The sequence below is a fragment of the SAR324 cluster bacterium genome (assembly GCA_015232315.1).
Lineage (GTDB): Bacteria > SAR324 > SAR324 > SAR324 > NAC60-12 > JADFZZ01.
This window is the reverse complement of the sequence record JADFZZ010000003.1, coordinates 286275-340684: the sequence shown is the minus strand read 5'-3', so window position 1 is coordinate 340684 and position 54410 is coordinate 286275. Positions and strand designations below refer to the sequence as shown.

At 46.1% G+C, this 54410-nt stretch carries 46 protein-coding genes and 1 pseudogene; 20 read left to right on the top strand and 27 right to left on the bottom strand.

The window, feature by feature from the left end; translation table 11 throughout:
- Positions 1 to 151: 151 nt before the first annotated feature.
- Both HQM11_04410 and HQM11_04405 read left to right on the top strand, forming a co-directional pair.
- A pseudogene (locus tag HQM11_04410) lies at positions 152 to 878 on the top strand (IS6 family transposase).
- 119 nt (positions 879 to 997) lie between these two features.
- Positions 998 to 1843, top strand: coding sequence for a hypothetical protein (locus HQM11_04405; GenBank protein MBF0350246.1), 846 nt, complete (start codon positions 998 to 1000; stop codon positions 1841 to 1843).
- Between the two features lie 5 nt (positions 1844 to 1848).
- Here HQM11_04405 and HQM11_04400 read toward each other — a convergent pair whose 3' ends face one another.
- Both HQM11_04400 and leuA read right to left on the bottom strand, forming a co-directional pair.
- Positions 1849 to 2709 carry a universal stress protein gene (locus HQM11_04400; GenBank protein ID MBF0350245.1) on the bottom strand — a complete coding sequence of 287 codons (861 nt, stop codon included), beginning with the start codon at positions 2707 to 2709 and terminating at the stop codon, positions 1849 to 1851.
- Between the two features lie 70 nt (positions 2710 to 2779).
- On the bottom strand, positions 2780 to 4483 hold the full coding sequence (gene leuA / locus HQM11_04395) for a 2-isopropylmalate synthase (protein ID MBF0350244.1): 1704 nt from the start codon (positions 4481 to 4483) through the stop codon (positions 2780 to 2782).
- A gap of 302 nt (positions 4484 to 4785) precedes the next feature.
- Here leuA and HQM11_04390 point away from each other — a divergent pair, with 302 nt between their 5' ends.
- Positions 4786 to 4950 (top strand): AAA family ATPase, encoded by a 165-nt coding sequence (locus HQM11_04390; GenBank protein MBF0350243.1) that lies wholly within the window; start codon positions 4786 to 4788, stop codon positions 4948 to 4950.
- 30 nt (positions 4951 to 4980) lie between these two features.
- Positions 4981 to 5937: an aldo/keto reductase gene (locus HQM11_04385; protein ID MBF0350242.1), complete on the top strand. Its 957-nt coding sequence runs from the start codon at positions 4981 to 4983 to the stop codon at positions 5935 to 5937.
- Between the two features lie 97 nt (positions 5938 to 6034).
- Here HQM11_04385 and waaF read toward each other — a convergent pair whose 3' ends face one another.
- Entirely contained in the window at positions 6035 to 7216 is a 1182-nt protein-coding gene (waaF, locus tag HQM11_04380) for a lipopolysaccharide heptosyltransferase II (protein MBF0350241.1), read from the bottom strand.
- 159 nt (positions 7217 to 7375) lie between these two features.
- Between waaF and mutM the strand changes: the two genes are divergently transcribed.
- From mutM to HQM11_04355, 5 genes are read left to right on the top strand one after another with little or no spacing between them, the layout of a single operon-like run.
- A complete protein-coding gene (mutM, locus tag HQM11_04375; protein ID MBF0350240.1) occupies positions 7376 to 8188 on the top strand; it encodes a bifunctional DNA-formamidopyrimidine glycosylase/DNA-(apurinic or apyrimidinic site) lyase in 813 nt (270 codons plus the stop codon).
- Positions 8088 to 9074, top strand: coding sequence for a hypothetical protein (locus HQM11_04370; protein ID MBF0350239.1), 987 nt, complete (start codon positions 8088 to 8090; stop codon positions 9072 to 9074). The genes mutM and HQM11_04370 overlap by 101 nt, the downstream gene beginning before the upstream one ends.
- 18 nt (positions 9075 to 9092) lie before the next feature.
- A complete protein-coding gene (gene rsmH / locus HQM11_04365) occupies positions 9093 to 10064 on the top strand; it encodes a 16S rRNA (cytosine(1402)-N(4))-methyltransferase RsmH (protein MBF0350238.1) in 972 nt (323 codons plus the stop codon).
- Complete coding sequence (gene ybeY / locus HQM11_04360; GenBank protein ID MBF0350237.1) at positions 10057 to 10512, top strand: rRNA maturation RNase YbeY; 456 nt, start codon at positions 10057 to 10059, stop codon at positions 10510 to 10512. The genes rsmH and ybeY overlap by 8 nt, the downstream gene beginning before the upstream one ends.
- A 2-nt stretch (positions 10513 to 10514) precedes the next feature.
- Positions 10515 to 11420, top strand: coding sequence for a TIGR00730 family Rossman fold protein (locus tag HQM11_04355; protein ID MBF0350236.1), 906 nt, complete (start codon positions 10515 to 10517; stop codon positions 11418 to 11420).
- Between the two features lie 195 nt (positions 11421 to 11615).
- Here the strand turns inward: HQM11_04355 and HQM11_04350 are convergent, their stop codons facing one another.
- Complete coding sequence (locus tag HQM11_04350) at positions 11616 to 11879, bottom strand: DUF1640 domain-containing protein (protein MBF0350235.1); 264 nt, start codon at positions 11877 to 11879, stop codon at positions 11616 to 11618.
- A gap of 38 nt (positions 11880 to 11917) precedes the next feature.
- Complete coding sequence (locus HQM11_04345; protein ID MBF0350234.1) at positions 11918 to 12247, bottom strand: hypothetical protein; 330 nt, start codon at positions 12245 to 12247, stop codon at positions 11918 to 11920.
- Between the two features lie 171 nt (positions 12248 to 12418).
- On the opposite strand from HQM11_04345, the gene HQM11_04340 reads away from it, so the two are divergent.
- From HQM11_04340 to HQM11_04325, 4 genes are all read left to right on the top strand, one after another.
- Positions 12419 to 12706, top strand: coding sequence for a Dabb family protein (locus tag HQM11_04340; protein MBF0350233.1), 288 nt, complete (start codon positions 12419 to 12421; stop codon positions 12704 to 12706).
- Between the two features lie 2 nt (positions 12707 to 12708).
- Entirely contained in the window at positions 12709 to 15696 is a 2988-nt protein-coding gene (locus HQM11_04335; protein MBF0350232.1) for a phosphoribosylformylglycinamidine synthase, read from the top strand.
- A 17-nt stretch (positions 15697 to 15713) separates the two neighbouring features.
- Positions 15714 to 16514, top strand: coding sequence for a phosphoribosylformylglycinamidine synthase subunit PurQ (locus HQM11_04330; GenBank protein MBF0350231.1), 801 nt, complete (start codon positions 15714 to 15716; stop codon positions 16512 to 16514).
- 229 nt (positions 16515 to 16743) lie between these two features.
- A complete protein-coding gene (locus tag HQM11_04325) occupies positions 16744 to 17109 on the top strand; it encodes a translation initiation factor Sui1 (GenBank protein ID MBF0350230.1) in 366 nt (121 codons plus the stop codon).
- Positions 17110 to 17174: 65 nt separating this feature from the next.
- On the opposite strand, the gene HQM11_04320 is transcribed toward HQM11_04325, so the two are convergent.
- From HQM11_04320 to fbaA, 9 genes are all read right to left on the bottom strand, one after another.
- Entirely contained in the window at positions 17175 to 17936 is a 762-nt protein-coding gene (locus tag HQM11_04320; protein MBF0350229.1) for an HAD-IIB family hydrolase, read from the bottom strand.
- Between the two features lie 388 nt (positions 17937 to 18324).
- Positions 18325 to 19266 carry a c-type cytochrome gene (locus tag HQM11_04315; protein MBF0350228.1) on the bottom strand — a complete coding sequence of 314 codons (942 nt, stop codon included), beginning with the start codon at positions 19264 to 19266 and terminating at the stop codon, positions 18325 to 18327.
- A gap of 38 nt (positions 19267 to 19304) precedes the next feature.
- Positions 19305 to 20633, bottom strand: coding sequence for a tRNA (N(6)-L-threonylcarbamoyladenosine(37)-C(2))-methylthiotransferase MtaB (mtaB, locus tag HQM11_04310; protein ID MBF0350227.1), 1329 nt, complete (start codon positions 20631 to 20633; stop codon positions 19305 to 19307).
- Positions 20630 to 21841, bottom strand: a complete 1212-nt coding sequence (locus tag HQM11_04305) for a hypothetical protein (GenBank protein MBF0350226.1) — start codon at positions 21839 to 21841, stop codon at positions 20630 to 20632. Before HQM11_04305 ends, mtaB begins: the two co-directional genes overlap by 4 nt.
- 60 nt (positions 21842 to 21901) lie before the next feature.
- A complete protein-coding gene (locus tag HQM11_04300; GenBank protein ID MBF0350225.1) occupies positions 21902 to 23341 on the bottom strand; it encodes a hypothetical protein in 1440 nt (479 codons plus the stop codon).
- The gene (locus HQM11_04295; protein ID MBF0350224.1) at positions 23334 to 23732 is read right to left on the bottom strand and encodes a prepilin-type N-terminal cleavage/methylation domain-containing protein; all 399 of its coding nucleotides are present in this window, start codon (positions 23730 to 23732) and stop codon (positions 23334 to 23336) included. The genes HQM11_04300 and HQM11_04295 overlap by 8 nt, the downstream gene beginning before the upstream one ends.
- 259 nt (positions 23733 to 23991) lie before the next feature.
- The gene (locus HQM11_04290) at positions 23992 to 24183 is read right to left on the bottom strand and encodes a hypothetical protein (GenBank protein MBF0350223.1); all 192 of its coding nucleotides are present in this window, start codon (positions 24181 to 24183) and stop codon (positions 23992 to 23994) included.
- A 9-nt stretch (positions 24184 to 24192) separates the two neighbouring features.
- Positions 24193 to 25401, bottom strand: coding sequence for a threonine ammonia-lyase (locus HQM11_04285; protein MBF0350222.1), 1209 nt, complete (start codon positions 25399 to 25401; stop codon positions 24193 to 24195).
- A gap of 120 nt (positions 25402 to 25521) precedes the next feature.
- The gene (fbaA, locus tag HQM11_04280; GenBank protein ID MBF0350221.1) at positions 25522 to 26550 is read right to left on the bottom strand and encodes a class II fructose-bisphosphate aldolase; all 1029 of its coding nucleotides are present in this window, start codon (positions 26548 to 26550) and stop codon (positions 25522 to 25524) included.
- 450 nt (positions 26551 to 27000) lie between these two features.
- On the opposite strand from fbaA, the gene HQM11_04275 reads away from it, so the two are divergent.
- On the top strand, positions 27001 to 28500 hold the full coding sequence (locus tag HQM11_04275; GenBank protein MBF0350220.1) for a HAMP domain-containing histidine kinase: 1500 nt from the start codon (positions 27001 to 27003) through the stop codon (positions 28498 to 28500).
- Between the two features lie 4 nt (positions 28501 to 28504).
- Here HQM11_04275 and HQM11_04270 read toward each other — a convergent pair whose 3' ends face one another.
- Positions 28505 to 28699: a hypothetical protein gene (locus tag HQM11_04270; protein MBF0350219.1), complete on the bottom strand. Its 195-nt coding sequence runs from the start codon at positions 28697 to 28699 to the stop codon at positions 28505 to 28507.
- A gap of 340 nt (positions 28700 to 29039) precedes the next feature.
- On the opposite strand from HQM11_04270, the gene HQM11_04265 reads away from it, so the two are divergent.
- Together HQM11_04265 and HQM11_04260 are read left to right on the top strand one after the other, a co-directional pair.
- Entirely contained in the window at positions 29040 to 30878 is a 1839-nt protein-coding gene (locus HQM11_04265) for an Hsp70 family protein (protein MBF0350218.1), read from the top strand.
- A 13-nt stretch (positions 30879 to 30891) separates the two neighbouring features.
- On the top strand, positions 30892 to 31182 hold the full coding sequence (locus HQM11_04260) for a hypothetical protein (protein MBF0350217.1): 291 nt from the start codon (positions 30892 to 30894) through the stop codon (positions 31180 to 31182).
- 190 nt (positions 31183 to 31372) lie between these two features.
- On the opposite strand, the gene HQM11_04255 is transcribed toward HQM11_04260, so the two are convergent.
- The 10 genes from HQM11_04255 to HQM11_04210 all read right to left on the bottom strand — a co-directional run bounded on the left by HQM11_04255 (position 31373) and on the right by HQM11_04210 (position 45771).
- On the bottom strand, positions 31373 to 34561 hold the full coding sequence (locus tag HQM11_04255) for a type I restriction endonuclease subunit R (GenBank protein ID MBF0350216.1): 3189 nt from the start codon (positions 34559 to 34561) through the stop codon (positions 31373 to 31375).
- Positions 34558 to 35133 (bottom strand): transposase, encoded by a 576-nt coding sequence (locus tag HQM11_04250; GenBank protein ID MBF0350215.1) that lies wholly within the window; start codon positions 35131 to 35133, stop codon positions 34558 to 34560. Before HQM11_04250 ends, HQM11_04255 begins: the two co-directional genes overlap by 4 nt.
- A gap of 102 nt (positions 35134 to 35235) precedes the next feature.
- The gene (locus HQM11_04245; protein ID MBF0350214.1) at positions 35236 to 36429 is read right to left on the bottom strand and encodes a restriction endonuclease subunit S; all 1194 of its coding nucleotides are present in this window, start codon (positions 36427 to 36429) and stop codon (positions 35236 to 35238) included.
- Between the two features lie 89 nt (positions 36430 to 36518).
- Complete coding sequence (locus tag HQM11_04240) at positions 36519 to 36782, bottom strand: hypothetical protein (GenBank protein ID MBF0350213.1); 264 nt, start codon at positions 36780 to 36782, stop codon at positions 36519 to 36521.
- Positions 36783 to 36799: 17 nt separating this feature from the next.
- Positions 36800 to 38344: an SAM-dependent DNA methyltransferase gene (locus HQM11_04235; protein MBF0350212.1), complete on the bottom strand. Its 1545-nt coding sequence runs from the start codon at positions 38342 to 38344 to the stop codon at positions 36800 to 36802.
- Between the two features lie 306 nt (positions 38345 to 38650).
- Entirely contained in the window at positions 38651 to 39661 is a 1011-nt protein-coding gene (locus HQM11_04230; protein ID MBF0350211.1) for a hypothetical protein, read from the bottom strand.
- An 8-nt stretch (positions 39662 to 39669) separates the two neighbouring features.
- The gene (locus HQM11_04225; GenBank protein MBF0350210.1) at positions 39670 to 43611 is read right to left on the bottom strand and encodes a tetratricopeptide repeat protein; all 3942 of its coding nucleotides are present in this window, start codon (positions 43609 to 43611) and stop codon (positions 39670 to 39672) included.
- A gap of 46 nt (positions 43612 to 43657) precedes the next feature.
- A complete protein-coding gene (locus HQM11_04220; GenBank protein ID MBF0350209.1) occupies positions 43658 to 44059 on the bottom strand; it encodes a hypothetical protein in 402 nt (133 codons plus the stop codon).
- A gap of 152 nt (positions 44060 to 44211) precedes the next feature.
- Entirely contained in the window at positions 44212 to 45051 is an 840-nt protein-coding gene (locus HQM11_04215) for a pirin family protein (protein MBF0350208.1), read from the bottom strand.
- Between the two features lie 87 nt (positions 45052 to 45138).
- On the bottom strand, positions 45139 to 45771 hold the full coding sequence (locus HQM11_04210) for a hypothetical protein (protein ID MBF0350207.1): 633 nt from the start codon (positions 45769 to 45771) through the stop codon (positions 45139 to 45141).
- 330 nt (positions 45772 to 46101) lie between these two features.
- Between HQM11_04210 and HQM11_04205 the strand changes: the two genes are divergently transcribed.
- Both HQM11_04205 and HQM11_04200 read left to right on the top strand, forming a co-directional pair.
- Positions 46102 to 47238, top strand: coding sequence for an AI-2E family transporter (locus tag HQM11_04205; GenBank protein ID MBF0350206.1), 1137 nt, complete (start codon positions 46102 to 46104; stop codon positions 47236 to 47238).
- 162 nt (positions 47239 to 47400) lie between these two features.
- Positions 47401 to 49515 carry a hypothetical protein gene (locus HQM11_04200; GenBank protein ID MBF0350205.1) on the top strand — a complete coding sequence of 705 codons (2115 nt, stop codon included), beginning with the start codon at positions 47401 to 47403 and terminating at the stop codon, positions 49513 to 49515.
- On the opposite strand, the gene HQM11_04195 is transcribed toward HQM11_04200, so the two are convergent.
- Complete coding sequence (locus tag HQM11_04195) at positions 49510 to 50106, bottom strand: hypothetical protein (GenBank protein ID MBF0350204.1); 597 nt, start codon at positions 50104 to 50106, stop codon at positions 49510 to 49512. The genes HQM11_04200 and HQM11_04195 overlap by 6 nt on opposite strands.
- A gap of 254 nt (positions 50107 to 50360) precedes the next feature.
- Positions 50361 to 50765 (bottom strand): NifU family protein, encoded by a 405-nt coding sequence (locus HQM11_04190; protein ID MBF0350203.1) that lies wholly within the window; start codon positions 50763 to 50765, stop codon positions 50361 to 50363.
- 514 nt (positions 50766 to 51279) lie between these two features.
- Between HQM11_04190 and HQM11_04185 the strand changes: the two genes are divergently transcribed.
- Together HQM11_04185 and HQM11_04180 are read left to right on the top strand one after the other, a co-directional pair.
- Positions 51280 to 52287 carry a hypothetical protein gene (locus HQM11_04185; GenBank protein MBF0350202.1) on the top strand — a complete coding sequence of 336 codons (1008 nt, stop codon included), beginning with the start codon at positions 51280 to 51282 and terminating at the stop codon, positions 52285 to 52287.
- Between the two features lie 49 nt (positions 52288 to 52336).
- Positions 52337 to 54410, top strand: a 2074-nt coding sequence (locus tag HQM11_04180) for a hypothetical protein (GenBank protein ID MBF0350201.1), incomplete at its 3' end; no start/stop codon positions are given.

Sequence of the window (54410 nt, the reverse complement as noted above, 5' to 3'; positions counted from 1 at the left end):
CAACAGCAATACCCCCGGCTCTGATGATATTTCCGGGTAGTTAGACTTAAAGGAAAACCCTCACGGTTCTGTCGCATCTGTTGCAAGTTTTTAAAGAATTGGTAAATTCTCCACTCATTTTATCCTCCTGCAACCATCGATAAAGGCGACGATGCTCCAAGCCCAACACTTCAAAGGTTATCAGTTCCCCAAAGAAATCATTTTACAGGCGGTGTATTGGTATTTAAGGTATGCATTGAGCATCGGGAAATCGAAGAGTTGATGCAGGAGCGTGGGGTAGAGTTGGATCATGCCACCCTTCAACGTTGGGTCATCAAATTTGTCCCTTTATTGGAAGCTTCTTTCCGTAAAAAGAAGAAGCTTGTTGGCAAGAGTTGGCGCATGGATGAGAGGTATATCAAGGTAAAAGGAGAATGGCGTTATCTCTACCGTGCTGTTGACAAAGAAGGAAATAAATAGATTTCCTGTTGACCAAACATCGTGATACCAAGGCTGCCAAGCGATTTCTCAAAAAATCACTCAGACACAATGGAGTTCCTGAAAAGATCACTATTGATGGCAGTGCAGCTAATAAAGCAGCTATCGAAGACCTCAATAAGGAACAGAAAACTGATATCGAAATCAGTCAGATAAAGTATCTCAACAATATCGTCGAGCAGGATCATCGAGGAATAAAACGCGTTTACAAAGCAACTTTGGGATTTAAATCTTTTCACTCCGCAAGAGTCACCCTTAGCGGTATCGAAATCGTTAGGATGATCAAAAAAGGTCAGATAAATTCGGTGGATAATTCCGCAAAAAATTCAGATGAAATCTTCTATGCTTCAGCTTCATCAAACTACATTTCATTAGAGGGTTGTTGCCCTTCTAATATTTAGTCCAAACGATGCGACAGAACCGTTTGAGGATCATCTACTGTTTCGCTCTCATCCCACCACTACAGCGGTGGGCTTTCTCGCTCACGTTTTTCGTAAAAAGGTGTACATTGAGTATTCAAATGAAGAACAATGCTATCGGCATTTTGGGGCTCGGATTTCTGGGAACGGAACTCCTGCGCATCCGGGACTGGGGACCCGATTCATGGGCCACCACCAGAGTCGCCGGGGCACAACTTTCTGGATCAGTTCAGTCTGTTTTGTTTGATTGGAGCCAACCGGAATTGTGGAAAAATCTCCCTGAAACGCCTGTCACCCTGGTGCTCACCATACCGCCGTTGCTGAGAGATGCGGAAGCAGAAGCAACGCGTTTACGACAATGGGCACGCTGGATGAATCAGCAAAGACCTCATTGCCGGAAAATCATTTATATTTCATCCACTGGCGTGTATCCGGATCAGGAAGGCGTTTGGGAAGAAAATACCACGTTTATTGCAGATACTGTCAATGGTGCCTTACGGTTGACGACAGAACAAGTATTGAGAGAATTTTTTGAGCTGAAAGTGATCCGGCCTGGTGGAATTTATGGCAGAGAAAGAAATTTGATAACACGTTTGATACATCAACAGACGATTCCGGAAACACTACGTCCAACACATCGGATCCATGTTCGGGATCTTGCGTCAATCCTGAGTCTTTTGATCCGGGATCCTGACGCTCCGGAATTGATCAATGCTGTGGATTTGGACCCCATGCCGTCTGTTCTGGCGTTAGTGGAACTGGCACAACATCCGGAGTGGTTTCCAGGGGTGGAGTCAAGTGTCTGGGCTTCCGTTCGTAAATTACCTCAGCCAGATCCAACCCTGATCAAAAATCGCCTCATAGCCAATCAGCTTCTGGTCAACCGGATTCAATATCCATTTCAGTTTCCTACCTTTCGAGAGGGATTTCCTGCCTGTTTTAGGTGAAATACTCAGTTTGGCGGAGCTCTGAAAACATAAATGGGACATCCTGAATGATGTGCCATATAATCCGTGGTGCCGCCAAGAAACATTCTTTCCGCAAAACTTTGTGAGTGTGCGGCCATCATGACCAGCTTTGCCTGAATTTCAATCTGGCTTTCCACGATGAGCAGATAGGGAATACCATATTTAACAGTAGCCTTCCAGGGAATATTGAGCTTCATATCATTCAGATACTGATGAAGCTCATTTGTCAGGGTTTCATGAAGTTTCTGATCAATTTGAGCATGATTCGCATTTGTATTGGGATCAAACATCATTGTTTCCACTCCGGGATCCATACCAAACAGGGGATTGGTTGGCTCTTGAGACTCACGGATATATAGAAAAAACAGTTCGGCATTTTCACGAGCCGCCCACTCTTCTGCGGAATGAATCACACAGATGTTGCTGGTGCTGTAATCGACCGGCACCAATATCCTGTTTTGTACAGAAGAAGTGAACTTCTTGTAAATCAGAACCGGACAGGGCGCATGATGCAGCAGATAATCTGTATTACTACCCAGCAACAGGCGTCCTATGAGTGTGTGCGAATGAGACGCCATCACGATCATGCTGGATTGTTCCTGCTCGGCGGTTTTCAAGATAATATTGGATGATTTTCCATAACGATGAAGCACCTGATGGGAAACCTTGATGGTTTGTCGTGCTACAAATTCCTCAAAATATTGTTCAGCATCAGGATCTCTTTTGGCGTGCACATGAAGAAAATCAATGGATTTCTCATGTTTGACAGCATATTCTTCAGCAAAGCGAGCCACTTCCAGGCTGATTGCGGAATTATCGAGCGGTACCAGAATCCGATTGGTCATATTGCCTCATGCAATTAGTGGAAAATATCCTGTTGAACCGCGGTTCATTTTAACCACGGTTCCTTGGGGGTTATGCCTTCTGACGAACCTGAATCATCAGTGCCTGGTGTGCTTCCGCACGGTTCAAGGCGCTCAACAGTGCCTTGATGGATGCGATACTGATATTGGGATCTACGCCCACACCAAAAAACTGATCATTTTCAGCGGTCTCAACCTGAATATATGCGGCCGCTTGTGATTTGGATCCAACTTCCAGCGCATGTTCTTCATAACTGCTGATTGAAAATTTAACACCGATCAAAGCCCTCAGGCCTTCACTGAAAGCGTCAATGGGACCATTTCCGTCTCCGGAGAAACGAAATTCTTCGCCATGAACGGTCATCAGCGCATTCACATGGGTGTGTCCTTCCTGTTTGGAATGAGAGGATGTCTGAACCTCACAATTTTTCATGGCAAGCGCGGAAAATTCACGCAGATATTCCTGCCTGAAACATTGCATGATATCCGCTGGCAAAATTTCCTTACCAGTCTGATCGGTGAATCGCTGAATGGTTTTTGCAAATTCAGGATGCATGTTTCTGGGAAGTTTGTAACCAAATTCATTTTCCATGATATAAGCCACCCCCCCCTTACCAGACTGACTGTTGATCCGGATGATGGCTTCGTATTTTCGGCCAACGTCCGCCGGGTCAATCGGCAGATAGGGAACATCCCAGTGAGTTGAAGGATGTTTTGCGTAATGACGCATGCCTTTGCTGATGGCATCCTGATGCGATCCGGAAAAAGCGGTGTAAACCAGATCCCCCGCATAGGGATGCCGTTCATGAACTCTCATTCCGGTACAACGCTGATAGACATCAACCACACGATTGATATTGGTGAAGTCCAGTTGCGGATCCACACCCTGTGAAAACAGATTCAAGGCCATGGTGGTAATGTCCAGATTGCCAGTGCGTTCTCCATTGCCGAACAGGGTTCCTTCCACACGGTCAGCTCCGGCCATCAATGCCAATTCTGAGGCCGCAACTCCGGTTCCACGGTCATTGTGGGTATGCAAACTCACAAGAATCGAATCTCTTCTTGAAATATTATTACAGAACCACTCCACCCGATCGGCATACACATTGGCCGTGGACATTTCGACAGTCGCGGGCAAGTTGATGATCACTTTTTTCTCAGGGGTTGGTCGCCATACATCCAGAACCGCTTCGCAAACTTCCAGGGCATAAGTCAGTTCTGTTCCGGTGAAACTCTCTGGCGAATATTCAAAGGTTACATCGACCTCAGAATATTTCGCGGCATAATCCTTGAGCAACTGGGCACCATGCACTGCGATTTCAATGATTTCCGCCTTGTTTTTGCGGAACACCATGCGGCGTTGAGCTTCTGACGTGGAGTTGTAAAGATGAACCACGGCCTTTTTTGCACCGCGCAAGGCCTGAAATGTTTTTTCAATCAAATGATCTCTTGCCTGGGTCAAGGCCTGAACAGTCACCCCCTCAGGAATTCTATTTTCTTCAATTAATTTTCTTAAAAAATCATGCTCAACCTGTGCGGCTGAAGGAAATCCGATTTCAATTTCCTTGAAACCCAATTCCAGCAACAACTGGAACATCTCAAGTTTCTGCGCAACTGACATTGGATCTGATAAAGCCTGGTTGCCGTCACGCAAATCGACGCTGCACCAGATTGGCGCGTTCCTGATGGTACGGGACGGCCATTGACGGTTTGGCATATCCACTACAGGGTAGGACGAGTATTTTTCAAAATTCATTTTCTTCATGGCAACCTCTCTGGCCAAAGGACAAAAAAAAAGCCGTGAGGGACTCCCCACGGCTTTTTTAGCTGTGGGAAAACCCACAGCGATTCTCAAAATACATCACACTGCGGCTCCTGTGCCTCATTTTATTTGAGATAGTCCAAGGAGTAACAGCGCAAGATTTTTGAACATACGAACCTGATCAATTAATTTTGAGAATTGGTACGAATTATTTTGCGCTGAGTTTAGTTAAAGACATCTCAGGCTGTCAAGATAATTTTTATTAAGGCTCGGGAAAACCCGGATCGAAATAAAAAATGTTTTGGTTCTGTAATCTTGATCCGCTACATTGTTTTTTTCAGGACCGCAAACACTTTATCGAAGTGCTGAAAAACGAACCGGAACGCTACATCTTCTTTTTGAGACCCCGACGTTTCGGCAAAAGTCTGTTTGTCTCCATGCTGAAGAACTACCGGTATTGATTTATATGAACCTTTCACCAGACAGGAATCATGCGCTATCAAACTTTAGGAACAACCTCTATTGAAATTTCACGGGTCATCATGGGAACCTGGCAAGCGGGAAAAACCATGTGGGCTGGAATTGATGACAACCAGATCCAGAAAGCACTGAAATCCGCTTTGGATTCAGGCATCACGACTTTTGACACAGCTCCAATCTATGGCGATGGTTACTCGGAAAGAACGCTGGCCAAAGCTTTCAGGAAATGTCGGTCTCAAGTAATTTATTTTTCCAAGGTGTTTCCCAACAAACTTGGTTATGAGCAGGTGATTCAATCTTGCGAACAATCACTTAAAAACCTAGAAACTGATGTGATTGATCTGCTGCAAATCCATTGGCCTGCCGGGACCTTTGGCAGTAAAAAAGTGCCGATCGAAGAAACCATGCGCGCTCTGGTTCAATTAAAAAATGATGGAAAAATCAGAGCAATCGGGGTTTCCAATTTTTCAGCACAACAAATGGAGGAGGCCCGACAGTTTGGTCCGATAGAAAGTGTTCAGCCTCCGTTTTCGCTGTTCTGGAGACACGCCGAACAGGAAATTCTGCCTTATTGCCAGCAGCATCAGATGACGTTGCTGGCCTACTCACCATTGGCACAGGGAATTCTTGCCGGAAAATTTGGAGAGGCTCCACAGTTTGCCAAAGGCGATCATCGGAAAAGTCACCGTTTGTTTCAACCGGATGTGTACCCAGTGGTGCAACAGGCATTGCTCCAATTGAAGGACATCGCAGATTCAAGGTCGGTGAGTCTGAGTGAACTTTCGCTGGCGTGGATTCTTCATCATGAGGCTTCGTGTGTGATCGCAGGCGCCAGAAATCCGGAACAGGTGACCTCTAACGCTCGCTCAGCGGATCTGGTTCTGAAGGAGGATGACTTTGAAAAAATGAATCAGCTTGGAAGCAACGTTACGGATCTTCTGGACGATAACCCGTTGCAATGGCGTTAACCCGATCCCTGTTATTTTTGTAAGCGTTCAGCCGTCAGCTATCAGGAATTCTCAAGAACAGGAAGCCAAATGATATTTTCTGCTACTGAACGCTTACTTATTTTTTGGTCACACCCGGTGCCGCTTCAAACACACCCGGATGTTCCAGTGCGGCCATGGTTTCGTCAGCGCGTGGATAGAGAAGTCCCTGAAGTTCGGAAGAATGTTCCATTTCAATGCGTTGCAATAATAAAAAGACCTGATTGAATACTTCATGCGGCAGAATCTGTTTGAGACAATTGTAATGTCCGAAACGGCATTTTTTCTTGAAACAGGGAGAACATGCCAGATGGAGATGCAACACTTCCGCATAGGGATTCACCGGCCCAGTCCACACGGTAGACGTGGAACCGAAAATAGCGATTTGCGGACGGCGGAGGGCCGACATGACATGCATGGTTCCAGAATCATTGCTTATCAGCAGTTCTGAACGTGAAAGCACCGCCACCAATTCTGCCATGTTGGTTTTGCCGCACCAGTTGATGACCAGCGGGTGGGATGACCGGACACTCTCTCCATAAACATGTTCTTGTGGCGTGCCCAGCAGAACCACCGGAATTTTCAGATTCTCACAAATATCATGAACCAATTCACGATAATATTCGACAGGCCATTGTTTTGACGGACCAAAAATGGCACCCATCGCAACCGTGATGAACCGCTCAGGCAAGGTTTGTTTGAAGGGCGCCAGTTGTGATTCAATCCATGCTTCTGTCATGTCCAGATTGGGGCGGTATTGCGCCATGGAAAAAGATTCACCCAGTAGCGCCAGATATTCCTGAATCAAATGGGTTGTCCGGGGATGATGCGCATATCTTTTGGCTGGATGCAGTAGCCATCCTCGCATTTGTCCGGAATAGCCGATCCGCTCGGGAATTCCGCTGTGGTAAGCCATCCACGCTGAAGAAAAACTGGGCGGTAACACATAAAAACGATCATAGCCTTTGTCTTTGAATTCTTCGCCGAACATTCCCAGGGCATGACGCTTCCGGTCAAACGGAATGATTTGTCCGCGCTGAGGTAACGGCAGACTGTCAAACCCTGCTCTGACAATCAAATCGACTCTGGCTCTGGGATAAGTGTCCAGCACCGCACGGATGAACGCTGTGGACATCATCAGATCGCCCAGCCAGTTTGGGGTGCGGATGATGATTTTGGCAGGAGGTGGTTTCGATGCCTCCAGACCCAGCGATTTTTTAACAGAATGCAATATCTGATTCGAATATGACGATGGTTCCATTCCTGTCTTTATTTTGAGTTTATGTTCTTGTAAACATCCCGCTTGACAACATCCATGTGAAATCGGGATTATGAGTGCTTTCCTGTTATTAGCGACTGAGCCCGATTGTCGCAAGATGAAACAACAATCCTCGTGTTTCCCCATTTGTGAAAGCATGTCATGCCTGAACTACCAGAAGTTGAAACAGTCGTCAGAGGTTTGCGCAAACGGGTGGAAAGTTCCAGAATTCTGAAGGTTAAAGTTTTCAGGGAAACTCCGCTCTCGGTGAAGGCTGATGTTTTTGCAAACGCCTTGGCTGGCCAGCAAATCAGGGTGATTCGCCGACGTGCCAAATATCTGTTGTTTGAACTGGACCGGCACATTTTGCTGGGGCATTTGCGGATGACAGGAAAATTTGTGGTGACCCATCCTGATGTGGCTCAAGGCCCGTATCATCGTGTCTGGTTTTATCTGGAACCTGAAGCTCTGCTGGTTTATGAAGATGTCCGATGTCTCGGAACGCTGGAATTACTGACCCCCGAAGAGGCTGAAAAGAAGCTGGAAAAACTTGGACCGGAACCGCTGGCGGAAACCTTCACCTCCCTGGAATTGTTTCAGCAATGTCAGAAATCAGCCAGGCCGATCAAGGTGTTTTTGCTGGACCAGCGGAATATCGCCGGCATTGGAAACATTTATGCGTCTGAAATTCTGTTTGCGTCTGGACTTAACCCGGAACGTCCAGCCCATCGGATTTCAAAAAAAGAATGTCAGAAAATGTATGAGGCGATGCGGCGGATCTTGCAGGATTCCATTGATCATCATGGCACTTCTGTTTCTGATTTTCGCAGAGTTGATGACAAAACTGGAGAATTTCAGAATTTTCTGAATGTGTATGATAAAACGAATCAGCCTTGTCGGATCTGCCACACTCCGGTTCAACGCATGGTTCAGCAACAGCGTAGCACTTTTTTTTGTCCAACCTGTCAACCGTAGCATGGATTGCATGAAACAATTTTTTCTGACTCTTATTTTTATTGGTGGACTTTTATCCCCGACACATGGAGCCCCACCCGCCTGGATTTTATGGGCCGGACCCGAACAGACAGGTACGGGTGATTTTGCCAGAGAACTCCAGCGATTCTGGAATCATCCGGGACGACAGAATGAGGTGGCTCTTGAATATCGTCCGGAAGTGTTTGCGGAGGAACGAATCAGAAAACTGCTGTCAAAACAGGGGAAATGGGCGGTGATTGAAGCCGGGCAGAGTTCACAGGTTTTAAACAATAAACCACGGATCAAGGTAGTAACCGTCCTTTGGCCCAATGTGCTACAGATCATCGGAACAAACTCCGGTTTTCAGACCAAAGCGGATTCTCAGTTATATATTTATGATAATGCATCCGATTGGTCTGACAGTCTCAAAGGGCAGTTCAGCACTCTGGAATGGAAATGGCTGTCCTCAATCAAAGACCCGTGGCCTGCGGTCACAACCTCTGATTTTGTGGTATTTTCCGGGCCGTATCCCACAACGGGTATCACCACCTTCCTGAATGACCATTCAGAGTTTCAGTTGTTGTCATTGCCTTCCAGTTTGTTAAAAAAAACCAAAGCGGAATTGAAAGGGAGCCTGGTTCATACCATTCCTGAAAAGACATATCCCCGCATGACACAATCTCTGGAGGTACCTGCCGTGTATCATGTTCTGGTCACACGGGGAGACACTCCGAATGCCGATGTGGAACAACTGTTGACACAGATATTTATCAACAATGGACTAATGGCACATCCCCTGTTTCGACTGCTGGATGCCAAAACCAACGCGGAATTCAAGGATTTCTATTCTTATCATCCCGCAGCCCGGACATTTCTAAAATTGTGATTCACCTATCGGTTCCCCTTGTCAGAAACCTATTCTCATTTGTCTGTCCTGCCTGATGAAATCGTTGGTTATGCGCCGACCAACTGTCATCGGATTCTGGATTGTACTCTTGGCGGAGCTGGACACAGCCTGAAATTGCTGAAGGCGTTTCCAGAAGCAATACTGACCGGTGCTGACCGGGACCCTGCCGCACTTGAGGCTGCCGCACAAACATTGAAGCCCGTGGAACAACGTGTCCAGCTTCTTCACTGTGCCTTTTCCCATCTGGATGATTTGTTAAGTCCGGACGTTCTGTTTGACTATATCATTGCTGATATTGGCGTCTCTTCTCCCCAACTTGATCAAGCAGATCGAGGTTTCTCGTTTTTATATGAAGGGCCTCTCGATATGCGTATGGATCCTTCCACCCAGAAAATCACAGCGGCAGAACTTGTGCGGACTCTAAGTGAAGAGGCACTCGCCAGAATTTTTTTTCAATGGGGTGAGGAACCCATGTCTCGCCGCATTGCCCGAGCCATTGTTCAGGAACGTCAACAGACGCCCATCACCACCACCAGTCACTTGGCGGCATTGACCGCTGCCGCTGTTCCAAAAAAATTTCACAAGAAGGGATTCCATCCGGCAACCCTTACCTTTCAAGCGTTGCGGATCGCTGTAAATCAGGAACTCAACGAACTGGAATCGTTGCTGCGAACCATGATTAAATACCTTGATCTTTATGGACGCCTGGCCATTATTTCGTTCCATTCGTTGGAGGACCGGATCGTGAAAAACCATTTCAGAAGCTGGGAAAATCCATGCCAGTGTCCGTCTTCTCTGCCTTATTGTGTTTGTGGTAAAAAACCGCTTGGCAGAACATTGTCCAAAAAGCCGGTGACCGCATCCGCTGTCGAACAAAAACTAAATTCTCGAAGCCGAAGTGCCAAACTGCGAATCTTTGAACGAACCCTGGAACATCTTCCGGATCTAACCGCTTTTTCTTATGATTGACATCAACCTGGCCCCTGGCATCAAAAATCCTGTTCCAACCAAAAAAATGAAACATGCTCTTGGACTGTTTTTGCGAGTGTTGGAACATACCAATCAACATCTGTCTGTTTATCTCACGCATGACAAGGAAATGGCGGAGTTGAATCAGCAATACCGTCAAAAAAACAAACCAACCGATATTCTGTCCTGGTCTTATTGGGAGGACAGTCCGGAATCTGGCGAATTTGGAGAACTCGCTGTTTCTATGGACCGTGTCAGGGAACAGGCTGTTGAAAATGGCTGGGATGAAAAAACAGAGTTGTTTCGACTCCTTGCGCATGGTTGCGCGCATCTGGCAGGCTATGATCATGAAATTTCAGAAACGGAAGAAAAACGCATGTTGCTGGTTGAACAGCAGATGCTGGTAAAAATTGAACTGGGCCATCTTTATGGCGAATTGGGAGAATAAATATGGGAGTTCCGCATTATATTGATGGTTATTCATTCACCAACAAAACGTTTTTGCTGAGTCCGGAAGCCTCTATACTCAGAAGCCTTGCGGAATCCCTGTATCCGGCCTATTTATCCCGGAAACTACAGGAAAATCAGCCCATTCATCCCCATCCAATTCCAGCCCTGGATGAGCAGTTTGTCGCCAGTCGTGAAGCCCTGTGGTTTCGTGTGCTGGCAGAAACTATTTATGCGGAAATCATTCTTCAGCGGGAAGAAGTCAAGCACACCGTTTTATGTTTTGGTTCGGCCAGAATTGGTTCCAAAAAATTCAAGGGCACCCCTGAAATGGCTGTGTATTACAAATACGCGGAAGAACTTTCTGAAAAACTCACCCGCTGGTCGATGAGTCTGGTGGAACCCGGAAGTCCACCTCCGTTCATGATCTGTTCTGGCGGCGGCCCCGGCATCATGGAAGCTGGAAATCGCGGTGCCATGAACGCAGGCGGACGCTCCATCGGATTGAACATTCATTTGCCCACGGAACAACAGCCCAATCCTTATATCAGCAAAGAGTTTGTGTTTAACTTCCAGTATTTCTTTACCCGGAAATTTCACTTTCTGAAACGGGCCAAGGCCATTGTCGTTTTTCCCGGAGGCTATGGCAGTCTGGACGAACTGTTTGAAACCCTGACCCTGATTCAAACAGGAAAGATCGATCCGGTCAAAGTCATTTTATTTGGAACAGCATTCTGGAAAGACATTCTCAATCTCCCCCGCATGGTGGATCATGGCGTCATAGCCCCCTCAGATCTGGAACTTTTTGAATACCACGATTCTGTAGAAACCGCTGTTCAAGCCATTCAGCAGGAATTGCTGACCATCCTGAATCATGAAAAGCTTCATTCCTTGCCGACAGTTCTTTAGTACAATCACACGGAAATGGGGCAAAATAAGGATGGAATATCGAACAAGGAATGTCGAAGGTTGAAGTTTTTTCTTTCGATATTCAGTATTTCATATTCTGCGGTTCGATATTCAAATGGATGAGGGCGTTGGTAACGTTATGGGATCAATTAGCGCAGAAGGATTTTTAGTGTCAGAAGAATACCTGGAGTTGGATTACAGTAATTTGACCAGAGTGGCCATGGCCCCAACGGCCACTACCATGAGACTGCCGAGACGAATGGTCATTCTCATTTCCAGTTCTTTGATATCTCGTTTCACTTCCTGAATATCCCGTTTTACTTCCTGAATGTCCAATTTGGTTGCAATGTTATCATCCAGGATATTCTTGAGTTCCTCCGTCAGCACTTTTGCCTGTTCATGGCTGAAATTCACTTTTTCCAGTCTTTCCGCAAACGCTAATGTGTCAAATATCAGCATAATTCCTTTTCGATGCGATCTGCGATTCAGTTGTTTGTCTAAAGCAATTTGACCAGAGTGGCCATGGCCCCAACGGCCACTACCATGAGACTGCCGAGACGGATGGTCATTCTCATTTCCAGTTCTTTCAGGCGAGTTTCCATTTTGACTTCCAGTTCCTTGATGTCCAGCTTTAATTCTCGTTTCACTTCCTGAATTTCCCGTTTCACTTCCTGAATTTCCCGTTTCACTTCCTGAATATCCAGTTTGGTGGCGACGTTATCATCCAGAATATTCTTGAGTTCCTCGGTCAGCACTTTTGCCTGTTCATGGCTGAAATTCACTTTTTCCAATCTTTCCGCAAACGCTAATGTGTCAAATATCAGCATAATTCCTGTTCTGTGGTTCGAGTTGTCTTTTTTGCTTAATCCAGAAGTCTTACACACAACCTAACAGAAGAGATAAAAATGAACAATGAAGAATTGTTATCAAAGAATTTTGACTTTTTTACTGAAGTTTTTATGCTGTGTTCTTTTTTTGGAACCGCATGAAGGGAACTTATGGTCAAACACATTGTCATGTTTAAACTCAAGGAAAAAAATTCTGAAACCATGAACCAACTGCTCACCGCGCTAGAAGGCCTGGATGGTGCCGTTGAAACCTTGCGCTGGCTGGAAGTCGGAACCGATTTCAAAAGTTCTGAACGATCGTATGATGTGGTCCTGACCACGCACTTTGATGACCGCGAGGGCCTGCAAGTCTATGCGGGACATCCTAACCATCTCCCTGTTCTGGCTCTGGTGAGAGAACTCTGTTCCAATACTATTGTTGTTGACTACGAAGTTTGACTATGACGCACCGAATTGAACTCCTGATCCATTCATCCCTGACAGACCCGAAAGGCATTAAAACCAAAAAACAGATCCAAACCGATCTGGGCTATGCCGTTGAAACTATCCGCACTCTTTCTGCCTACAAATTTGATCATGCTCAACTGGAACCTGAGAAGGTGTCACAGTTGTGTGAAACTGTGCTGAAAGACCCTGTGTTGCATGAAAGCAGAGTGAACGAATACTTTGGCGATGAAATTCCGTTTGACTGGTATATCGAAATCGGCTTTCGTCCCGGTGTGACCGACAATGAAGGCCGCACCGCTCAGGAGGCTCTGGAACTGTGGCTTCAGCAACCACTGCCTGAAGGACATCATGTCCATTCTTCCTGTGGTTATTTTGTGACAGGCAGACTGACGCGAGAACAGGTCGAACGGATCACCTACGAACTGCTCATGAACAACCTGATTGAACAGGCTTTCATTTTTTCCAAACAGGAATGGGCACAGGAAAAACATCGGCTCATGGCCTTGCCCGTGGTGGATTTGAAAACTCCAATTCGGGTTGAACGGTTTACGTTCAGCAAAATTGATGAAATCATGAAACTGAGCAGAGAACGAACTTTGGCGCTTTCTGAAGAGGAAGCACAGGCAATCCTTGGGCATTTCAACCGTCCTGAAGTGCTGGAAGAACGTCAGCGTCTCGGGATTGGCACAGAACTGACCGATGTTGAGCTTGAAATCATTGCCCAAACCTGGTCGGAGCATTGTAAACACAAAATTTTTAATGCCGAGGTGCATTACACTGACACGACCTCTGGCAAAACAGAAACCATTCATTCGCTGTATAAATCCTGTGTGAAAGGTTCAACCAATGCGATTCGCGAACAAATGGGCGATGCGGACTGGTGTGTGTCCGTGTTTTCTGACAATGCGGGTGTCATCAAGTTCAATGAAAACTGGAATCTGGTGATGAAAGTGGAAACCCACAATTCGCCATCAGCACTGGATCCCTACGGCGGTGCGCTTACAGGAATCGTTGGTGTGAACCGTGATACTTTTGGAACAGGACTTGGTGCGGAACTGATTTTTAATACAGATGTCTTCTGTTTCGCGTCTCCGGTTTATGACAAGGAAATTCCGCCAAAACTCATGCATCCCCGACGGATTTTTGAAGGAGTTCGCCACGGTGTGGAACATGGCGGCAATAAAAGCGGAATCCCCACCGTGAACGGCTCGATTGTGTTTGATGAACGTTTTCTGGGCAAACCCCTGGTATTTTGCGGAACAGGTGGGTTGATGCCGACGACCCTCAAGGGCAAACCCGCCCATAAAAAAGAAGCGCTCCCCGGCGACGCGATCGTGATGGTTGGCGGACGTATCGGGAAAGACGGAATCCATGGCGCGACCTTTTCTTCAGAAGCGCTCAATGAAGCGTCTCCGGCCACAGCCGTGCAGATCGGGGATCCCATTGTGCAGAAACGCATGTTTGATTTTCTGCTGGAAGCCCGCACTCTAGGATTGTACCGCTGTATCACCGATAACGGCGCCGGAGGGTTATCCTCTTCCGTCGGCGAAATGGCACAGTCCAGCAATGGCGCACGTATCGAACTGGATAAAGCACCCTTGAAATATCCGGGACTCCAGCCCTGGGAGATTTTTATTTCCGAAGCACAGGAACGTATGACGCTGGCGGTTCCGCAAGAACTTATCCAGACCTTTCTCGAACTGTCCCGATCCATGGATGTGGAATCCACTGTGCTCGGCACGTTCAACGATTCAGGATTTCTGACCGCTACGTATCATGACGAACTGGTGGCCTGCATGGCTATGGAATTTCTGCATGACGGACTCCCTCCCATGAAACTTTCTGCGGTCTGGACTCCTCCGTCACTGACAGAACCTCCATTTGAACAGCCGGAAAATCTGACTGACGTTCTGCATGCTCTGCTGGGGCACTTGAATATTTGCAGCAAGGAATCAGTGATTCGGCAGTATGATCATGAAGTTCAGGGTGGCAGTGTGATCAAGCCGTTGATTGGTGTGGCCAACGACGGTCCGGCTGACGCCGCGGTGATTCGTCCCTTGCTTGATTCCATGGAAGGTGTGGCGGTGGCCAATGGGATCTGCCCACGCTACAGCGATATTGATGCCTATCACATGATGACTTGCGCCATTGATGAAGCGGTGCGCAACATCATTGCGGTTGGAGGATCGCTCAAACAAATTGCCGGACTCGATAATTTCTGCTGGTGCGACCCGGTGGTTTCAGAACATAATCCGGATGGTGCCTATAAAATGGCCCAACTGGTGCGAGCCAACAAAGCACTGTATGACCTGACCACGCTGTATGGTGTTCCTTGTATTTCAGGTAAAGACAGCATGAAAAATGATTACCGCCATGGATCGCTGAAAATCTCCATTCCTCCCACCATGTTGTTCACCACGATCGGCAAGATCGAGGATGTGCGGAAAACGATCACCAGTGATGCTAAATCCGCTGGAGATCTGGTGTATGTGCTGGGTGCTACACGTGATGAACTGGGCTCTTCAGAATATTATGAACATCTGGGTTTGCAGGGGGCAAACGTTCCCAAAGTTGATGGAAACTCAGCGAAAAGTCTGTATCAATCCCATGCGGATGCGGTGGATCAGCAATTGATTCGTTCCAGTCATGACTGTTCTGATGGGGGGATCGCTGTCGCGTTGGTTGAAACCGCGTTTTCCGGTGGATTGGGAATGAATCTGGATCTGACGCAGGCATTAGCCGCCTCAAAATTACGACCTGACAAGTTTCTCTTTTCCGAAACCCCCAGCCGTTTTGTGGTGACTATTTCACCTGAACATCAAACCGCTTTTGAAAAAGTGTTTGAACCGCATCCTTGTGTGTTGCTCGGTCAAGTCACTCAATCACCGGAATTTATCATTCGCTCCGGAAAAGACCTTTTGATCAAGGACACTGTCATGAACTTCAAAACAAGCTGGCAGGCTCCGTTGAAGCATTTGTAAAACTTTAAATGGTTTATATGAAAACTTTGATTCTTTCAGGCTATGGACTGAACTGTGAAAAAGAAACCGCTCACTGCTGTCAAAAAGCTGGCGGCAAAGTGGATGTGATTCATACATCGTTATTGATTCATGAAAAAATCCGTCTATCTGATTATCAGTTTATGGTGTTCATCGGCGGATTTCTGGATGGCGACAATCTTGGGGCGGGGCGTTTGGGCGCAAATCGGCTGAAATTCACGTATCTTCCAGAACATTCCACGTACCTGCAGGATGAATTCGCTCAATTCATTGAAGCGGGCAAACTGGTGTTGGGAATCTGCAATGGCTTTCAGGTGATGGTTAAAATGGGGATACTTCCGGCAACAACACAGACCATCGGTATGCAGGAATTGTCACTCACCAACAACCGGAATGGGCGTTTTGAAGACCGCTGGGTGAATTTGAAGGTCAATTCAAAATCCTCATGTGTCTTTACCCGGGGAATGGAAAGTGTTTACTTGCCGATTCGTCATGGTGAAGGACGCATTGAGGCCTCAGAAGAACTGATCCGTACTCTGACAAACGAGCAGCAAATTCCGTTGCAATATGCGACACCTGAAGATCAGGCAACGGAAGAATTTCCTTATAACCCGAATGGTTCCCCGTTGGGCATTGCCGCAATCAGCAATAAACAAGGCAATGTCCTGGGACTCATGCCACATCCTGAGGCCTTCAATCATTACACCAACCATCCGCATTGGACCCGGTTGCCCCACATCCGGGAAGATGGCGATGGCATGGCCTTTTTTTATAATGCTTACCGCTATCTTCAGAGTTAGTCGCTGTCTCGCATAATGATGTTTCTGGTTGCGGGGCTCCTGCCTCGTAATCTAAAACGCGTGGTTCTTCTTCCCCCCCTCTCTGTCTTGGTTTCTGAAAATATTCGTCTGATTGATTCAATGCTCATCATGATGGCTAAAGCCCAACGGAGCAATCGTGCCCGAGTCGCCCCGGATTTAGCCAGCAAGGGTTTTAATTCTACAAAAAACACATATTATTAAGGACTCAATGAAATCTAAAGATAACAGGAATGAGGGCCTTGTTTATTCCACTGAGTTTGGCAAGGGGTGTCCCACGTGTGGTAAACCCTTGGCACAATGTCGTTGCCAGCAGAAAAAAGCAGGCATTCCCAATGATGGCATTGTACGGGTAGGTCGCGAAACCAAGGGACGTAAAGGTTCCGGCGTGACAGTGATTACCGGTATTCCTCTGGAGGAGACTGCTCTTAAAAAATTGGCAACCCAACTGAAACAAAAATGTGGAACAGGTGGGACCCTCAAAGCCGGCGTGATCGAGATTCAAGGCGATCACCGGGATTCACTCATGAACGAACTGACCAAATTGGGCTATACCGTCAAACGCTCCGGTGGATAAGAAAGGAGGCCTCGTCGGCGAAAACAATACCAGTTGATTGCTTCGATTGACAGTGCCGTTGTGTATTATTGAATCACACCGAAATGACGCAGACCTTCTGCCACTCCTGCGGCGTATTTCTCGCGGGCCTGATAAATGGAGAGAGACGGGTGAGATTTTACAAATTGTTTAAGTTCAGGTGTCGCATTGCAGACAACCACTCCTGATCTCATTTCCGCAAACATGGAACAGTCATTTCCGGTATCTCCGGCGACAACCAATTGAGCCTGAGTCAATTTGAGATGTTCCATTAAAAACCATATCGCTTTTCCTTTGCCGGAATCAGACGGCAAAATATCCAGATCACGACCGCTGGACCAGATCACCTGATACCCGGTTCCAAAGGCCAGAACCCGTTCCTGAATCTTGGCCGCGGCTTTATCCGGATCGGGAGCTTTATCCAGATAGGCACTGACTTTCAGCGGTGTATTGAACACATCGGGTTGCATTTCCAGTCCTTCAATGCCCTCCAGAAATGAGACAGCCTGAGCTCTGGAAAATTGTGAACGCAACTTTGTTTCCCATTCAGGCATGGGGGACATTGTTCTGGAGTAAGGTGGCATAAAAATTTCTGTGCCCACCTGTGAAATGATGGCGTCTGATTCAGGAATGCCCTCAGTCTGAAAACCCTCCAGCACCTGATCCAATCGACGTCCTGTTACCAAAAACAGTCGCAGTTCCCCCTTTTTTCTCAACAAGCTGATCTGATGTCCCAGACTGTTGAGTGCCTCACGATCCCCAGTCAGGGTTCCATCAATATCCGATGCGACAATCCATTGAATATTCATATTGTTCTCCTTGCATTAACAGGTTTGAAATCAAGTAAGCGTTCAGCTTTCAGTATTCAGCTTTCAATGTTTATACGCTTCAGAAGCATTATGACTCAATAGCAGAAAATATCGTTTGGCTTCCATGCCTTGAGAATTCCTGAAAACTGATGGCTGACGACTGAACGCTTACGAAATCAAGGCTTCAAACAACCCCAAAAACAGTGTTTCAGAAATAGCGCAGACACTGAAGCTGAAAGGTTTTTGTATTGATGCCCCTGAATCCATGACTTTGGTTTGAGTCATGATTCAGGGCAGATGACAGGCGAGAGGTTATTTACAATAATCCGAGGTTCACACTACAAAATATCAAGCATAAGAACTTTGGAATTTTGAGGGCCTGATCCCATCAATTTGCAGGAACAAAAATGGTTACTGTATTGCTGACTACTGGAATTGTACGGAGGTATTCATAGATTGCGCCCAGATCTTCGCGGGTCATCCCGGCAAACATGGTCCAGGGCATTACGGTGTTTTTTTCACCGGCTTGTACCGGAATCATTTTTGCTTCAGGAGTGTCATAACTTTTGAATTTGTCGATGAACTGCTCTTTGGTCCAGAGTCCAATACCTGTGTCATTATCCGAGGTGATGTTGGCTGAATAGGTGGTACCACCTCGCGGGAGTTTGAATTCAAACCCGCCGGCATAATCCATTCCCGGCAGTTTTTCACCTTTGTCAGCCTGGGTGTGACAATCTGCGCAGGCGGCAATTGTAACCAGATAGCGTCCATATTCTACTTCATTGGAGCGCTCTGGCAATGGTTGTGGATTCGCTTTCATGGGCATGGTCCGGACAATCAGGTTCAACGGAAAATTCAGATCGGTTTCCGGAACATTGTTTTCGATGGGACGCAAGGTTTTGAGATAGGCGACAATCGCATGAGCATCCTCAGTGGCCATCTGTCCATAGGAGAGATAGGGCATGAGTGGAAACAGGGCATGTCCATCCTGAGAGCGTCCTTCAGTGACAGCCCGGTGAATTTCGCCATCAGTCCAACCCTTCAAACCCGCAGGGGTGATGTTGTCGGCATAGAGATTTCCGGGAAATCCGGCTTCTTCAGGAAACACTTCTCCTCCCTTGCCTTCAGTTCCTTCAACAAGAGGGCCGGAAAAATAGTCCCAGTTGCGTTCGGAATGGCAATCAATACAACTGGCAACATGATGCACAAGGTATTGTCCACGTGCCAGAATTTCCGGATCGCTGTTGACCTGGATATTGGGGGCCACATCTTTCTGGCAACCGATCAATGACAGTGTGATAAAAACCATCAGACCGTTAAATATTTTCATGATTCTCCTTTTTGGTTAAAAAATTGATTAAACAATGGTTAATCCCCTGTCCTGATCTCCCCTGAAATCATGTCTTCCCGCAATTCACTGAGGAACACAGGAAGGACCTGATTGTGATATTGTCCGACCGCTTCGCCTTCGACAGACACCCGAATGTAATTGTCTGTCAAACCATCGATTCGGGAACCTTTGGGTGCTTCAAACAACACATAACGAATTTGCTTGAGTGCTTTACCATAAAACTCCCGGCGTTTCCATTGGCTCAATTTTCTCAAAACTTCACTGCGGCGCTGTTTTTCCTGTGGAGTAACTTTCCCGGCCATTCTCACAGCCGGAGTTCCTTCACGCTCTGAATAGGGAAACACATGGAAATAATGCACAGGCAAAGAATCCAGCAATTGCCAGGTCTGATCAAAATGTTCGTCAGTTTCTCCGGGAAAACCAACCATGACATCTGTTCCAACGCACAGATCCGGCACTTGTTCGACAGCCCGCAATACGTCTTCCCTGAACATCTCCCGGGTATAGCGGCGTTTCATCCATTCCAGTATTTCATTGGAGCCGGATTGCAACGGCAGATGCAGGTAAGGCACCAGTTTATGTCCCGGGTCAGCCATGTATTGAAGAATCAGTGGCTCCACTGTGGTGGGTTCAATAGAACTGATGCGGATGCGTTCCAGTCCATCCAGTTGATTCAACGCATCCAGCATGTGGATCAATGTTTTGGAATGGATGCCATACGTGCCGACATTCACGCCTGTCAAAACCAGTTCTTTCGCACCGGCCTGAACCAGCGCCCGGGCTTCTTCCAGGCAATTGTCAAATTCCCGCGAACGGGAACGGCCCCGGGCAAAGGGAATGATGCAGAAGGAACACATGAAATCACAGCCATCCTGGATTTTGAGATGTTCCCGGGTTTGATGTGGATTGAGCCAGTCCATGACCGGCAAGGTGAAGGCTGTTTTTACAATTTTGGGAGTAATCACCAGTGGCGTTTCAGAAACCCGGGCTTCATCCAGAAAATCAGCAATCTGAAGTTTGTTTTCATTACCCAGAACCAGTTTTACACCCTCTATTTCCGCGATTTCCTGTGCGGACATCTGGGCATAACAGCCAATGACGGCAATCAGCGCGTCAGGATGATTCCGATGTACCGACCGGATCATCTGCCTGTTTTTTGCGTCAGAATGCTGTGTGACCGTGCAGGTATTGAGGATATAGACCTCCGCGTCGTCCTCTTCAGAAGTGACGATCTCATAGCCCCGGGCTTGAAGGGATTTGGTGATGAGGTTGGTTTCGGCCTGATTCAGGCGGCATCCCATGGTCTGGAATGCCACTGTACGACGGGACAGGTTTGTTGAACTCACTCGGCGTCATCCTCAATGATTTTTGAGGATTCTTCTTCTGGTGGCATGGCCGCGGGATTGACAAAAATCATCCGGTTGCCGGTCGCATCCTGCGCCAATGCGCCAATGCCCTCGGTTTTCAGATCTCTGCGGATTTTACGGCGCAAGCGACTTTTGCTTTCTGAAGAAAATAATTCCAGTTCCAAATATCCCAAAGAGTTTTTCAACTCTGTCAGATCCTTGAAACCCTCAGTGTTTTCGAGATAATCCAGAATCTTGTCTTCCTCTTCGGCGGTATAATTTCTGAACACAATCAGATAAGCAAAGCCGGTGTCTCCCACTGACTGATAAAATTCAGAAATACGTTCAATCGCTTCCTTGGAGGCTTCTGCTCCGGCACGTTTTCCGGCCTTACTGAGCATTTCCAACCAGTCATAAGGGCCTGGCGCATAAGAGGACAACTGCTTGTCTTCTTTGGTCACATCCGCGATCTGACGTCCGTTGCTGGCATCATACACTTGCATACGTACCATGACTTTGGCCGCATAAAACATTCCACCTTTCTGTCCTCGTTTTCCGGCGATCATTTCCAGACGAACCAGGATTTCCGCATGCTGATCCAACGCCAGCGCAATCAGTGACTCCGCGGGCCGATCTACGATAGCGGCCCGTTCGATGGCCTGATACACCTCCCCCATCACCTGTTCATTGAACACTCTGAAACCTGCCTGATTGAACTGATCCCGAATGATGGAAAGGGTGCTTTGGACCCCACTGTTATCACGGGGTAAGGCATTGGGATCGGCGGATTGATAAATCACCATGATGCGTTTGTTGCCCATTTTTTGATGGAGGATCCGCAGTGTTTTGAGTTGATCCTGAATTTTTTCATCCGAGACATCCGCGCGGATTGTCACTTCATAGTTTGTTCCATCCGCCGACGCGCCTTCCTGAATCACTTCATAACGAGTGATATACCCCCGACTGGTGGTGAGAATTTCGTCTTTGATCACCTCAAAGTTCTGAGCAAACGTATTAGAATCAATAAAGGTTCCGATCCCCTGCTCAACAGCCTGCCGCTGGGCATTTAGAATGGCCTGATTTTTAGCGCTGCCGGTATTCCCTTCAAAAATGGCGGCTGTTCCGGTGGCTGTGACTTCTTTGGCTTGCACCCATGCGCCTGGCAGCATGAGGCATAGCAATAAAACAATTTTCTGAAGCCAGTTCATAATGTTGCTCCTGGTTGAGGTTGATCATGCGCGGCAAATTCCTACACCTTGAGTCAAGTGTCAATTCAGTTCAAGCAGATTCTGCTGATCATCGGGTTGCGCCTGTATCGCGTCCGGATTGATTGCCGGTTGTGTTTCTTCCAGCAGATAAGGCAATTCTTCCGGTTCAAAATTCGGTCGGGTCGCACCTGCGTTTTCCACAGGCAAAGCTTCTTCTTCCGGCATCAGCATTTCCTGAGGGTGAATGATCGCGTTGGCTGGTGGTGGATTTTTTCCTGCGGCCTCAATGGTTTGGGGGACCATTGTGTCCAGGCTGTTAAAATCATCCATGGCATATTTCACATCGCTCCATGCTTGAGCATAATGGGGTTGCGGATTCCAGGCATTTGCCTGCGCGAAATGATAGGCGGCCAGTTTTAGCTGATTGAGCAATTGATACAGCATTCCCAGATTATAATGGGCCGAAGCCAGATTTTTTCCCAGAATTGTTTGGGATTCCCGACTGTGATACTTGATAATCTGGCCGTAGGTTTTAAAATGTAAGGGACTGAGAAGCTTCAACAGGATTTTATCAATATCGACCAGAGAGAAAGACTGGTTGCGTAACTGAAGCAGTGGTTCCAGGATCTGTCGAGGAATTTTTGCCTGTTTAAGACTGGCCAGCGCCCGATCTGAAAAAGTAAACTGTTCTGACTGCTCAAACGGATACGGTTCAAAAATCATATAATTCCAGGCTTTGATGGCCTTGGAAAATTCCTTCTGGACCGCATAGCGATTTCCACTCAAAATTCCGGGGTGTCCGAGGTCCAGCAGATTGAATGTCCATGGAATTGGCGCTGAGCCTGTTTCAAGAACCAGAACCGTCTGTTTGGCTACGGGCGATAATTTATCGAGAAACCGTTGAATCAGGAGTGTTCCCAAACGTTTGATTTCATCCTGTGATGAACGCATGTCCTTGATGGCCTCTTCTCCCGAATAACTTTGACGGAAGCTGATATTTTCCTGCTGGTGATACAATTCCTGTGCTAAAATGGAGTCATGTAGCACAAATTCAATTCCCAGATCAATGGTGCGGTGGATCACACGTTCTTCAAAGCTCACTTCCACAAACTCAAACAGGGTCTGGCGCATCTGGCTAGCCACATTGTTTTTTGAGGGCGGGATATCTTTCTGTATCAATTCAACTTTTTTATTTTCGTGGGTCTGTTCTTCATCTCTTACAGAATAAACAATCACCGTGCCTGAGAGAATCGCGGCTTTTTCCTCCAGACCGGGATAGGTTTCCATCGGATAAAATACCGGGTTTTTATAGAGTTCCCGGATCAACACATCACGAAACCATGAGGCATTTTGACCTACAAGTTGTTCCACATAAATGTTGCCATGTTTCAAGGCATGGGGCGAGACCGCGGGTTCATAGTAAACCCGTGAGGAAACACAACCGGAAAGGAGCAAGGCAAACAACAGCGATAGGAGGATGCATAAATGCCGGTTATTCAAGAACATCGTTGACCGTGTTGATCAGATTTTTCATGTGATCGACCGTCCACGTGTCGATCGTATCATCGCTGTCGAGGTTCCCTGTCGCGGTGACCAGATAGGCCTGTTCGCTGTCTTCTGTTTTCATCGAATAACTGTAAATGGCGGAGTCACTCTGATCGAACGAGATGCCAAGTTCTTTCAGATCAGCGGCATATTTACGCTGTGTCGAATGAAAAATTTTTTGTGCCGTATAAACCGCCATCAGGTTGGTTTTTGCTTCTGTCTGCCGGGATGTCAGCAAGTATTTCTCCATGCTGGGATATGCCAATGATGCCAGAATTCCGATGATGACAACCACAATCATCACTTCAACCAGGGAAAATCCGCTGTGTTTGATTTTGAAAAACATCCTCAGGCTCCTTTCTTGTCGCTTATAGGTGGGGATTTTAGCAGGGCTATTCACTTCTCTGGCAGGACGGGACTACGTGCCCGTCAAAAATACGATGTTTGGCGTTTGCGGGGCATGTAATCCCCGCCGACCATCCGGTTGACGCTCAAAATATGGAGAAATGAACAGCCCTGGGGATTTCAGAATACATACCTGGAGAAAAGCAATTTTCAGACCGTCTGATTCAGACGTTGTGAGGAACTAAACTGAGAGACAAAGATTAAACCTCCTCCACATCCCATTTTTCTGAACCAATGATTCCCCAATACTGAGGACGGGTGGTGTCTTTCTTGATTTGAGGATTTTGACGGGCTTCCGGATTTTCCAGCAGACGTTTGGCATGTGCCTTACTGTTGGCTTCCACAATATAGGGCTGAACCCAGATTTCTTTGACATAGACACGATATTTCATACAACTCCTCTATTTGAGATGCACAATGAAGCCATCTTTTTCCAGATCCTGAACAACTTCCGCAATATGCTCATGTCCTCTGGTTTCAATGGTGAATTCTACCTCCGCTTCACCCAGCGATGTTTTGGAATAGGACCGGTTGTGTGAAATCTGGAGGATATTGGCCCGACGGGACGCGATAACCCTGGATAATTCAGCAAGAATTCCGGGCCGATCCGGAACAAGAACATGAAAACTGGCCAACCGTCCGGCCTTGGCGAGTCCACGTTCGAGAATGGTGGATAAGGTGTTGCTGTCAATATTCCCTCCGGAAATCAGCACAATGGTTTTTCTGTTATTCATTCGGGGAATTTTATGATGGTACACAGCGGCCATTCCAACTGCTCCGGCACCTTCAGCCAGCGTTTTTTCCTGTTCCAGCAGAAGGACAATCGCATTGGCAATTTCTTCCTCACTGACGGTGACAATATCATCGACATATTTTTGTACGAGCGGAAACGTATTGGTTCCAACACGGGAAACCGCAATGCCGTCTGCGATCGTTTTGGCATAGGGAACATCCACAATCTGTCCGGCTTCAAGGCTTTTTTGCATGGCGGGAATCACCTGTGCCTCCACGCCGATAATCTGAACTTTGGGGTTCCACTCCTTGATTGCGACCGCAACACCGGCGATCAGCCCACCGCCGCCGATAGGCACAATGATGGTTTCCATGTCCGGACACTGCTCAATGAGTTCCAGCCCCACAGTTCCCTGTCCCGCGATCACATCCGGATCATTGAACGGATGGATGAACGTGTAACCATTGGCCTCACAAAGTTCCCGGGCTTTCAGATAGGCTTCATCGTAACTGTTGCCATGCAGAACAATATCCGGATTGAATTTCTTTGTACCCTGAATTTTTGCCAGAGGTGTGGTTTCCGGCATGACAATGGTGGCATGAATCCCGCTTCTTTCGGCGGCATAGGCCACCCCCTGTGCATGATTTCCCGCGGACGAGGTGATCACTCCGGCCTGACGTTCCTGCTCAGTCAGTTTCAGTATTTTATTAAACGCTCCCCGCTGTTTGTAAGCGCCGGTCATCTGAAAGTTTTCCAGTTTCAAAAACAATTCACAGCATGTTGCCATGCTCAGTTTTTGAGAATAAGTGCAGGGTGATTTCAAAATATAGGGACGAATCCGTTGCTCTGCCTGACGGACATCTTTCAAACTCAGGATTGGGGAAGACATAAGAATATTTTCGGGAATTTTGCAGAAGAATGACTGAATTATAAAACAAGAAAGCCTGTCCCCCATGAAGGCGACAGGCTTGAAACTACACAAGAAAACAACAGGTTGTTACTTGCCGAACAAGGTGGTGCCAGTGCTTTTCAGATCGTCACAGGCCTGTTTGATGCGAGCGGCCATGCCTTCCTCCGCTTTTTTGAGATAACCACGTGGGTCATAGGCTTTTTTGTCACCCACTTCTCCGTCAATTTTCAGCACACCGTCATAATTTTTAAACATGTGTTCCACGATCGGTCGTGTGAACGCATACTGGGTATCGGTGTCGATATTCATTTTGATCACACCATATTGCAGGGTTTCATGGATTTCAGACAGCAGAGATCCGCTTCCGCCATGAAATACCAGATCAAACGAAGCATTGCTTCCATATTTATCGGTCAGAGCCTTTTGTCCATCGCGGAGAATGGTGGGTGTGAGTTTCACATTTCCGGGTTTATAAACACCATGCACATTTCCAAATGTCGCGGCAAACATGAAGCGTCCCAGACTGTTGAGATCCGCATAGACCTGAACCATGTCTTCAGGGCTGGTATAGAGTTTGTCCTTGGAAGTTCCGGAATTATCCACGCCGTCTTCTTCTCCACCAACAACTCCGGCTTCTACTTCGAGAATGATTTCATTTTTGGCACATGCCACCAACAGATCCTTTGCCACTTTCATGTTTTCAGCCAGAGGCAGTTCCGCACCGTCAAACATGTGGGAATTGAACAGATTGGGCAAGCCCTTGGCACGGCGTTTTGCGGTTTCCTCAATCAACGGACGCAAAAACTTATCAACTTTTTTGGGGGGACAATGGTCTGTGTGCAGAGCAATGTTGACATTGTAGCGTTCCGCGACCAAATGGACATGCTGAGCAAGCGCGATGGCACCAAGCACTGCGTCCTTGTTGTTCAAACCGGAAGCAAATTCGCCACCACCGGTAGAAACCTGAATGATTCCATCACTTTTCTGATCCGCAAACGCTTTCAGTGCCGCATTGGCCGTGATCATGGAACTGACGTTGATTGCGGGATAGGCAAATTTGTTTTTCTTGGCGTTATCCAACATTGTGCAATAGGTTTTATAATCTGCTACAGGCATATTTCTCCTAAAGAGTAGGGGTTGGGAGACTGAATTGAAGGACCTCGTATTCCATAGAACGTAACAACAGGTAAGATCAAGGCCTAATTAGTCGCTGTCGCTTAATTCATACTTAAAAATGTATTTCCATAAAACACCACTGGGTTATCATGCTGCTGGGGGATCATGGCAACAGCGCAATGGAACGGTGGATATGAGTTTGGAATTGGCAGGATTAGGCGAATTGATCAAAGGATCGGCAACCATTTGACATTGGCGAAACAATGACTATGGCCGAAGGTATAATGGCGTTAATATTCGTGTTGTGGCAATGAAGTATCCGCATAGATCGCAAATTTTGAATTTTTGCATGATTTAAGTTGAGGAGATGCTTGCAATATTTAACTGATCCATGTAGGGAAAAAACAGTGCGTTTAATTACTTCAGATCCGTCCATTCAGAGTGCCCTTCATGCAAAAAAAAATTCTACGTCTTTCAGGAGCATCCGTTATTCTGTTTCTGATTGTTTATGGAATTGCGCTTCAATGGTTTCCGCATGAAGAACTTCAGGAAAGCCTTCTGTTGCAAGACATCACAGAACTGAATGCACTGGCGGTAAGAATTGGGGACCTTCTCGAATCACCTGAAGATGTAAAAACCCGCGAGATCCAGCAAATCATTGAATCAGAAGAATTTGGTGAGATGCGAATTCTTTATCTGGACTGGAATGTCAAATTCACCAGTGCCGGAGCCGATACGCAACCTGTAGAAAATAAACAGATTTACCAGGTCGTGGATGACCATATCATCCTCCGGTTGCCGGTCGGTCGCAACAAGATACGTGGATTGCTCGAAGTTAAACGTGAAATATTCAGTCCCTCCGCGGCCTATGCCAACTGGCTTCCGCCCTTTATTTTTAGTCTGGGAATCACGGCCCTTGCCATTGCCGGTGTGTTGTGGATCAAAGCCCGTAAAATGACCCGTCCCATTGATCAATTGTGTCAGGCTTTCACCCGCTATCGACGTGAGCAGGAATCGTCAGATCTGACACTGCCCCGGTCGCTTCCCTATCAGACTGGCCTGGAACGTCGGGTATCGGTGCTTCATGATCTCTGGGGCAAGTTTCAGACTGTTCAGGAACAACTGGCCGGCAAGGTTGATGAACTCGAGGAATCCAAACAAACGCTTGAACAAACAATACGCGATCTGGAACTGGCGAAAGAACAGGAAAAACGATTGGTGGAACTGGGTTACGCACTGGCGGAATTCGGCCATGACATTGGCAACGCAAATGGTTCTGTGGTGACCTATGTGGGCTTGATTCTGCAAATACTGGACAAGGAACATGTCACCATGCTGGATATCGCACGATCGCTGATGTATGTGCGCCGTATCAAAATTTCAGCCATGACCGTGACCGGATTGACCACTGATATTCTTGAATTTGCCAAGGGCAAAACGGATCTGAGACGCAGCACAACACAACTGGAACCGTTTATTTCTCATCTGGAAATCAATACAGGGTTTGTCGCGGATTTACCCATCCATTTTTCCACGCCCAATCCGAATCTCAGTTTTTATGGCGATGTGAACAAACTCACTCGGGTGGTGATCAATCTGATCAAAAATTCATGGGAAAAACTGGGAGAACAGGAAGATGGCGAAATCACTGTGTTATTTGATGTGTTTGAAGAGAATGGATTGATGATTCAGATCAGGGATAATGGTACCCCGATTCCGGAGCATGTGCTGCCCCATTTGTTCAAGTCCTTCAAAACCGAGGGAAAGGAGAGTGGAACAGGGCTTGGACTGGCTATCTGCAAAAAAATCATCGACGCCCATGACGGACGGATCCTCGCAGAAAATCTATCGGCCAATCGGGGAGTTCAATTCACCATTTACCTGCCCCGATGCCTTGTAAAACCTGAAATTGTCAGAGTTGGCAATGCCGTTCAAATCATGGCTGGTTGAGAACTCAGGCATGCGCCCACCAACCCTCTTGTACGGTGTTCAACGCAGGATGAACTCCCTCATATTTTTCTTCTTCCAGCATTTGATCGACCTGCTGCAAAAATGAGTTGACAGCCCGGTTGACTCGTTCTTCAAAATCCGTGGTCAGCACCCGTTTTTTCAGATCAGAATCCACAGAAAAATTATTTAACCATGCCATATGCCCTCCGAGTAACGATTATAATTCATGAGATCGTCATCTTGACGACCCGTATGCTGGTGTTATCGGCATTCTTTTATAAACCTTGAATGAAAAAATGACATTTCAGGTGGGGTCGGAGTTTGGCTTGTCATTGATCGGGGCTGTTTTACATTATTCCTGTTTTTAAGTTGAAAAGCTGCTGCGCAAATAATGAATTTTCAGCAGTAATATTCTAATATGTTTATAAATATTCAATTCCAGATGTTATTTGTTCAAGGGCTGAATCTCATACACTAAAAAACTGAAACACCCCTGAAGGACTGGATAAACACCATTTTTTATTGATTGAAGGACCACTATGAAAACTCAAGAAACATCATCCAGACATTTTATTGGCATTGACCTAGGAACCACCAACTGCGCCTTGGCCAGTCTGCCTCAAAATGAGACAGCGGAAAAACCTGAACCCTTTCAGATTTCCCAGATTATTGATCAGGGAATGCAGGCTCCCCGCAAGACCTTGCCCTCCTTCGAATATATTCCCACAGAAGCCGAAGCAGAAAATCATGTGTATCAGCTCGCATGGGACGCAACTCCTGAACTGATTGCCGGAGAATGGGCTCGCAAACAGGGCGAAAAACTTCCAGGAAGGCTGATCAGTTCCGCAAAATCATGGCTCTCCACCTCCAGCGGAAAACTCAAAAACCTGCCGTTGACCGCACCGGCCGATGTTCCGAAATATTCAGCGGTTGAAGCATCTTCCTGTCTGCTGACCCATCTCAAACAAGAGTGGAATCTGGCGCATCCCCAAGAACCTCTGGAGCAGGAAGAACTCATCCTCACTGTGCCGGCATCGTTCGATGCTGTTGCGCGAGATTTGACGCTGGAAGCCGCAAAAATGGCAGGACTGCCTCAGGTGGTTTTGCTGGAAGAACCTGTTGCCGCCTTTTATGCCTGGATCTCCCATACTCCGGATTGGCGCAAAGAAGTGAGTGTTGGTGATGTGGTGCTGGTCTGTGATATCGGTGGAGGAACCACCGATTTCAGTTTGATCGCGGTTGAAGAAGTCAAGGGCGAATTGCAGTTAACCAGAATCGCGGTTGGAAACCATATTTTGCTGGGCGGCGATAACATGGATCTGGCGCTGGCAAGAACCATTCAATTAAAATTTGAAAAAGAAGGAAAAACCATCAATCAATCTCAATGGCTGTCGCTGGCGCACAGTTGCCGACATGCCAAAGAAAAATTATTGGGAGACGCCTCCCTTGCCGAGGTTCCGGTTGTTTTGCCGGGACGCGGTAGTCAGCTCATGGGCGGTACACTTCAGACAAGACTCACCCGTAAAGAAATGATGGAAGTCCTGCTGGAAGGTTTCTTTGCGCCATGCTCGGCCAGTGATATTCCTCAAGAACCAAGAAAAACAGGGTTGCGTACCGTAGGACTCAATTATGCGTCGGACCCTGCCATTTTGAAACATCTGGCTCATTTTCTCAGGGAAAGTCTGAGGCAGATCGCACCGGATCATAGTCTGAACAGCAAACTGGAGGGCAAATCCTTTGTCCATCCCAGTGTGATTTTGTTCAATGGGGGTGTGACACATGCCACAGCTTTTTGTGAGCGAATCCAGAATGTGCTGAATCAATGGCTGAAAGAAGAAGGAAGTCCTGAAATAAAAGTATTGAAGGCGACAGATCCTGATCTGGCTGTTGCGCTGGGCGCCGCATACTATGGACAGGCACGTTCCGGCAAAGGGGTGAGAGTCCGTAGCGCCACCACCTTCGCCTATTATCTGGGGGTGGAATCATCACTTCCTGCCATTCCCGGAATGCCGCCCGTGTTGAATGGTTTGTGTGTGGCTCCAGCCGGTATGGAAGAAGGAACAGCTCTGGATATTCCCGGTATTGAGTTTGGTCTGGTGGTTGGCGAAATGGTCGAATTTCCCTTTTATATTTCAAGAACTCGCCCTGAAGATCAGGCTGGCAGTCTGATTGAAGACGCACGCAGTTCGCTTGAAGAACTGGCCATCATCGAAACAACGCTATCTCGTGAGGAAACCGCTCAGGCTTCTGGAACGGTCATACCCGTCACACTCAGAGTGGTTTTAACCGAACTTGGTTCCCTGGAAATCTGGTGTGACGCGGTGGACCACAACGGAAACTGGAAATTGGAATTTCATCTCAGAAAAGAGGGGGAATAACAGCAATTCGGGGTTGGTCACATTTTCGGCCACCCTTGTAATTCCGCTTTACACAGCATTCGAACCCCATACCCAAAGCCAGGGTGCCGGAATCGAAGTTGATGGATTTTGGCAGATCGGTTCAGCCTGGAGAATCGATGGAAATGCGGATCTTTTCTCTGAAATAGAGGATGCAGAACTACAAGCTGAAGGGTATGTTGCCCTAACCTATCCTGCATTCTCCACGGCCTGGCATGGAGGGCTGGCTGTTTTAAGTTTCGGTGAAGCCGTTAGCGCAGGAGTCATTATTCTTGGGGAATTTTAGGCACTTTTCAAAAGCAGTCAAAAGCACTTTACAGTTTGCATGTGTCATCCCGACAGAGTGAGGTACAAGCGACGAGGGATCTTGACGCATGGCGAACCGGATCTTTTCTGCGTCGAAATGATAAACTGTCACCCGGGATTTGAAAGGTGTCGCGTTTTGACCTCGTTAGCTAAATTTATATTTTCACCCCTCACTCCACCACCCACTCATCCGCCAGCAACTCCGCCTGCTTCAAAATATTTTCCGTGGCAATCAGTTGCTGATCCGGTGGATACCCATATTGCCGAAGAATTCGACGAACAATGACACGAAGCCTGGCTCGTACCGTTTCTTTGATAGTCCAATCAATTGAAGTATTGGTCTTCACTTTCTCAACGAGAATCCTGGCAATATCTCGGAGTTGTTTATCACCTAAAATTTCTTTGGCACTTTCATTGTTTGCCAGTGCATCATAAAAAGCGAGTTCGTCTTCACTCAGGCCAAATTCTTCTCCCCGTTTATTTGCCTTCGCAATATCTTTTGCCAGCTTGATCAGTTCGTCAATGACTTGTGCCGCAGTCAGAAGATTGTTTTGGTATTTTTTAATGGCATTTTCGAGCATTTCGGAAAGTTTTTTACTCTGAATATGGTTTTTCTTCGCCTTTGCTTTTATCTCATCATTGAGAATTTTTTTCAGGAGTTCCAGCGCAAGATTCTTGCGTTCCATTCCTTTGACCTCTTCCAAAAACTCATCGGAGAGAATAGAAATATCAGGTTTTTTGATCCCAGCCGCATCAAATACATCAACGATTCCATCAGACACAACCGCTTTATCGACAATTTGACGGATGGCCGTTTCAATTTCTGCGTCTGACTTTCCTGATCCACTCGGTTCAAATTTTGTGAGACGAGCTTTGATTGCTTGGAAGAATCCAACCTCATCTTTAATTTCCATTGCTTTTTTATGAGGAACCGAAAGCGCAAACGCCTTTGAAAGCAAGGAAACTTGTTTGGTAAATCTATTTTTCCCATCCTGGAGTCCAAGAATAAACTCCTGTGCTTCCAAAATAATCGTAAGTTTTGTGGAAGTATCAGCAGTGAAATATTTTTGATACTCAAAACCACCAAACATTTGATCGACAATCTCAAATTTCTCAAGCATGGTTGCAACGGCTTCATCCTGATCAAGTGTTGGTGTTCCTTGACCACCGCTTGCGGAATACACCGATAAAGCTTTCTTTAAGTCTGATGCAATCCCAATATAATCAACAATGAGTCCACCCGGCTTATCTTTATACACCCGATTCACTCGTGCAATCGCCTGCATGAGATTGTGACCACGCATCGGTTTATCCACATAGAGGGTATGGAGACACGGAGCATCAAAACCGGTCAGCCACATATCACGAACAATGACGAGTTTGAGTGGATCATTCACATCTTTGAGTCGGTCGCCAATGTCTTTGCGGTCTTGCTTGGTGGTATGGTGTATTTGCCAGTTTTCAGGGTCAGAAGAGGAAGAAGTCATCACCACTTTTATCATTCCTTTTTTCTTATCCTCATTATGCCAACCAGGTCGTAACGCCTTTATTTCATCATACAATTCAACCGCGATCCTTCGACTCATGGTGACGATCATCGCCTTTCCTTCAAAGGCTTCCTGCCGTTTTTCAAAATGATCGACAATATCACAAGCAACGGACTTAATCCGTTCTTTGTGACCGACAATCGCTTCTGCTTGAGTCCATTTTGTTTTTGCTTTTTCTTTGGCGGTGCTTTCTTCCCCTTCGGTTATAGATTCGACTTCCTCATCCAGTTTTGCTTTTTCCTCTTCCTTCAAATGAACTTTGGCAAGACGGGATTCATAATAAATCCGAACGGTCGCCCCGTCTTCGACTGCCTGGGCAATGTCGTAAATATCAATGTAATTCCCGAAAACCGCCGGGGTGGAAGCGTCTTCTTTTTCAATCGGTGTTCCCGTAAACCCGATGAATGAAGCATTCGGAACAGCATCCCGTAAATATTTGGCAAACCCGTAAGCGGTCCTGGCTCCGTTTCCTACTTTATCATAAATGGTTTTTGCTCCGAATCCGTATTGGCTCCGATGGGCTTCATCCGCAACAACCACGATATTTTCCCGTTCCGATAAGCAGTCAAAGGTAACACTTCCGTCATCAGGAGAGAATTTTTGAATGGTGGTGAAAACGATTCCGCCACCAGCAACGGAGAGAAGTTTTTTAAGATGGTCTCTGTTTTCCGCCTGCACGGGATCTTGGCGGAGCAGTTGTTTACAGTTGGCAAAAGTATCAAAAAGCTGATCGTCCAAGTCATTGCGGTCGGTTATTATAACAATGGTGGGATTATTGAGGGTAATAACCACTTTTCCAGAGTAAAAAACCATAGAAAGCGATTTTCCCGATCCTTGCGTATGCCAGATTACTCCCGCTTTACGATCTCCTCTTGGCTGACTTTCCACGCTGGGTTGACCATAAACCGCAGGATTTTCTTGAACGCATATTGCGGAAATATCCGTAGCGCGAAGCGTGGATTCCACTGCTTTGTTGACGGCAAAGTATTGATGGTACGCCGCAATTTTTTTTATCGTTGTGACGGTGGTTAATCCCGTTTTGGCATCTTCTTTTTTTGATTTTTCAAATACGATGAACTGCCGGATAAGATCAAGAAGTACCTCTTTTTTGAGCATCCCTTTGGTGAGGGTCTCAAGCTGTGGAACGGTGGTGCCGTCTTCTTTCACGCCATCCACTGATTTCCAGGCAAGAAACCGTGACCAATCCGATGAAACAGTTCCCGTTTTGGCATCAAGTCCGTCAGAAGCGACGAGAATGCTGTTATAGTAAAACAGGGAAGGAATGGCTTTTTTATAGTTTTGAAGCTGGGTATAGGCTTTGTGAACGGTGGCGTTTTCATCGGCAGGATTCTTGAGTTCAATCACCACAAGCGGGATACCGTTAATAAGAATCACCACATCCGGGCGTTTATTTACATTGTTTTCAATGACCGTGAACTGATTGCAGACGAGAAATTCATTGTTTGCGGGTTCTTCAAAATCAATGAGTTTTACTTCATCGTATTTCACCTCTCCGTCTTTCATATACTCCACACGGATACCTTCGGTAAGCATCAAATGAACCGCCTCATTATTATCCATGAGGTTTTGGCTGGGGAGGTTGAGAAACTGACGGATTGCCTGTTCCCGAGCATCGGCGGGGATGGACGGATTGAGAGTTTGAACAGCTTCCCGTAAGCGGTTTTTGAGAACCACTTCGGAGAGGTTTGGTCGTTCGGTTTCTTGATCTTCCGGGGAAAGATAAGAATACCCCTGTGATTCGAGGAGTTCGACAAGGTATTGTTCGATGTCGGATTCGTAAAGAGCGGTCATGGGGATTCCTTGACAAATAGAGAGTCCTCTGTCCAGATACGGGGATTGTTCAGGATATATTCCTGTATTTGATTTAGGGAGGCTTCATTGCGAATGATATGTTCATAATAATTGCGTTGCCATAATCGATTTCCCGGGGTTTGACGCCAGGCATTGATGCGTTTGGTGGATACCGTTTTGAATGCACCGATCAAACGCCCGAGGGGTTTACGTTTTTTCGGATGATCGTTTTGTAGGGGCGGTTCGCGAACCGCCCCTACAACGCACGAACCGCCCCTACCGTCATCGCCATTATCACCATCATCTGTCAAAACAATGATTCCGTGAAGATGATTGGGCATCACCACCCAATTGTCCAAATCCACATGGTCATATTGCGATGCCAACCATTCCCACGTATCCGCGACAATCTGACCTGCCTCATTCAACCGCATTGCCTCATCCACAATTTTTCCAAACAAGCATTCCCTGTTCTGAACACAGATCGTCACAAAATACGCCCCGTTTTGCGTATAATCATACCCCTTCAACCGAATCGACCGGCGATGATGTTTTGCGGGATCGTATTTCATCATAGATGCCGTTGATGAATGTCTGTTATGTCCATGAACGTGTCCGTAGGGGCGGTTCGTTATCATATTCCGGTGCCCGTAGGGGCGGTTCGCGAACCGCCCCTACCATACCCGCACCTCTCCCTTCATCAATTTTGGAAGTAAGGTATCACGGAGGATGGAGAGAGTTTGAATTTGAAAATTATTAGATGATATTTTTTTATATAACGAGTCCAGTAAGATCGTAAATTTATCCATAACAATACATTCTGAGATTATTATTTTTGAAGTAGAAAAATCTGGTATAGTTAACTGTTGTTGGGTTGTACCTGTACTACTAATGTTCTGATTTTTTAGCCATAGAAATAGATACTTGGTAGATAGATAATTTTTAATAGGAATGATAGAGATAAGTCTTACAATTGGTACATATGGTTCTAGTCTTAAACAAATATAACCAATTGTACCTCTTGCTGAAACTGTAACACTCTCTTCATTTATCTTTGGCTTATCTGTATACCCATATAATCCATCATTAGAAATACCATTTGAATAAACTGGAATACAATTTGTTTCAGTTTTATTAATTGTTGTATTCTTGGGTCTATCACCTCCTGCAATTAGTTTTGATATTTCTCCAAGCTCATAAACTCTCCATCCCTCAGGAATCTCCCCAAGTTCACTCTCAATCATTTTCCCGCCGGAGTCTTTATACGGCTCCCCATTCTCATCAGGGAAATTGAAATCAACAAACCACCGCTTAAAAAGTGTCTGTGCCAATGCTTCCAGTGTTTTGTTTTGTTCTCGGAGCAGTTCTATTTTGTCATCAAGGGAGGAAAGAACGGAGGCAATGGCTTTTTGTTCGGGGAGAGGGGGGAGAAGAATTTCCATCAGTAAAAGCTGATCCCTACTTATATTGGGAAAAGTTGATCCTGTTGCAGAAATTAATAGTTTTGATAACTTGTATTCAACAACTGCTCTTAAATAAGATTGATATTCATCACCTTTTTTATGTTTTAATGCGGCAATTCCTCTACCTATGGCATACTGTTGGTCAGCCCAATTCATTTTCCCAGTGGTTGATCCTCTAACACAAAATAGCAAGTCTCCCTTTTGAGCTATTTTTTTTGGGTCAATAGTAAATTGAGTTGGTATTGGATGATTATCTGTAAATTCTGTAGGTCCATTCAATAGTGGGAGTCCGTTTTTAAATGAATTGCATGTATCACCTTTTGGAGATTGTCCCATTAAAATATTAGCAATATCTTTTAGGTATCCCTCACGCCAACCATCCAATGTAATAATTTCTTCTTCCATACTATTTTCCTTTATTATTAAACTCCAACCCCTTGACCACACGGTCAAAATCCGACTCATAGAGTCGATCCTGAATGGGACGATACTTTTCAAATTTGTCCCTCTTTTTGAACTATTAGGAATTTCCTAATAGTTGCTTTTTCTGTAAGCTCATTTGACGAAAAAATATTTTTCAAATGTTCATTGATGGTTGGAATTTGAACTTCAAAGAGCTTTGCTATGAGTTTTTGTGTCAACCATACGTTGTTATCATGGATTCGCACTTCTATGGTATTTTCTCCGGCTTCTGAAGTGAATATAAGAAACTCTGTTGTAGAATTTCTTATCGAAAGTTGTTTATCGTCTTTTTTCATATAAAATTCCTAAAAGATTATAAAGTAATCCCAATATTCCCCAACTGTTTCTCAATTTCCGCATTGAGGCTTATTTCCTGATCCATCTGCTCTCTCAATTTTCCTGTCAATTCCGCAATCTTATCCTCAAACAAAATTCCGTCATCCTCTTCATCTTCTATCCCGACATACCGCCCGGGCGTGAGAATATAATTATGCTTTTTCACTTCCTCGATTCCAGCCGATTTACAGAACCCTTTTATATCCTCATATTTCCCGTCTTTTTGTCGCCACTCATGATAGGTTCCGGCAATTTTCTGTATATCGACTTCCGTAAATTCTCGATGAGTCCGGTCAATCATGAACCCGGTTTCCGAGGCATCAATGAAAAGAATTTCACCGGTTCGTTTACGATCACCGTTTCCAGATCGTTTCCGTGATAAAAACCAAATACAGGCGGGAATTCCGGTATTGTAAAAAAGCTGTTTGGGAAGGGCGACAATACAATCAATCAGATCATTTTCAATAAAGGATTGCCGAATATCGCCTTCACTGTTTGTCTGCGAAGAAAGCGAACCATTGGCAAGCACACACGCCATCACTCCTTTTGGAGAGAGATGATAGACCATGTGCTGAAGCCAGGCAAAGTTGGCATTCCCGGAAGGAGGCGTTCCATATTTCCAGCGGGCATCGGTTTGAAGCAAATCACCCGACCAGTCGCTGTCATTGAAAGGAGGATTGGCAAGGATAAAATCGGCTTTCAAATCTTTGTGGGTATCATTCAAAAACGAACCTTCCGTATTCCATTTCACCTGTGAGCCGTCAAGACCGCGAATCGCCAAATTCATTCGGCACAAACGGTACGTGGTTTGGTTGCTTTCCTGTCCGTAAATGGAAATATCGTCAATTTTCCCCTGATGAGACTCTATGAATTTTTCACTCATGACAAACATCCCGCCGGAACCACAGCAGGGGTCATACACCCGCCCTTTGTACGGCTCAATCATTTCAACCATAATCCGTACAATCGACTTTGGTGTGTAGAACTGTCCGCCTTTCTTTCCTTCGGCATTGGCGAATTCTCCAAGGAAATACTCATACACCCGCCCAAGAATATCCTTACTCTTGGAAACTTCATCACCAAGAGCGATATTCCCGATAAGATCAATGAGTCCGCCAAGAGCGGTTTTATCAAGATTCGGACGGGAATAGACTTTGGGAAGGATTCCTTTCAGTGTCGGGTTTTCTTTTTCAATGGCTTCCATCGCATCGTCTACGTCTTTCCCCACGGAAGGAAGTTTGGAACGACCATGAAGATATGACCACCTGGCATCCTGCGGAACGAAAAACACGTTTTCCGCCCGGTATTCGTCAACATCTTCAGGATCAGATCCAGCATATTCTCCTTCATTTTTCGTGAGCTTATTGAAAAGCACCTCAAAGGAATCGGAGATATATTTCAAAAAAATAAGCCCCAGAACAATATGCTTGTATTCTGCGGCGTCCATGTTTTTGCGGAGCTTGTCGGCAGACTTAAAAAGTGTTGCCTCAAATTTTTCGGTGTTGTTGGTATTGTTTGCCATGTTTCCTTTGATTAAACGCAATTATACTTTGAACGGGTTATAGGAATTTTTAGGAGTTGGTCATATTTTCTGCCACAATTGGTAGGCGTGAGCCTGTGTGTTCGCACTGATCCGTGGCAGACACAGAGGTCTGCCCCTACGGAATAAAACACAAATCAGGTGGAACATCAAAAAATTAAATTTTTGACACATGGCCTAAAATGTGACCAACCCCAAATTCAAGGTTAAGATTTTAATCATCTTCCATGACTTAGAGTCAGGGACTTAATGTGACCCACCCTGATGAATGAAAAACAACGGACAGAATTATCTGAAATACCAGCGCCAGCCAAGCAGTAACCTTCGTTCCAAATAGTTGCCGACAAGCTCTTCACTGCTCGCATAAGACAGGGACAGTGTCCACAGGTGGTAGATATTCTGACGGTATTGAGTCTCAAGGTAAAGGCTGGTCGCATTGGTTTCCTGCAGAACTTTCCGGGTCCAGGTCGCTTCGACAACAGACCAGAGTGGATATCCCCACCATTGCCAGAAGCCCCAGGAATGCTCCCCGGTTAATCTTATGGAATGATTCTGGATATCAACCAACGGAATGGGTAGCGCTGAAGATTCAGTGTTTGTGGTTTCCAGCACCCAGGCCAGACGCAGAACGTCATACCGCCAACTCCATTGACGGGAAAGCGAGACCACCCCTTTGAGTTCGGTGCCTTCATACGCTTCGCTCTGACCCAGCATGAATTGTTGGTAGCGTCCTTCCAGATAAAAGCTATAATCCGTCAAAAATACAGTGCGTGCTGATGACAAAAATCTGTGGTAGGAACCATCCAGTTGACGTGTGGCCAGGCTGTCATTCCATGGCAAATTGGCCGCCAGAGAAAATTTCATATTCCACGAACCCCACTTATCCATAACGGCCCAGTCGCCTCCTGTCACAACGCCCTGATGTTCGAAGGTGACTTCCATCGACAGGGCGCCCTTCAGTTCCTGATGAAACCCTGCCTGATGGTTCAGGTAGTCAGCCTTTATTCCGCTTTCGCCCTCAAACAACCATTCATGGAACCGCACAAAGCCAAATAGTTTGGGCTGGACCCGGAAATTGGAAGACAGCATATAACTGGTTTCATAATCACCGTTGGAACGTGAAAGAAACTCTGCGGATATCCCGGCATAACTGGCCCGATCTCTCAACAAATTCAGATAGTCCGCATAAAACGCACGGTCCTCTGCCGACACAACCCATGGTTCTTCAGCCAGGCATTGAAGTGAAAGCATGACCAGGGATATGAACAAACATGAAAATATTCTGAAATAGGTGTTCATGCAGAATCCTAAAACGGCAGCATTGGATTGAAAGACTGTGGAATGGGGCAGATCTTTGGCGATTCAGCAACGGTTGTCTGTGGCTCAATAACAGGTGTTTCCGGTTGAATTTCTCTGGCTTCGACAGGTTGTTCCGCGGCCTTAAAAACGCTACTGACCATCACATTGCGGGTCAATCGTTTGACTTGTCCAAAGGCCATCAACGATCTATTTCTGTCGCCTGCCTGAAGTGCGCTATAAGCCAGATCTTTCCAAGCCTTGATATTGTTTGGTTCAGCTTTGACCCATTGCTCCAGTGTGATCAATGCTTTTGATGATTGCCCCAGTCTGATTTCCAGTTCATATCTTCCCTGATAGTAATTCAGTTTCGGCGGATAGTATTTTTGATTCTGAACCATGTCTTCCAGTAGCCAGTTGAGACGGTTTTTCTGATGCAGTTGCTCCACAAACCAATAAAACAGATCTGAGGGATTCTGCCATGTTTTCAGAAAATCATGAAAGGTATCAAACAAGACAGGATAGTTTTCCTGAACAAGCAACAGCCGCAATGCTGTCAGTTGATCGGAATCACTCAATTTTCTTTCTGACCGGATGGTGTCGTACACCCGTTGTTGCAGTCCTGGATCTCCGGGTTCCTGGCCGGATTCCAGATAACTGATCAACAGCATCCATTGCGTTCTAAAATCATCCGGATTGGCTTGAAGTCCTTTTTCCAGATACCTGATGGCGTTGTTGTAATTTCCCTGAGCATACAAAACAGTTCCCAGTTTCAACTGAATTTGAGGGGCAACGTCACCGCGTTTGAGCTGTTGATTGTATAATTTGATGGCTTCCTCAGGATCACCCAGATATTCGAGTAATTCCGCCAACAACTCTGTGGAGTTCCCCGAAATTCGTGGATTTCGAGCCAGCATCCGTGCGTATTTCAATGCCAGGTCCCTGCAATTCCATTCGGCAAAAGCGCGGACCCAGGCAATTTTATATTCCATGCTGGGTCGGATGCTGACCAGTCGGGCACGGGCCGTTATTTCTTTTAGAGGTTCCTTGAGCGTTCGATAAAGCAAAATAAGCGCATCTAGGTCACTCGCGTTGGAAGTTCTTGCGAATCTGCGTTCCAGCCAACGGGTCACCCAGGGAAGATCACCCGACAGGTAGCCAATATCAACAGCCATGGACTCCACTTCCGCGTCTTGTTGCGCTTCAGGGACACGGTCCAGAATTGTTTGCGCTTCAACGGCCAATCCGCCCTTGATGGCCAGTTTGAGCATCCCCTTGAGTGTGTCACTATTTGCCTGCCGTTCATAGCGTTGTCGCAAAACTTCAAAACCCTCTCCATATTCCTGCCGAAACGTGTAGATGCTGAGTGCTTTGATCATCCATTGCTGATTGTCCGGATAATTCACCAGAATACGATGCAACACAGAAACCCGTTCAGGGTCATGCAGGGAATCATAGGTGTCATACAACGCTTCCAGCAATTCCAGGGATTCGCCATAGTGACTGATTTGATTTTGTATGATTTGTACAGCCTGTTCAGGATATCCGCGTTGTCTGACAAGCAATACCCGTTTTTTCCATAGCTCAGGAGAGGGGGCATGAAGTTCCAGATAATCCAGGATGGCGATGGCTTTATCAAACAGACCATGGGACACCGCCAGTTTGTAATACAGATCCAGATTTTCGGGAGGAAGTTGCTCTACGGGAATCCGGGAAAGCATTCTGGTTCCTGCATCCTGATTATTGACCCAGAAATAGATTTTCAGCGCCAGCAGTTGATCTTCTCCGGTCAGAAGCCCCTGTTCCTCCAGCGATAACATGCGGTCATGCGCTTTTTCCAGCATGCCTTGCCTGAGATAAAATTTAATCAATTCCATTTCGCCATTCCGTGGTTCGGGATACAGGGAAATGGCCTGAATAAAATAGTTTTCCGCACCAGCCAGTTGTTTGTCATATTCCATCCTTGCGGCAAGACGGAGAGTTGTTGCCAGCTCGGGACGTTTCTGATTGGCATTTTCCATGGCTTTCAATCCGGATTGTTCCATGTTTTTTGAAAAATAGATGTTGGCCAGTTCCTGCCATAATTCAGGGGTATTGAATTCACGGGCCAATTGCAGATACAGGGAAACGCCCTTCCTGGATTTTCCATGCGCCAGATACAGCAAGGCAAGATTTTCCCTGGTTTCAGGCGTGGTTTCAAGGGCCACATAGCGTTCATAAGCGGAGAGACCTTCCTCTTTATAGCCATAATACAGATAGAGGTTTGCCACCTCTTTCCATAGTGCCGGTATCTGATGATTGTGTGCCAGCAGATAATAAACCTGTAATCCTTCTTTCTCCCGTTTTTTATAGATGTAAAGTTGCGCCAGTTGTTTCCATGCCTCAATGCTGTCCTGACTTTCTGTGTAACGGGCCTGTGCCAGAAAACCATCATCCACGCGGTCGTAATAAAAATACAGATCAGCCGTTTCTTTCCATAAGGCCGGAGTTTTGAAGCTCTCCGCTGTTTGTTGATAAATTTTTAAGCCTTCATCAATCTGTTTCCTGAGGAAATACAATTGTGCCAGTTGTTTCCAGGCATCAATGGTATTCGACTGACGAGCCAGTTGGGTGTAGAGCGCGAACATCTCTTGTTCCATTCCGTAATACACATAGAGACTGGCCAGTTCGTTCCAGATGGCGGCATCATTGTTCTTTTCAGCCTGTTCCCGGTAAATGGCGAGACCTTCAGGGATCTTTTTCAGGGCAAAATGCTGTTGTGCCAGAGCTTTCCATCCCTGGAATGAATTCATAAGTTCCGCACGGTGTCTGTAGGAAGCCAGACCTTCTTCGGTCATGCCGTAATACAGATAAAGATCACCCAGGGTTTTCCATACGTCAGGTGTATTTTCTGCTTCGGTCAGACGTTGATGGATGGCCATGCCTTCCGGAATGCGTTGTTTATAAAGATACAGATTTGCCAGATCCTGCCAGCCCACTATGGTTTCGAGAAGTTCAGCCCGTTTTTTATAAGCGTCAAAGGCTTTTTCCTCCATGTCGTAATACACATACAAATCACCCAGTTCTTTCCACAACGCGGGTTGTTCCAGCGGCTTGATGACAGTTTCATACAGCGCCAGACCTTCGACTTTCTTATCCTGATTGAGATAAACATCCATCACGCGTTTCCAGTCTTCCAGCCTGTTGGTCAAACGTGCTCTGTGGAGATAGGCCTCAAGCGATTTTTCGGGGTAACCATGATAGGCATAAAGTTCTCCCAGTTCTTTCCAGAGGTTGGGATGATTGTATTGTTCGGCAATGGTCTGCATCAGGGTCAACCCCTGTTCTGTCATTTTCTTGTAGAGATAAACCTGTGCCAGATCCCGCCAGGTTTTCATCTCGTTCAATAATTCTGCCCGTTTATGATAGGCGGCCATTCCTTTTTCATCCTGTTCTGTCAGAAAATACAAATCGCCCAATTCCCGGTAAGGTTCGGGATCAGACGGATCAAGGGCAATCAGTTTTTCCAGTTGAACGATCATCGAGGGGTAATCCTTCAGTTGTTGAAACAAAATGGTAAGTTCACGGGGGACAGCTTTGTCCAGGGGCCTCAATTCCTGTTTGACCAGTAGCAATCGTCGGACATCCTCATAGTGCGATCGGGCACGATACGAGGTCAGTAGCATGTCCAGAATCTCCAGCGGAATATCCGCCTCACGATAAACATCTTCCGCATTCTGCAATTTGCCGGATTTCACATACAAACGGGCCAGTATATCCATTTTTCGGGAGGAAGGATCCTGAGCGATCCAAATGGATAAATCATGAATCGCGCGAGGATAATTTCGGGTGTATTCATACACAAATATTCTGTCCATTTCTGATGGATACACCCAGAACATAGCCAGAAAGATCCAGCCTAACGTCAGCCATGGCAATAGATATGTTGTGTATTTCTGCCAGCTTTGGTTCATGAATTACTTGGTGAAGGTGACCCCGGAATTAAACCGGGGATATTTTTTATGAGCAGGCTTTGAGGATTTGCTCGATGGGAGCATGGTCACCAGCTTCCTGATTGACATGAAGATAGGGAATCGTTCCCTGAGGACTGATCACCAGAACACCCCCCTGTTGCAGGGCATCCCCCTGGGTTTTTTGCTGCATGTGACCCGTTGTGAGCGCACGCAGGCTTTCTTTAACGGATTTAAGTCCCAGAAACGATTTGAGATCCCGTTTGAAATTCAACACCTGATACGATTTCAGACTGGGATCGGTGTAAATGATGCCATCATAGCCCACATCCTCTCTAAAACCCTGAATGAAAAAATGGGGACCATTTCCAATCACTACCAGTTTTGCCTGTTTTTGTTCAAAATCCTGTTTTCGCTCCTGAAGGTCAGCAACCTGCCGACGGCAAAGCAGTCAACCGAAATGCCTGACAAAAACCAGAACAGTACGCTGGTTTTTCCAGACATCTCCAAGAACAATGCTGTTATTGTGTTCATCAAGAACGGTACATTTTCCCAGTTCCTGCAATTGTTTGGCGCTCATGTTTCCTCCTGCTGAGAGTTCAACTAAAATAGTCCGCGTTGATAATCACGGACGGCCTGTTCAATTTCCTGAAAGGTGTTCATTACAAAGGGACCATATTTCACAATCGGCTCCTTAACAGGCTTGGCCGCCAGCAGGATATAGCGCGTCCCACTGTCTGTGCTGACCTTGAATTCTGTGCCCTGGCTCAAAACACCCAGAGTTGAGATGCCAAGCGGTGTTCCATTGTTTTCAGGGGTCACACCCATATTCCCCTGCCCTTCAAAAACATACACAAAGGCCTGATGGTCTTCAGGTAAATCGTGGGTAAACTGACCATTGGCCGGAATCGTAACATCCAGATACAAGGGTTGCGTCACGATGCCTTCAACTGGGCCTGTTTTGCCCAGTGCGTGACCTGCGATCACACGGATTTTACAACCATCCGGCTGATGAATTTCAGGAATATTTTCCGGTGGAATGTCCTGATAGCGTGGTGCTGTCATTTTCTGCTTTGCCGGCAGATTGACCCAGAGCTGAAAGCCCCACATGAGCCCGTTTTCCTGTTTGGGCATTTCAGAATGGACAATTCCTCTGCCAGCCGTCATCCATTGCACACTTCCAGCCGTAAGAAAGCCTTTGTTGCCGGCATTATCCTGATGTTCCATGGAACCGGCAAGCATATAGGTGACCGTCTCAAAGCCACGATGCGGATGGGGTGGAAAACCCGCGATATAATCATTGGGGTTATCTGATTTGAATTCATCCAGCATGAGAAAAGGATCCAGATCGCTCAATTGAGGCGTTCCAATACTGCGCATCAGCCGAACGCCAGCCCCGTCTGAAGTGGCTTGTCCCTTAACTGTTTTTATAATGGTTCGCATTGTTTTACTCGTTGGAGGTTGGATTTATATTGAATACTTTATTCAATCCTGCCGTCAGATATCATGAATGTCAATGTTCAATGTTCGTCATAAATTGAACCGGATTCCCCATCCCGGAATGTTTGATCCGCAGATAGGCCGACAGTAGATTCCCGAAACACCGGAACGATGATGGATTCGGAAAAACATTTGAAAATCATGGAAATTCCCATAAAAACCCAGCGTGGTTTCCAACAGAAAGTAACTCAGAAATTTATTGGTGGACTGTCCGTATTCCAATTCCAGTTGTGAATCTTCCCACGCATAGGAAAAACCATGGCCATAAGCAATAGACGCCTGACCAGAATTCCAGTGAAAAGGAAGTCTGGCAATCAATGCCATGTTTGTTTCATTGTGATTCTGGAGGCCTGAATGTTTAGCGACCTGTGCTTCCGATTCAAAATGGATTTGTCTCAACATTCCATCCAGAGGCCAGGACAGTGCCAGCACATATAATCTGGAGTCCAGATAATCCCACGGATTAAAAAAAATATCCTTGAAATCACTGTTGATGGCCTGTCCCTGATACAGTGACAGGTGCATGCGGTCATGTTCCTGAGGCACCCAGTCCAGAGCATAAGCCCTCAATTCCGGAAAAATCATGGTCTGGCAAATCATCAACAGACACAGATGCCGGATTTTAATAGTGGTGAAGGAGACAACAAGTTTCTTCAGGCACATGGGAATATTCAGTCAATCTGTTGTAAAAGGCCCTACTTTCCGTGGGGGCATTATCCATCAGGCGAAGCTCTGCGTATTTTTTGAACGTTCCTTAGAACCAGGAATCGACACACAGAGTGTTACTCAATTTTAAATTCAATCTCCACAAAAATTTATCCTTGTCTCACTGTTGTCAGGAGGTTATACACAATCAGGAGGGATTGATCACATTTTTCGCCCATGGGTCAAAAAATTGATCATTGATTTTCCGCCCGGTTTGCGATTTATCGGGGATGTCTGAGATTACGTCTCTACAAGAGTCACTCGTTCAATTATCATGGAGGATTTAATATGGAAGATACTAATCATTCCAATGCCGTTTTTATTTTATGCTATATTATACTGATCGGTCTGATTGGTTATATGATATTGCCGTTTGCCCATTCCCTTTTGTTTGCTGGAATTCTCACAGGAGTATTTCATCCACTCAAATCCTCGCTGGAATCCCGTTGGAAAAAACCTAAAACAGCCTCAGCCATCGTGTGCTTCATCATTGTGCTATCGGTGCTTATTCCAGCGATCTACCTGATTATCAAGCTTTCGGAAGAAGCTGTTGTGCTGTTTCAGTATATCAATCAATACATGAATGAGGAAACGATCAGAAAAATCATGTTTGACGGGGATTATGTACCGGATATTGTGAAAAAAATGATCGGAATGGCAGGAATTGACTATAATTTTGAATCCATCAAAGAACTCGTTCTCAAGTTTTCACAGGACGTGGGACGGCTTGTATTGGGAACACTCAACTCGTGGATTTCCAATATGTTCACCTTTCTGCTTCATTTTGCTTTGATGCTGGTGATCATTTATGCCTTGCTTTCAGAAGATCAGCGGGTGAAAGAGTTTTTTCTGGCATTGTCACCAATGCCGGATGATGAAGAGGAATTGATGATTGAAAAATTCAATCAGATGAACTTCGTCACGCTGGCAGGAAACGGAATCGGCGGCCTGATTCAGGGCATTGGCGCAGGGATCGGTTTCTGGTTTGCGGGAATCAACTCTATTGTGTTATGGACCAGTGCCATGGTGATTCTGGCCTTCATCCCCTTGTTGGGAATTTCAATTATTTACATTCCTGCCTGCATCTATCTGTGGATCATGGATCAGCATACCGCATCCATTGGATTGTTTATATATTGCTCACTCATTGCTTTGCTGGTTGAAAACTGGTTCAAGGCATGGTTTGTGGGAAACAGGGTCCAGATCAATTCTGTGCTGGTGTTTTTAAGCATCATGGGTGGAATGGCAGGCTTTGGAATTACAGGGATTTTTTATGGGCCGTTGATCATATCGCTGTTTTTAATTTTTGTGGGTCTCTATCATAAAAAATACACCAATGCGGACATTCAGGATATTTTACCGATAACACAACCACTGGACGAATCCGTTCAGCATGACTTGAAACGCGCTGAATCAGAAAGTTAGACGCTGTTGATTTTGAGCCGTTATTCTTTGCGGTTCTTAATTGAAAATTGATGACAAACCAAATTTCAGCTTTTTGACTCTATGTTCTTTAGGAATGGCAACAATTCTGGTATGTATACTTCCGGCAATCGCCCTGGAATATTAACTTCTGTAGGAGTGACCATGCTACACCCAGGAACAAAGACTTCAGAAAAATTCAAAGTCAGCTACAGGACATGGTTGAAAATCTGTTTATGGATTCTGATTTTGATTGTTGCCGGATGTGAAAATGATGAACCCCCAAAAGCGGTTCTAAGTGTTTCTCCAGGCGATACGATCACAGTTGGACAGGAATATATTCTGGATGCTTCAGAGTCGGTCTATGATGACATCATCTGGAGGGAAAACAGTCTGCCTGTTGTGGATTGCAATGGAAAATATCTCTGCCGACTCACCAAGCAGGTTGTTGGGAGTTTTGAGTATGAAATAGTTGTCAAAACTGAACCTTCAATCAAATCCAAAATGTCAGATAGAGGTAGCAGTACTAAAAAAGACAGGACTAAATTGGTGGTAACAGTGGTTGAAGGTGGAAGCAGTTCAGTGGGCAGTACTGCTGGTGGAGTGGGTGTCAGTACTGATCTGACAGCTCCCAACACTCCCTATGTGTCTATCAACGCTGGTAATGAAACCACCAATTCGCTCCGGGTAACCCTGACCTTGACGGCCAGTGATGATGTGGGTGTTACAGGTTATTATATTTCTGAAAGTCCGGACACTCCAGCCATCACAAAATCAGGGTGGGTATCTGTCACCTCAGCCATTCATTTTTCTACAACAATCTCTTACACGCTGAATGTCAATGGTTCCCAGCGTGTTTATGCATGGTTCAGTGATGCAGCCGGAAATGTTTCCAAGGTTGCCTCCGACAATATCCAGTACATTCCCGATACCACGTCACCCACAAATCCGACTATTTCCATTAATAAAGGCAGTTCTACAACTACCGATCTGGCAGTCACGCTAACGCTGTCAGCAACGGACAATATCGGTATAACGGCCTATTACATTTCAACATCCTCAACGACTCCTTCGGGTTCGTCTGCCGGATGGGTCAGCACCACAGAATCAACTTCATTTTCTACAGATGTTTCATACCTGCTGTCAGGCAATGGCACCCTCACGGTCTATGCCTGGTTCAAGGATGCTGCTGACAACATGACTTCCGCGGCCAGTGCGTCTATCAGTTATCAACTTCCGATCCTATCCCTTGGAAGCAGCTTTTCCTGCGCGCTGTTGAACACGGGTTATGTCAAATGCTGGGGAAACAGTGGTTCCGGACAACTGGGATATGGCGGAACCACGTTTCTCACAACGCCCATCCAGGTTCTGGACATCACATCAGCCTCATCCCTCGGAACAGGAGCATCTCATGCCTGTGCCAGACTCAGTTCTGGAACAGCAAAATGCTGGGGCGAAGGCGGGAATGGACAATTGGGGAATGGTCTTTCTGTTTCTCAATACACCCCGGTAGCTGTTAGCAATGTTACAGGAGTGGCTGATATTTCAGGAGGAAGCACTCATACTTGCGCCGTTCTCTCTTCAGGTTCTGTTCAATGCTGGGGTGCCGGCGGATCAGGGCAACTGGGAGACAGCAATTTAAGCAATTCATCCACGGCCGTGACAGTCAGCGGCATTACCAGCGCATCACAGATTTCCGCGGGATTTGATCATGCGTGTGCCTTGTTGAGTAGCGGACTTGTCAGGTGCTGGGGACAGGGTTCATCAGGGCAACTGGGAAATGGCAATGCCAGTCTTTCAGGCGTGCCTGTCGCTGTGACCGATCTGCCTGATAGCAAACAAATCGCGGTAGGAAACAATCACAGTTGCGCGCTGTTGTTGACAGGTTTGGTCAAATGCTGGGGAGATGGAAGTTCAGGCCAGTTGGGAAATGGAGCCAACACTCAGCAGAATAGTCCAGTGGATGTTTTGAACCTGACCAATGCCATCCAGTTATCTTTGGGAGATAAGCACAGTTGTGCCAGAACCAGTGACAGTCTTGTCAAATGCTGGGGGGATGGGACCTCAGGTCAATTGGGTGATGGCATCGCCAGTTCCAGCAATATCCCGGTAACGGTATCAGGTATAACTTCCGCGGTTCATGTTGAGGCTGGAGACTCTCACACCTGTGCGGTGCTTTCCAGTGGCGGGATTCAATGCTGGGGAGCAGGCGCTCAGGGGCGGTTGGGAAATGGACAAACCAGCCAGCAAAACACGCCCGTCAGTGTGACTGGATTATGACATGAGGTGTTCCAGTTTTTGTGGAAGCGCTTCTTCAATTTCCTGCATCTGAAAACCGATTCGTTGGGTTCCTTCCGCAAGCAGGGTTTGAAACGAATTCTGATACAGATGCACAGCCTCATGATACATCCAGTCACATAGTTCCTTCCCTGTCTTGTCAAATGAATCTTGTGAGATTTTCCTTTCAATGGGCGTGCTGTCAAGGGGGGGCGCGATAATTTTAATTGTAAAAAAATCCTGATCCAGTTTGCTTTTCTTGATATTCAAACGAAACCACACGGTGCCTTTTTTTTGAGGCTCGGTGGATTGAGGTAGAAAAATCACCAGCAAAACATTCCAGAATCCGCCATCCCCAAAACTCATGAGAGGTTTAGCCTGCGGACCAACCACAGGAGGTGGGGGCGGCTCATTTTTGGCACCCTGTTCAGCGGGCTTGGCAGAGCGGAAGATCACCGCATCCTGATCGCATTCCAGATAAGCCAGAAACATATAACGGAGTTTATCCAGCATTCTGGCACAATCTTCATGATAGTTTGCAGCATCTGTCAGATAGGAATTGTAGGAGTCACACAAGGTGGAAAAACGGTTCATAAGACTGTCCTGAAAGATGTTATACAAACGGGTTAGGCTAAAACCGGAAAAGAAGCTCCCGGAAATGGTAGCCCCGGGTTACGTCCCGGGGAGGGCGACAAATCTGTGTAATTTCATCGGGACGTAACCCGATGCTACCGTCTTCGGAATAATTTGTTACAACAACAATTCCGGTATGTTTTTTCCTGCGATCGCCTTGGTTATTACTCCTCGACGGTAGAGAGTTGCCTGGACAGGATTGTCCCTCAGGCAAATCAGGCTGGAATCACCTGCATATCATGATTGAGCGATATGGTGAGCTGGCTTTCAATGAATTTGAGGGTGCCCGATGTTGAACTGGGACAGGATCCACAGGCACCATGATACTCCACAAACACCTGATTTCCATCAATGTTCAGCACGCTCAGACCTCCACCATCTGAAGCCAGAGCGGGACGGATCTTGTTGTCCAGAATATCCTCAATGATTCCAGCACGCTGTTCTTCAGGCAAATCCATCAACCGGACATCCTCAGTAGAAGCTTTGAGAGCATCTTTCAGTATGTCATACGATTCAGTGTAGCCAAAACTGTCGAAACCATTTTCATACAGTAGTTTAGCCGCTTCAAGGGTTTCGCCCGCTGTCCCGCCATAAAGCAGGATATCTCCGTTGTAGGGCATTTGATAAATATTACTTTCAAGATGCTCCAGCGGAAGTGAATACGCTCCGGGAAGATGGTCTGAATTATACTCAGCTTGTGGTCTCAAATCAAAGACATAGGGTTTTTGAGAATTTCTTCGGGTTTTCAGAAATACTTCAGGAGATATTTCAAAGTCTTTTGCCTGAAAAGTATCTTCTTTTTTGGGTTCATCCTTGGGATAGATAAAAAATTTCATAAACACCTGTAGGTTAAAGTTATTCTTGAATTTTGTTCCTAACAGATTCCTGTGGCCTTCGTCAACAGTCTTGTTAAAAACAGTTTTTTATAGTGAGAATCCTCATAAAACTTTTCAGAATTTGATCTGAAAAACTCACAATTGGCCAATTATAGTTCCGCATTTCAAGGAAAACAACCCTGAAATTAGAAAGTTCAAAAAAGAATTTGTGGTAAAAGAAACTTGTAAACTTTTCGAAAATAAATAGTCTCTGAAAAATTATTTGAAGATTTTCAGCATCTCCCGCCATAAATGAGCTATGATTTTTTTCATTCAAGCTTCAATCAATTTTAGAACCATAAAAAAATTCCTTCTGACAGCCCTGATTCTTTCGATTGCGTCAGTCAGTCAGGCGCAGAACAAGCCACCAGCCGCGGTTTCACCGGTTGCGGTTCTCGGTGAAGTCTCGCAGGTTCAGCAGCAAATTATTTTCAACAGTTTTCTGACCAAACTTTCCACCTATTTTGACCTGATTTCTCAAAATCAATTTCTTGAGGCGCAGGAAGCCGCTTTTGAATCCTTACAGGAACAGGCCTGCACAGAAGAACAGTGTATCCGCAAGATTCAGGAAATCCTGCAGGTGGAAAACCTGTTTGTGCTACAAATTCTTAGGGAAGGGGGGGATACCCAGTTGACGTTGACCCTGGTGGATCTGGAAAAAAAGACCGTAGAAAGCGATTATTGTGAAAACTGCGGCACCCGGGAGTTGAACAATCGGGTGGATCAACTTGTTGCATTGTTGATCAGCAAAGCCGGAGTTGAAGTCTCAAATGAGAAACCTGTACCCCCACCATCAGTTGCCCAAGCCACCAAACCCAAACAGCAACCACAACCAGTTGTTCAACCGCAAGCAGAACCTGAAACGCCTTCCGCGTCTTCAGGATCAAGATTCTGGTGGCATGTGACGGCCATCAGTCTGGCAGGAATGACCGGACTCACCTCTCAATCAACAGCAACTCAATACAACGATCTCTCTAAGGAAAATGGAGTTCTCCAGCGAAATTATGAAGCCGCCACCACCCAGGAAAACCGGGATTTTTATGAAAATAAATACAAAAGCAATCAGTCCAAAATGACTGGACTGAAATCCACGGTTCAGATGCTTGATCTGGCAACGCTTCTGTTTGTGGGCTGGGAGGCCTATCTATTGTTGTCATCTCCTGATGATTCAACTGCACAGCAAATGCACCGGAATCCCTCCTGGTCAACAGCGATCGCCTGGAATGGTTCAGACAACTTTATGTTTTCCTTGCATAAAAAATTCTGAGTTTAAAACCTGAAATCTTCTGTTCGTTAAATTCAACCTTTTCCTCATCATGACTATGCCTTCAATAATCCACACGCTCATCCGACTTTTTTCATTGATGTTTGCTTTGATCGTTGTTTCCTGCGGAAGCATGGAACTCCAGGAAAGTGAACTTGAAACAGCTCCTATTGGTTCAGTCCCGGAGATAAAAACAGGTCTTTTTCTGGATGCGGCTGTCAGCGGAATCAATTTTGAGGCAGATCCTTTTTCAGGAATAACCGATTCAGCAGGAACCTTCAGATTTCTTGAGGGAGATCCTGTTAAATTTTATATTGGCAACATTGTGATTGGAGAGGGACCCGGAAAATCAGAAGTAACTCCGGTAGATCTGGTAGAAAATGGTTCATCTACCCATCCAGCAGTTATTAATATTGCCCGATTTTTACAAACAATGGATGCAGATGGTGACCCCACGAACGGGATTACAGTATCAACTGAAACAGCTCAAGCCATAGTATCCAATGGCCAAAGTATTGATTTCAGCATGGATCCTGAAACTTTCGGAAATAATGAAATTGTAAAATCCATAGTGTCTGTTGTGGCAGCCACCACCCAGAATACTGGCGGTAAGGCTGAGCTCGTTTCAGCTTCAGTTGCAATGGATCATCTGGGAAACACATTGGAAAGTGTGGGACTGGTGAATGCGGGAATAACTGTCACAACTATTTCTGGAGACACCACAGAGGCTGGCGGTTCAGCGACATTCTCGGTATCCTTGAAATCTGAACCTGCAAGCACTGTCATACTTTCAGTTGCCAGTTCAGATAAAACCGAAGGAACTGTTCAGCCTGAAACGCTGACGTTCACCCAGGTCAATTTCAATGCGCCCCAATTGGTCACAGTGACAGGCGTTAATGACGATGTCAAAGATGGAAATGTTTCATACACCATCACGATCGCAATTTCTTCGACGGTTGATCCTAACTACATCAGTCTTATTGAAAAAAAAGTCGCGGTCAAAAATATTGATGATGAAACGGCAGGATTTTCAGTCAGTGCTATCAGTCAAAATACGACTGAAGGCAAAGGTACAGCCACGTTTACTGTCAAACTAAACAGCCAACCTGAAAGTGATGTCCAGATCGGCTTATCCAGCAATGATTCCACGGAAGGTACCATATCCCCCACCTCACTGACTTTTACATCAGCAAACTGGAATGCTAATCAGACAGTTACAGTAACCGGAGTGGATGATAATGTTCAGGATGGCAGTCAGTCTTATAAAATCATTGTTGGGGCCGCGGTCAGTCAGGATGTCAACTATTCTGGCCTGAACCCTGATGATGTTACCGTCACCAACACTGACAACGATACTGCGGGAGTGACTGTCAGTACCATCTCTGGAAATACCACCGAAGCTAGTGGAACCGCCACTTTTACGGTAGTATTGAATTCACAGCCAACCGAAACAGTAACAATTCCGGTTTCCAGCAAGGATACTACTGAAGGCACACCATCGGTTTCTTCATTAACCTTCACAACCACTAACTGGAATGCCAGTCAAACAGTCACTGTCACCGGGGTTAATGACAACGTGCAGGATGGCAATCAATCCTATACGATTGAGTTAGATGACATCACCAGCACTGATACCAATTACAATAAACTCAATCCAGGTGATGTCACAGTTATCAACACCGATAATGACACCGCGGGACTCACCGTTTCGACTATCAGCGGCAACACCACCGAAGCCAGTGGAACCGCTACATTTACCGTCAAACTCAACAGCCAGCCCACCGCCGATGTTGTACTGACGATTGCCAGTTCCAATACAGCAGAAGGTACGGTTTCGGCGTCAACATTGACGTTCACCAGCTCAAACTATAACGCCACTCAAACCATCACCGTCACAGGTGTGGATGACAATATCGTTGATGGAAACCAAAGTTATACCATTTCCGTGACTGTCAATTCAGGAAGCACGTCAGATACCAGCGGATACAAGACGCTATCGGCAAGCAGTGTCAGTGTGACCAACACCGATAATGACACCGCGGGACTAACCGTCTCAACCATCAGTGCCAACACCACCGAAGCAGGAGGAACAGCCACCTTTACGGTTAGACTCAACAGCCAACCTA

Bases quoted from the DNA above. Each gene is read 5' to 3' on its own strand.
- HQM11_04295 (MBF0350224.1), bottom strand. From the start codon at position 23,732: ATGTTTTTCAAAATCAAACACAGCGGATTTTCCCTGGTTGAAGTGATG.
- HQM11_04205 (MBF0350206.1), top strand. From the start codon at position 46,102: ATGGAAGATACTAATCATTCCAATGCCGTTTTTATTTTATGCTATATT.
- fbaA (MBF0350221.1), bottom strand. From the start codon at position 26,550: ATGCCTGTAGCAGATTATAAAACCTATTGCACAATGTTGGATAACGCC.
- HQM11_04240 (MBF0350213.1), bottom strand. From the start codon at position 36,782: ATGAAAAAAGACGATAAACAACTTTCGATAAGAAATTCTACAACAGAG.
- HQM11_04195 (MBF0350204.1), bottom strand. From the start codon at position 50,106: ATGAACCGTTTTTCCACCTTGTGTGACTCCTACAATTCCTATCTGACA.
- waaF (MBF0350241.1), bottom strand. From the start codon at position 7,216: ATGGAACCATCGTCATATTCGAATCAGATATTGCATTCTGTTAAAAAA.
- HQM11_04400 (MBF0350245.1), bottom strand. From the start codon at position 2,709: ATGACCAATCGGATTCTGGTACCGCTCGATAATTCCGCAATCAGCCTG.
- HQM11_04385 (MBF0350242.1), top strand. From the start codon at position 4,981: ATGCGCTATCAAACTTTAGGAACAACCTCTATTGAAATTTCACGGGTC.
- leuA (MBF0350244.1), bottom strand. From the start codon at position 4,483: ATGAATTTTGAAAAATACTCGTCCTACCCTGTAGTGGATATGCCAAAC.
- HQM11_04230 (MBF0350211.1), bottom strand. From the start codon at position 39,661: ATGAACACCTATTTCAGAATATTTTCATGTTTGTTCATATCCCTGGTC.
- HQM11_04250 (MBF0350215.1), bottom strand. From the start codon at position 35,133: ATGAAATACGATCCCGCAAAACATCATCGCCGGTCGATTCGGTTGAAG.
- HQM11_04255 (MBF0350216.1), bottom strand. From the start codon at position 34,561: ATGACCGCTCTTTACGAATCCGACATCGAACAATACCTTGTCGAACTC.
- HQM11_04265 (MBF0350218.1), top strand. From the start codon at position 29,040: ATGAAAACTCAAGAAACATCATCCAGACATTTTATTGGCATTGACCTA.
- HQM11_04320 (MBF0350229.1), bottom strand. From the start codon at position 17,936: ATGAATATTCAATGGATTGTCGCATCGGATATTGATGGAACCCTGACT.
- HQM11_04350 (MBF0350235.1), bottom strand. From the start codon at position 11,879: ATGCTGATATTTGACACATTAGCGTTTGCGGAAAGACTGGAAAAAGTG.
- HQM11_04325 (MBF0350230.1), top strand. From the start codon at position 16,744: ATGAAATCTAAAGATAACAGGAATGAGGGCCTTGTTTATTCCACTGAG.
- HQM11_04245 (MBF0350214.1), bottom strand. From the start codon at position 36,429: ATGGAAGAAGAAATTATTACATTGGATGGTTGGCGTGAGGGATACCTA.
- HQM11_04270 (MBF0350219.1), bottom strand. From the start codon at position 28,699: ATGGCATGGTTAAATAATTTTTCTGTGGATTCTGATCTGAAAAAACGG.
- HQM11_04190 (MBF0350203.1), bottom strand. From the start codon at position 50,765: ATGCCCTACAACGGAGATATCCTGCTTTATGGCGGGACAGCGGGCGAA.
- HQM11_04330 (MBF0350231.1), top strand. From the start codon at position 15,714: ATGAAAACTTTGATTCTTTCAGGCTATGGACTGAACTGTGAAAAAGAA.
- HQM11_04355 (MBF0350236.1), top strand. From the start codon at position 10,515: ATGGGAGTTCCGCATTATATTGATGGTTATTCATTCACCAACAAAACG.
- HQM11_04225 (MBF0350210.1), bottom strand. From the start codon at position 43,611: ATGAACCAAAGCTGGCAGAAATACACAACATATCTATTGCCATGGCTG.
- HQM11_04405 (MBF0350246.1), top strand. From the start codon at position 998: ATGAAGAACAATGCTATCGGCATTTTGGGGCTCGGATTTCTGGGAACG.
- HQM11_04340 (MBF0350233.1), top strand. From the start codon at position 12,419: ATGGTCAAACACATTGTCATGTTTAAACTCAAGGAAAAAAATTCTGAA.
- HQM11_04235 (MBF0350212.1), bottom strand. From the start codon at position 38,344: ATGGCAAACAATACCAACAACACCGAAAAATTTGAGGCAACACTTTTT.
- HQM11_04335 (MBF0350232.1), top strand. From the start codon at position 12,709: ATGACGCACCGAATTGAACTCCTGATCCATTCATCCCTGACAGACCCG.
- ybeY (MBF0350237.1), top strand. From the start codon at position 10,057: ATGATTGACATCAACCTGGCCCCTGGCATCAAAAATCCTGTTCCAACC.
- HQM11_04290 (MBF0350223.1), bottom strand. From the start codon at position 24,183: ATGAAATATCGTGTCTATGTCAAAGAAATCTGGGTTCAGCCCTATATT.
- HQM11_04315 (MBF0350228.1), bottom strand. From the start codon at position 19,266: ATGAAAATATTTAACGGTCTGATGGTTTTTATCACACTGTCATTGATC.
- HQM11_04275 (MBF0350220.1), top strand. From the start codon at position 27,001: ATGCAAAAAAAAATTCTACGTCTTTCAGGAGCATCCGTTATTCTGTTT.
- HQM11_04305 (MBF0350226.1), bottom strand. From the start codon at position 21,841: ATGAACTGGCTTCAGAAAATTGTTTTATTGCTATGCCTCATGCTGCCA.
- mutM (MBF0350240.1), top strand. From the start codon at position 7,376: ATGCCTGAACTACCAGAAGTTGAAACAGTCGTCAGAGGTTTGCGCAAA.
- HQM11_04345 (MBF0350234.1), bottom strand. From the start codon at position 12,247: ATGCTGATATTTGACACATTAGCGTTTGCGGAAAGATTGGAAAAAGTG.
- HQM11_04185 (MBF0350202.1), top strand. From the start codon at position 51,280: ATGATTTTTTTCATTCAAGCTTCAATCAATTTTAGAACCATAAAAAAA.
- HQM11_04390 (MBF0350243.1), top strand. From the start codon at position 4,786: ATGTTTTGGTTCTGTAATCTTGATCCGCTACATTGTTTTTTTCAGGAC.
- HQM11_04370 (MBF0350239.1), top strand. From the start codon at position 8,088: ATGATAAAACGAATCAGCCTTGTCGGATCTGCCACACTCCGGTTCAAC.
- HQM11_04210 (MBF0350207.1), bottom strand. From the start codon at position 45,771: ATGTGCCTGAAGAAACTTGTTGTCTCCTTCACCACTATTAAAATCCGG.
- HQM11_04200 (MBF0350205.1), top strand. From the start codon at position 47,401: ATGCTACACCCAGGAACAAAGACTTCAGAAAAATTCAAAGTCAGCTAC.
- HQM11_04215 (MBF0350208.1), bottom strand. From the start codon at position 45,051: ATGCGAACCATTATAAAAACAGTTAAGGGACAAGCCACTTCAGACGGG.